59 protein-coding genes (2 of these 59 cut by a window edge) are annotated in these 57,671 nt (G+C 38.3%); 37 read left to right on the top strand and 22 right to left on the bottom strand.

Translation table 11 applies throughout. The features are described from left to right. The 25 genes from G630_RS0101540 to rsfS all read left to right on the top strand — a co-directional run. Positions 1 to 292: the end of a DNA gyrase/topoisomerase IV subunit A gene (locus tag G630_RS0101540; RefSeq protein ID WP_022759946.1), read on the top strand. 1,946 nt of this gene lie to the left of the window's left edge; only the last 292 of its 2,238 coding nucleotides appear in the window; its start codon lies beyond the left edge, outside the window; the stop codon is at positions 290 to 292. After that, a complete protein-coding gene (gene rsmD / locus G630_RS0101535; protein WP_022759947.1) occupies positions 289 to 837 on the top strand; it encodes a 16S rRNA (guanine(966)-N(2))-methyltransferase RsmD in 549 nt (182 codons plus the stop codon). Before G630_RS0101540 ends, rsmD begins: the two co-directional genes overlap by 4 nt. Before the next feature lie 67 nt (positions 838 to 904). After that, positions 905 to 3,526: an Ig-like domain-containing protein gene (locus G630_RS23205; protein WP_026497520.1), complete on the top strand. Its 2,622-nt coding sequence runs from the start codon at positions 905 to 907 to the stop codon at positions 3,524 to 3,526. Positions 3,527 to 3,541: 15 nt separating this feature from the next. Then, the gene (coaD, locus tag G630_RS0101525) at positions 3,542 to 4,045 is read left to right on the top strand and encodes a pantetheine-phosphate adenylyltransferase (protein ID WP_022759949.1); all 504 of its coding nucleotides are present in this window, start codon (positions 3,542 to 3,544) and stop codon (positions 4,043 to 4,045) included. Between the two features lie 5 nt (positions 4,046 to 4,050). Next, a complete protein-coding gene (locus tag G630_RS0101520; protein WP_022759950.1) occupies positions 4,051 to 4,701 on the top strand; it encodes a vacuolar family H+-ATPase subunit H in 651 nt (216 codons plus the stop codon). Between the two features lie 60 nt (positions 4,702 to 4,761). Next, a complete protein-coding gene (locus tag G630_RS0101515; RefSeq protein WP_026497519.1) occupies positions 4,762 to 5,469 on the top strand; it encodes a pseudouridine synthase in 708 nt (235 codons plus the stop codon). A 19-nt stretch (positions 5,470 to 5,488) separates the two neighbouring features. Next, positions 5,489 to 6,091 carry a hypothetical protein gene (locus G630_RS0101510; RefSeq protein ID WP_026497518.1) on the top strand — a complete coding sequence of 201 codons (603 nt, stop codon included), beginning with the start codon at positions 5,489 to 5,491 and terminating at the stop codon, positions 6,089 to 6,091. 10 nt (positions 6,092 to 6,101) lie between these two features. Further along, positions 6,102 to 7,160 (top strand): RluA family pseudouridine synthase, encoded by a 1,059-nt coding sequence (locus tag G630_RS0101505; RefSeq protein ID WP_026497517.1) that lies wholly within the window; start codon positions 6,102 to 6,104, stop codon positions 7,158 to 7,160. Between the two features lie 35 nt (positions 7,161 to 7,195). Next, positions 7,196 to 7,729, top strand: a complete 534-nt coding sequence (locus G630_RS0101500) for a Holliday junction resolvase RecU (protein WP_022759954.1) — start codon at positions 7,196 to 7,198, stop codon at positions 7,727 to 7,729. A gap of 88 nt (positions 7,730 to 7,817) precedes the next feature. Further along, positions 7,818 to 8,930, top strand: coding sequence for an ATP phosphoribosyltransferase regulatory subunit (hisZ, locus tag G630_RS0101495; protein ID WP_026497516.1), 1,113 nt, complete (start codon positions 7,818 to 7,820; stop codon positions 8,928 to 8,930). A 2-nt stretch (positions 8,931 to 8,932) separates the two neighbouring features. Continuing rightward, complete coding sequence (gene hisG / locus G630_RS0101490) at positions 8,933 to 9,580, top strand: ATP phosphoribosyltransferase (protein WP_026497515.1); 648 nt, start codon at positions 8,933 to 8,935, stop codon at positions 9,578 to 9,580. Further along, positions 9,580 to 10,875 carry a histidinol dehydrogenase gene (gene hisD / locus G630_RS0101485; protein ID WP_026497514.1) on the top strand — a complete coding sequence of 432 codons (1,296 nt, stop codon included), beginning with the start codon at positions 9,580 to 9,582 and terminating at the stop codon, positions 10,873 to 10,875. Before hisG ends, hisD begins: the two co-directional genes overlap by 1 nt. A gap of 2 nt (positions 10,876 to 10,877) precedes the next feature. Continuing rightward, entirely contained in the window at positions 10,878 to 11,465 is a 588-nt protein-coding gene (hisB, locus tag G630_RS0101480; RefSeq protein WP_026497513.1) for an imidazoleglycerol-phosphate dehydratase HisB, read from the top strand. Between the two features lie 28 nt (positions 11,466 to 11,493). After that, a complete protein-coding gene (gene hisIE / locus G630_RS24085) occupies positions 11,494 to 12,771 on the top strand; it encodes a bifunctional phosphoribosyl-AMP cyclohydrolase/phosphoribosyl-ATP diphosphatase HisIE (RefSeq protein WP_081667752.1) in 1,278 nt (425 codons plus the stop codon). Positions 12,772 to 12,840: 69 nt separating this feature from the next. Continuing rightward, positions 12,841 to 14,724, top strand: coding sequence for a TIGR03960 family B12-binding radical SAM protein (locus G630_RS0101470; RefSeq protein ID WP_026497511.1), 1,884 nt, complete (start codon positions 12,841 to 12,843; stop codon positions 14,722 to 14,724). Positions 14,725 to 14,739: 15 nt separating this feature from the next. Next, complete coding sequence (locus G630_RS20265; RefSeq protein ID WP_044958388.1) at positions 14,740 to 15,495, top strand: TIGR03936 family radical SAM-associated protein; 756 nt, start codon at positions 14,740 to 14,742, stop codon at positions 15,493 to 15,495. After that, positions 15,488 to 16,531 carry a ribonuclease E/G gene (locus G630_RS23200; RefSeq protein ID WP_026497510.1) on the top strand — a complete coding sequence of 348 codons (1,044 nt, stop codon included), beginning with the start codon at positions 15,488 to 15,490 and terminating at the stop codon, positions 16,529 to 16,531. The genes G630_RS20265 and G630_RS23200 overlap by 8 nt, the downstream gene beginning before the upstream one ends. A gap of 92 nt (positions 16,532 to 16,623) precedes the next feature. Beyond that, positions 16,624 to 16,932, top strand: coding sequence for a 50S ribosomal protein L21 (gene rplU / locus G630_RS0101455; protein ID WP_022759963.1), 309 nt, complete (start codon positions 16,624 to 16,626; stop codon positions 16,930 to 16,932). 27 nt (positions 16,933 to 16,959) lie between these two features. After that, complete coding sequence (locus G630_RS0101450; protein ID WP_022759964.1) at positions 16,960 to 17,289, top strand: ribosomal-processing cysteine protease Prp; 330 nt, start codon at positions 16,960 to 16,962, stop codon at positions 17,287 to 17,289. Positions 17,290 to 17,292: 3 nt separating this feature from the next. Next, positions 17,293 to 17,577, top strand: a complete 285-nt coding sequence (gene rpmA, locus G630_RS0101445) for a 50S ribosomal protein L27 (RefSeq protein ID WP_022759965.1) — start codon at positions 17,293 to 17,295, stop codon at positions 17,575 to 17,577. A gap of 97 nt (positions 17,578 to 17,674) precedes the next feature. After that, on the top strand, positions 17,675 to 19,069 hold the full coding sequence (gene obgE, locus G630_RS20255; protein ID WP_044958386.1) for a GTPase ObgE: 1,395 nt from the start codon (positions 17,675 to 17,677) through the stop codon (positions 19,067 to 19,069). Continuing rightward, entirely contained in the window at positions 19,053 to 19,349 is a 297-nt protein-coding gene (gene yhbY, locus G630_RS0101435) for a ribosome assembly RNA-binding protein YhbY (protein WP_022759967.1), read from the top strand. Before obgE ends, yhbY begins: the two co-directional genes overlap by 17 nt. 77 nt (positions 19,350 to 19,426) lie before the next feature. After that, positions 19,427 to 20,083 (top strand): nicotinate-nucleotide adenylyltransferase, encoded by a 657-nt coding sequence (nadD, locus tag G630_RS20250; protein WP_022759968.1) that lies wholly within the window; start codon positions 19,427 to 19,429, stop codon positions 20,081 to 20,083. A gap of 60 nt (positions 20,084 to 20,143) precedes the next feature. Beyond that, a complete protein-coding gene (gene yqeK / locus G630_RS0101425) occupies positions 20,144 to 20,698 on the top strand; it encodes a bis(5'-nucleosyl)-tetraphosphatase (symmetrical) YqeK (RefSeq protein ID WP_242829882.1) in 555 nt (184 codons plus the stop codon). After that, the gene (gene rsfS / locus G630_RS0101420; RefSeq protein WP_026497509.1) at positions 20,691 to 21,056 is read left to right on the top strand and encodes a ribosome silencing factor; all 366 of its coding nucleotides are present in this window, start codon (positions 20,691 to 20,693) and stop codon (positions 21,054 to 21,056) included. The genes yqeK and rsfS overlap by 8 nt, the downstream gene beginning before the upstream one ends. A 104-nt stretch (positions 21,057 to 21,160) precedes the next feature. Here rsfS and lexA read toward each other — a convergent pair whose 3' ends face one another. Continuing rightward, positions 21,161 to 21,775: a transcriptional repressor LexA gene (gene lexA / locus G630_RS0101415; RefSeq protein WP_022759971.1), complete on the bottom strand. Its 615-nt coding sequence runs from the start codon at positions 21,773 to 21,775 to the stop codon at positions 21,161 to 21,163. 399 nt (positions 21,776 to 22,174) lie between these two features. Between lexA and G630_RS0101410 the strand changes: the two genes are divergently transcribed. The 7 genes from G630_RS0101410 (at position 22,175) to G630_RS0101380 (ending at position 28,862) form a co-directional block, all read left to right on the top strand. Continuing rightward, on the top strand, positions 22,175 to 22,591 hold the full coding sequence (locus G630_RS0101410; RefSeq protein ID WP_026497508.1) for a LysM peptidoglycan-binding domain-containing protein: 417 nt from the start codon (positions 22,175 to 22,177) through the stop codon (positions 22,589 to 22,591). A 141-nt stretch (positions 22,592 to 22,732) separates the two neighbouring features. Beyond that, the gene (locus G630_RS0101405; RefSeq protein ID WP_026497507.1) at positions 22,733 to 23,857 is read left to right on the top strand and encodes a DUF5692 family protein; all 1,125 of its coding nucleotides are present in this window, start codon (positions 22,733 to 22,735) and stop codon (positions 23,855 to 23,857) included. Between the two features lie 33 nt (positions 23,858 to 23,890). After that, positions 23,891 to 24,238 carry a hydrogenase maturation nickel metallochaperone HypA gene (locus G630_RS0101400; protein ID WP_026497506.1) on the top strand — a complete coding sequence of 116 codons (348 nt, stop codon included), beginning with the start codon at positions 23,891 to 23,893 and terminating at the stop codon, positions 24,236 to 24,238. A 183-nt stretch (positions 24,239 to 24,421) separates the two neighbouring features. Continuing rightward, positions 24,422 to 25,681, top strand: a complete 1,260-nt coding sequence (locus G630_RS0101395) for a 6-phosphofructokinase (RefSeq protein ID WP_022759975.1) — start codon at positions 24,422 to 24,424, stop codon at positions 25,679 to 25,681. Between the two features lie 211 nt (positions 25,682 to 25,892). Further along, the gene (locus G630_RS0101390) at positions 25,893 to 26,606 is read left to right on the top strand and encodes a DUF975 family protein (RefSeq protein WP_026497505.1); all 714 of its coding nucleotides are present in this window, start codon (positions 25,893 to 25,895) and stop codon (positions 26,604 to 26,606) included. Positions 26,607 to 26,698: 92 nt separating this feature from the next. Then, on the top strand, positions 26,699 to 27,592 hold the full coding sequence (locus G630_RS0101385) for an Ig-like domain-containing protein (protein WP_026497504.1): 894 nt from the start codon (positions 26,699 to 26,701) through the stop codon (positions 27,590 to 27,592). A 100-nt stretch (positions 27,593 to 27,692) separates the two neighbouring features. Further along, positions 27,693 to 28,862 (top strand): NAD(P)-dependent malic enzyme, encoded by a 1,170-nt coding sequence (locus G630_RS0101380; RefSeq protein WP_026497503.1) that lies wholly within the window; start codon positions 27,693 to 27,695, stop codon positions 28,860 to 28,862. Positions 28,863 to 28,928: 66 nt separating this feature from the next. Here G630_RS0101380 and G630_RS0101375 read toward each other — a convergent pair whose 3' ends face one another. Then, entirely contained in the window at positions 28,929 to 30,440 is a 1,512-nt protein-coding gene (locus G630_RS0101375) for a carboxypeptidase M32 (RefSeq protein ID WP_022759979.1), read from the bottom strand. Between the two features lie 217 nt (positions 30,441 to 30,657). Here G630_RS0101375 and G630_RS0101370 point away from each other — a divergent pair, with 217 nt between their 5' ends. From G630_RS0101370 to G630_RS0101350, 5 genes are all read left to right on the top strand, one after another. Then, on the top strand, positions 30,658 to 31,974 hold the full coding sequence (locus tag G630_RS0101370) for a DUF3798 domain-containing protein (RefSeq protein WP_026497502.1): 1,317 nt from the start codon (positions 30,658 to 30,660) through the stop codon (positions 31,972 to 31,974). 67 nt (positions 31,975 to 32,041) lie between these two features. Continuing rightward, the gene (locus G630_RS0101365) at positions 32,042 to 33,628 is read left to right on the top strand and encodes a sugar ABC transporter ATP-binding protein (RefSeq protein WP_026497501.1); all 1,587 of its coding nucleotides are present in this window, start codon (positions 32,042 to 32,044) and stop codon (positions 33,626 to 33,628) included. 13 nt (positions 33,629 to 33,641) lie between these two features. Further along, a complete protein-coding gene (locus G630_RS0101360; protein ID WP_026497500.1) occupies positions 33,642 to 34,712 on the top strand; it encodes an ABC transporter permease in 1,071 nt (356 codons plus the stop codon). Beyond that, the gene (locus G630_RS0101355) at positions 34,709 to 35,815 is read left to right on the top strand and encodes an ABC transporter permease (RefSeq protein WP_022759983.1); all 1,107 of its coding nucleotides are present in this window, start codon (positions 34,709 to 34,711) and stop codon (positions 35,813 to 35,815) included. The genes G630_RS0101360 and G630_RS0101355 overlap by 4 nt, the downstream gene beginning before the upstream one ends. After that, entirely contained in the window at positions 35,808 to 36,290 is a 483-nt protein-coding gene (locus G630_RS0101350) for a DUF6672 family protein (protein ID WP_022759984.1), read from the top strand. The genes G630_RS0101355 and G630_RS0101350 overlap by 8 nt, the downstream gene beginning before the upstream one ends. A gap of 145 nt (positions 36,291 to 36,435) precedes the next feature. Here the strand turns inward: G630_RS0101350 and G630_RS20245 are convergent, their stop codons facing one another. The 20 genes from G630_RS20245 to mutL form a co-directional block, all read right to left on the bottom strand. Further along, positions 36,436 to 38,904: an adenosine deaminase gene (locus tag G630_RS20245; RefSeq protein WP_044958384.1), complete on the bottom strand. Its 2,469-nt coding sequence runs from the start codon at positions 38,902 to 38,904 to the stop codon at positions 36,436 to 36,438. Positions 38,905 to 38,956: 52 nt separating this feature from the next. Beyond that, on the bottom strand, positions 38,957 to 39,550 hold the full coding sequence (yfbR, locus tag G630_RS0101340) for a 5'-deoxynucleotidase (RefSeq protein WP_026497499.1): 594 nt from the start codon (positions 39,548 to 39,550) through the stop codon (positions 38,957 to 38,959). Positions 39,551 to 39,632: 82 nt separating this feature from the next. Then, positions 39,633 to 40,262: a cytidylate kinase-like family protein gene (locus G630_RS0101335; protein WP_026497498.1), complete on the bottom strand. Its 630-nt coding sequence runs from the start codon at positions 40,260 to 40,262 to the stop codon at positions 39,633 to 39,635. Positions 40,263 to 40,348: 86 nt separating this feature from the next. Then, complete coding sequence (locus G630_RS0101330; protein WP_026497497.1) at positions 40,349 to 41,293, bottom strand: RluA family pseudouridine synthase; 945 nt, start codon at positions 41,291 to 41,293, stop codon at positions 40,349 to 40,351. Continuing rightward, positions 41,290 to 41,829 (bottom strand): signal peptidase II, encoded by a 540-nt coding sequence (gene lspA, locus G630_RS0101325; protein ID WP_022759989.1) that lies wholly within the window; start codon positions 41,827 to 41,829, stop codon positions 41,290 to 41,292. Before lspA ends, G630_RS0101330 begins: the two co-directional genes overlap by 4 nt. 15 nt (positions 41,830 to 41,844) lie before the next feature. Next, positions 41,845 to 42,948, bottom strand: coding sequence for a 3-dehydroquinate synthase (aroB, locus tag G630_RS0101320; protein ID WP_026497495.1), 1,104 nt, complete (start codon positions 42,946 to 42,948; stop codon positions 41,845 to 41,847). A gap of 62 nt (positions 42,949 to 43,010) precedes the next feature. Beyond that, positions 43,011 to 43,538 (bottom strand): cell division protein SepF, encoded by a 528-nt coding sequence (locus G630_RS20240; protein WP_022759991.1) that lies wholly within the window; start codon positions 43,536 to 43,538, stop codon positions 43,011 to 43,013. 94 nt (positions 43,539 to 43,632) lie between these two features. Next, on the bottom strand, positions 43,633 to 45,048 hold the full coding sequence (locus G630_RS20235; protein ID WP_022759992.1) for an HlyD family efflux transporter periplasmic adaptor subunit: 1,416 nt from the start codon (positions 45,046 to 45,048) through the stop codon (positions 43,633 to 43,635). Between the two features lie 65 nt (positions 45,049 to 45,113). Continuing rightward, positions 45,114 to 45,533: a hypothetical protein gene (locus G630_RS0101305; RefSeq protein ID WP_022759993.1), complete on the bottom strand. Its 420-nt coding sequence runs from the start codon at positions 45,531 to 45,533 to the stop codon at positions 45,114 to 45,116. 114 nt (positions 45,534 to 45,647) lie between these two features. Beyond that, entirely contained in the window at positions 45,648 to 46,586 is a 939-nt protein-coding gene (locus G630_RS0101300; protein ID WP_022759994.1) for a D-alanyl-D-alanine carboxypeptidase family protein, read from the bottom strand. Positions 46,587 to 46,605: 19 nt separating this feature from the next. Further along, positions 46,606 to 47,001: a methylglyoxal synthase gene (gene mgsA / locus G630_RS0101295; protein WP_022759995.1), complete on the bottom strand. Its 396-nt coding sequence runs from the start codon at positions 46,999 to 47,001 to the stop codon at positions 46,606 to 46,608. A 20-nt stretch (positions 47,002 to 47,021) separates the two neighbouring features. Beyond that, entirely contained in the window at positions 47,022 to 48,158 is a 1,137-nt protein-coding gene (locus G630_RS0101290; RefSeq protein ID WP_022759996.1) for an FtsW/RodA/SpoVE family cell cycle protein, read from the bottom strand. Beyond that, entirely contained in the window at positions 48,148 to 51,012 is a 2,865-nt protein-coding gene (locus G630_RS0101285) for a penicillin-binding transpeptidase domain-containing protein (RefSeq protein ID WP_026497492.1), read from the bottom strand. Before G630_RS0101285 ends, G630_RS0101290 begins: the two co-directional genes overlap by 11 nt. After that, complete coding sequence (gene mreD, locus G630_RS0101280) at positions 51,005 to 51,523, bottom strand: rod shape-determining protein MreD (protein ID WP_022759998.1); 519 nt, start codon at positions 51,521 to 51,523, stop codon at positions 51,005 to 51,007. The genes G630_RS0101285 and mreD overlap by 8 nt, the downstream gene beginning before the upstream one ends. Positions 51,524 to 51,533: 10 nt before the next feature. Continuing rightward, on the bottom strand, positions 51,534 to 52,400 hold the full coding sequence (mreC, locus tag G630_RS0101275; RefSeq protein ID WP_170832671.1) for a rod shape-determining protein MreC: 867 nt from the start codon (positions 52,398 to 52,400) through the stop codon (positions 51,534 to 51,536). Beyond that, positions 52,401 to 53,408 carry a rod shape-determining protein gene (mreB, locus tag G630_RS0101270; RefSeq protein ID WP_022760000.1) on the bottom strand — a complete coding sequence of 336 codons (1,008 nt, stop codon included), beginning with the start codon at positions 53,406 to 53,408 and terminating at the stop codon, positions 52,401 to 52,403. It lies immediately after the preceding gene. 17 nt (positions 53,409 to 53,425) lie between these two features. After that, a complete protein-coding gene (gene radC, locus G630_RS0101265) occupies positions 53,426 to 54,142 on the bottom strand; it encodes a RadC family protein (protein WP_044927663.1) in 717 nt (238 codons plus the stop codon). Positions 54,143 to 54,259: 117 nt separating this feature from the next. After that, on the bottom strand, positions 54,260 to 55,549 hold the full coding sequence (locus tag G630_RS0101260) for a methionine gamma-lyase family protein (protein ID WP_022760002.1): 1,290 nt from the start codon (positions 55,547 to 55,549) through the stop codon (positions 54,260 to 54,262). Beyond that, a complete protein-coding gene (gene miaA, locus G630_RS0101255; protein WP_022760003.1) occupies positions 55,537 to 56,490 on the bottom strand; it encodes a tRNA (adenosine(37)-N6)-dimethylallyltransferase MiaA in 954 nt (317 codons plus the stop codon). The genes G630_RS0101260 and miaA overlap by 13 nt, the downstream gene beginning before the upstream one ends. Then, a protein-coding gene (gene mutL, locus G630_RS0101250; RefSeq protein ID WP_026497488.1) for a DNA mismatch repair endonuclease MutL crosses the window boundary here: on the bottom strand, positions 56,490 to 57,671 show its 3' portion. It continues 786 nt past the right edge of the window; the window shows 1,182 of its 1,968 coding nt (coding positions 787-1,968); its start codon lies off the right edge, out of view; it ends in the stop codon at positions 56,490 to 56,492. The genes miaA and mutL overlap by 1 nt, the downstream gene beginning before the upstream one ends.

The raw sequence follows: 57,671 nt of genomic DNA, 5'->3' as shown, positions 1-57,671 counted from the left end.
TGCGGAAGATGATGAAGTTGTCAGTGTTCATGAACTTCACGAAATCAGTACTGTTGTGCTACAATCAGAAAACGGCTTCTTCCTGAGATTCAATGTTACAGATGTCCCTGAGAAGAAAAAAGGTGCCGTGGGCGTTCGCGGTATGAGACTTGGAGCAAAAGACCTTGTAAGAGATGTTTATTATTTAAGGGAAACGGATGATCTTTCAATAGAGCATAACGGAAAAGCCTTAGCTCTTGATCATCTAAAAATCACAAGCAGAGATACAAAGGGTACAAAGGTGAGATTATGAGAGTAATAGCAGGTGAAGCAAGAAGGCTAAAACTGGTAACTCCCGAGGGGAATGATACCAGGCCTACGCAGGACCGTATAAAAGAGACTCTTTTTAATATGCTTCAAAATGATGTGCCGGGTGCTATTTTTATAGATGTTTTCGCCGGCAGCGGCGGTATTGGAATTGAAGCTTTATCAAGAGGCGCCAAAAGAGCGTATTTTATAGAGAATAATATCAAGGCAATTAAGTGTATCAATCAGAATCTGCAGACAACTCATTTTGAGGACAGAGCTACTGTATTAAAGTCTGATGTTCTGGTCGGCTTAAAAAATGTCAACGAAAAGGAAGCTCATATAATATTTGTGGATCCGCCTTATGAGTCGGGACTATATGAGAGAACCTTTGAGTTACTTGGAAGATTACCTTATGTCACAGAATATACCATGCTCATAGCTGAATGTAGTCTTGATATGGATTTATCAGTTTTTGAAGAAAATGGTTTTGAAATCATAAAAGAAAAGAGATATAAGACAAATCAGCATGTTTTCATGAAAAAGGCTTAATGCCACGCGAAAACATATGATTATATATTTTCTGTGAGAGGGGTACACAGAAAGGAAAAGAGAGTAAGTGAGAAAAGAAATTTGGGGAAAAAGTGTTTTAGCGCTTGTACTAAGTGCTGCCTTGTTTGCAGAAGGCGTAGCGCCTTTAAGCGTAAAAGCGGAAGAAGTTAACTCCGCTGAATTTCTGCAGACAATTGAAGAGACTGAAGATGTAAATCTCTTATCTGTTTCAGACGGTAATGCTGAGGAAGAAGTACCTGCCGAAACTGAATCAGAAGAAACCACAAAAGAACCGGAGAAAACTGAAGAGGCAATTGATACTCCCGCTTCAGAAGAATCTGTTCCTGCAGAAAATGAATCCAATGAAAATCCGGATGTATCAGAAAACGAAGAAATTACTGAAGCTGAAACTGAAGAAGATCTGAATAATTCAGCTGATGCCGTTTCAGATGGCAATGCTGCAAATGAAGCAGCTGTTTCGGATGGAAATGCGCAGGCTCCCGGGCCTTTTGATTTTGAAAAAGAGATTGATGGCTATATAATTAAGCTTCATGCAGAAGAGGGGATTGTTCCTGAGGGTACAACAGTTGACATCAAAAAGGTAAAAAAGGTTGGCGGCCAGAAGGTAGATGATCTTGTAAATGATGTACTTCCTGCTGAATCCGTAGTTTACGATTCCGCATCATTTGATATAACACTTTTAAAGGATGGTCAGGAGTTTGAGCCTGATGGAAATGTTTCTGTAGAAATAACATTAAATGATAAGCTTTCTGATGCTAATTCAGAGAACGAAAGTACTTCCGTTCAGGTGTTCCATATCGAGGATGATGCCACTACAACAGAGGTTCCTGCTGATGTAACAGAGAATGCCACAGATGTTTACGGTGATGGCGAAGAAACAGTTGTATCTTATGATGCCGAAAGTTTCTCAGTTTATGACGTAGCTGTAGTACTTAATTTCGAGACAACAGCGGCAACAGCAGAAGTAAATCCCGTTTATGAAAACAGAATTGCCGTTAGCCAGAATGAACTTAACACGCTTGCGTCACAGCTTGACTCAACCGTAAATGTTAAATCACTTCTTTCATCAGGCGGAAAATGCACTTCAATTCAGGAGATGGCAGAGGTTGCAAGAGAGGCAATTAAAGCAAGACAGACTTCTGTAATGATTAATTTCAAATTGCCGGATCTGTATAACGAGACCACTATATTAAATCCTATGCTTCCCATTATTTGGGAACACACCGGTGTTCCTAATGAAGGCGATTATGTTAGATGGGCATTCCATCAAATTGCAAGACAGTCTTCCATTGCTTATGCCGACAATTACACATACGGTAGTATACAGCTTATGTTCGTATATAATCATGATGCTGCGCAGGAAGTACTTACAACTCAGAAGATTGATCAAATAATTAAGAATAATGGATTAAATAAGGGTACTGATTACCAGAAAATTTATAATACATATAGATATATAACCACGCACATATCTTATGATTATGAAACTATATCAAATCCAAACAAGTTTATTGGCTACTCATGTTATTCTGCAGCTTGCTTAAATAATACGGTATGTGAAGGGTATTCTCTTCTTTTCTACAGAATTATGCTTTCAGTTGGAATTGATTCAAGATTAGTTGCAGGTCTTGCAGAGGAAGGTGATCAGAATTCGGGTCATGGTTGGAATATAGTACAACTTGGCAATATATATTATTATGTTGATGGCACCTGGGACGCATATGATCCCAGACCCGGCCACAATACACCTGCAAAAACCGATAACTTCTTAAAAGGAAGTCGTGTCGATTATAATAAAAAAGTAGCTTTTGACAGCATTTATCACATTAGGTATCCGGAATATGCAACAGCTGATTTCTACAGAGTTTATCCTGTAAGCAGTACTGATTATAACGGTTCCGAAGGCAGTTTTGTTAAACCCACAAGCGTTGCTATAAGTCAGGCCAATGCTATAATTGCGGTTGGTTCACCATTACAGCTTAGTGCAACCTGTCTCCCCGCAAATTCCAAGCAGGGTATCAGATGGAATTCTTCTGATACGACAGTTGCCACTGTTAGTGATAACGGTCTTGTAATGGGTATAAGGAACGGTGAATGCGAAATCTTCGCAACCTCTGCATATGGCGGAAAAAAGGCTCGTTGCCGACTCATAGTTACAGACGGAAGAGTAAAAGGTCTTGATGTATCCGCAAAAAAAATCACCGTTTATGCCGGATCAAAAGCATCAATCGGCACAGCTGTATTCCCTGAATGGGCCTTTAATAAGAGCATAAAGTTCAAGTCAAGCAATAAGAAAATTGCGACAGTCAATAAATACGGTATTATTACAGGTAAGAAACCAGGTAAATGCTTTATTACATGTAAGACACGTGATGGCGGAATTTCAAGGAAAGTTACTGTCATTGTAAAAAAAGCTAAACGTGTAAGATCCGTAAAACTTACCAAGAAGAAATTAAAACTTACAGTGGGTAGTACTTATACTCTCGGAGTTAAGTTCAACCCCAAAAAGGCAACAAATAAGAATGTGACCTGGAAGAGCTCTAAACCCGGTGTTGTTTCAGTAGATGCTTATGGCAATCTTGTAGCATTAAGTCCAGGAAAAGCCAAGATTACTGTTAAATCCGAGGATGGAAATCACAAGGCAACCTGTATTGTAAAAGTTAGATAAAAAAGAGGATTTGTAATGAAAGTAGCTGTTTATCCCGGAAGCTTTGATCCGATAACATTAGGACATCTTGATATTATCAAAAGAGCTTCTGCCATGTTTGATAAGCTGGTCGTTGTGGTAAGCGTGAACACAGCTAAGAGTCCGTTGTTTTCAGTAGATGAACGTGTTAAGATGATTAAGGAAGCAGTTAAGGATCTTGATAATGTTGAGATTGACTGTCATGAAGGTCTTATCATCGATTATTGCAAGCAAAACAATATAAGGATTCTTTTACGAGGTCTCAGAGCTATCACCGATTTTGAATATGAACTCCAGATTGCTCAGACCAATAAAGCATTTTCACAAAATGAAGTTGATACTGTTTTCCTGACAACAAGCCTTGAATACGCATATTTAAGCAGTTCAACTGTTCGTGAATTCGCAAGCTTTCATGGGGATATAAGCCGCTGTGTAACAGAGTATGTCGCACAAATGGTTTATAAGAAATATGGGTATGATAAACAGCAAATTGGGGGGTAAAGACTATGAGCAGTAGAATTGAACAATGTATTGATGAAATTGAAACATTCATTGACAACTGCAAGTATCAGCCGCTGTCACATACTAACATTGTAGTAAACAAAGAAGAGATTGATGAACTTCTAAGAGAGCTTCGCAGTAAAACACCCGAAGAAATCAGAAGATATCAGACTATTATCAGCAATAAAGAAGCTATTCTTGAGGATGCCAGGAAAAAGGCAAAAGACCTGATTGACAGAGCCACAGAGCAGACTCATGCAATGATAAATGAACATGATATCATGCAGCAGGCTTATGCACAGGCTAATGAGGTAATTGCCCATGCTGCAAAGCAAGCTGAGGAGATTCTTACAAGATCCACAAATGAAGCCAATCAGATGAAGGCTGCAGCAGTAAGTTATACAGATAACCTGCTTGCAGAGGTTGAAGTAATAGTAAATAAAGCAATTGAAACCACTAATGCAAGTACAACTTCTTTCTTAAAAGATCTTACTTCATATAGTGAAACAATTAAATCAAACAGAGCGGATCTTGTTCCGCCAAGTGTCAATCCTTCTAACGTAAAAGAGAAACCCAAGCCGGCTTCAAATTTTACAGAAATAACTCCAGAAGTTATGCTTGACGATGGCTCTGATTTGAATCTTGATTTATTGTAATAATAATTTTATAGCTGCCGGTGAGTAAATCATGCGGCAGCTTTTCTTTTAGGATATATTATGAGATTAGATAAGTTTTTGGGATCCTGCGGTATCGGAAGTAGGAAACAACTTAAAGAATATATAAAAAACGGTATGGTATGCGTTGATGGTAATGTTATAACAAAACCTGAGTTTAGCGTTGATCCTACCATAAATGAAATCATATTTTCGAGCGAAAGTCTCACTTCCGATTATAAAGAATTCAGATATTATCTGCTTAATAAGCCGCAAGGCGTTGTTTCTGCAACAAAAGACAATCATGACAAGACTGTTCTTGATCTCATTGATATTGGTTTTGACAATAATTTGGCTCCTGTCGGAAGGCTTGATAAAGATACTGAAGGACTTCTGATAATAACAAATGATGGAAAGCTTGCTCACAGGCTTCTTTCTCCCAAAAAGCATGTTGAAAAGGAATATGAAGTCCATACTGCAAGAGTGATATCAGATTTTGATCTTAAGAAGCTTGAGGAAGGCGTTGATATAGGTGATGATGAACCTACCCTTCCTGCAAAAGCATTTATTGAAGATGTAAATGGTGAAGCAGTTTTGCACCTTATCATCCATGAGGGGAGATTCCATCAGGTTAAGCGTATGCTTGAAGCCATAGGAAATGAAGTTACTTTCCTAAAAAGGATAAGGATGGGGGGACTTGTTCTTGATCCGACTCTTGCTCCGGGAGAATACCGAGAGCTTACGGATGAAGAGCTTGATCTATTAAAATAACTGATATTCAGAGGTTGTCATGAAAAAAGTAGCAAAAGGAAATTTTGGATATATTGAATATAATCGTAAGTTTGCAACTATAAGAACCATTATTGCACTTGCAATTTGTCTGATTATATTTTTCACAGGTCTTTTTATCTATAAATCAAATAAGAGTGCATTTAGTATAATTGCTGCACTTGGATGCCTGCCCACAGGACTTAGTGCTGTCAATCTTATAATGTACATGAAAGCGCATCCTTGCAGCAAGGCTGCGTATGACATAATTGAAACTCACAGAGGCGGGCTTCTCATCAGATATGATCTTGAGATGACTAGTTACGATGAAAACTATAGTATTGCAGCTGCAACAGTTCTTGATAAGAATGTAATCTGCTATACGGAAAATAAAGCCCTTGATACCTCAAACTGCGAGAAACACATTAGAAACCAGATATCACAGAGCGGTTACAGCAGTTACACAGTCAAGGTATTTAAAGATATTAATGCATTTTGTAACAGGCTGGATAATCTTGAACAGATACGGCAATCCAAGAATATCGATCCTCAGGCAATTGAAGATTCCTGGGTCCCCGGCACGGTTGAAACCTGTGCGCTTGTTTTACTTTCAATTTCGTTATAATCAGGGTGATATGAGAGAAATTAAAATAGATAAGAATTCAACAGGTAAGAGATTGGATAAATTTCTTGGGAGTTATTTTACTGAATGCTCCATGGGATTTTTATTTAAGATGCTTAGAAAAAAGAATATTACTCTTAACGGAAAAAAAGCAAGCGGAAAGGAAGCTCTTAAAGAAGGAGATGTTATATCCGTATTTTTTTCCGATGAAACATTCTACAAATTCGCAAATAGGCATGTGAATGCTTTAGATTCCGGAAGTGTTGTCGATGATACCGCGGCGGTGTATGAGAGAGCCTTTGCGAAATTCGGAGACCTTGAAATTATATATGAAGATGAGAATATTCTTCTTTTAAACAAACCCTGCGGAATTTTATCTCAGAAATCTGAAGCTAAAGATTTAAGCATTAATGAATGGCTTATAGGATATCTTCTTAACCGGGGAGAAATAAGCAAGGAGAGTCTTGCGACTTTCAGGCCATCAGTATGTAATCGTCTGGATCGAAATACATCGGGGCTTCTAATATGTTCAAAATCCCTACCCGGAGCCAGAAAAATGGCCAATCTGTTAAAAGACAGAACTCTTCATAAATATTACAGGACAATTGTTATTGGAAATATTGTCTCTGATTCGCATTTATCCGGTTATCTCTTTAAGGATAGAAAAACAAATAAAGTGGTTCTTACTGATACTAAGCCCGATAATGAACAAAATGACTTATATTCACCTGTAGAGACATCCTTTAAGGTTATGGGTCATGGCGCTCTCTATATTTCAGATAAAAAAACTATACTTACAGAGCTTGAAGTATTACTTCATACGGGCAAAACACATCAGATAAGAGCACATTTATCATCGGAAGGGCATCCACTGATCGGTGATACAAAGTATGGTAATGAGCAGACCAATAAGATAATTAAATCTGAATTCGGATTAAAGTATCAGCTGCTTCATTCAAGCAGGTTGGAATTTCCGATAATGGCTGACGATTTTTCATATCTTTCGGGCAGGATATTCGAAGCTGAGCTTCCTGCTATTTACTCAAATATAAAATCCAAACTGTTTTCATAAATAATTTCGTATTTATTCTTTCGAATGGAGACAATATGGCCACATGGAATTCAAGAGGACTTCGTGGTAACACTCTGGAGGAACTGATAAATCGAACAAACGAAAAATATCAGGAAGAGGCACTCGCCCTCATCCAAAAGATTCCCACGCCTATTACACCGATAAATATTGATAAAGAAACAAGACATATTACACTTGCCTATTTTGATCAAAAAAGTACTGTCGATTATATAGGCGCAGTTCAGGGAATTCCTGTTTGCTTTGATGCAAAAGAATGTGCACAGGATACATTCACCCTGGAAAACATCCATCCCCATCAGGTTTCTTTTATGGAAAAATTTGAAGCACAGGACGGCATTGCTTTTTTTCTGATTTATTATACCGGGCGAGGGGAATTCTATTATCTTCCTTATAGAAAACTCAAATATTTTTGGGAAAGAGCCGTTGAAGGCGGACGAAAAAGCTTTCGATATGATGAGCTCGATCCGGAATATATAATTTCAGATGATACCAAAGGGTATATCCCATATCTGGATATGCTGCAAAAAGATCTTGAGCAAAGAGATTGACAAATAAATTGTATTCCTATAAACTTAAATAAATTTAATGTAGTAGCGAAGTAGCACGTTAACGCAATAAAGCGTCCGGGAGATATGTATGAATCGAAGACTTTTGCACACACCAGAGGGTGTACGTGATCTTTATGGAAAAGAATGCAGTGACAGATCTTTTGTAATAAATACTATAGGAAACCGTATGAAATCTTACGGATTTGAAACCATTGATACTCCTACTTTTGAGTTTTTTGATGTTTTTGCGGAGGAGATCAGCAGTAATAGTGAAAAAGAGCTCTATAAGTTCTTTGACCAGGATGGTAATACCATGGTACTTCGTCCGGATTTCACACCATCAGTAGCAAGATGTGTTAGTAAATATTTTTTGGAAGATGAAGAACCTGTTAGATTCTGTTACAGCGGTAAGACATTTTTAAATACTCACAGTCTGCAGGGAAAGCTGAAGGAAGTTTCCGAAATCGGCGCTGAGCTTATGAACGATGGCTCAATTTTTGCTGATGCTGAGATGATCGCATTGCTGGTGGAATCGATTTCCGCTACGGGCTTAAACGATTTTAAGGTAAGTATAGGTGATGCTGATTATTATTACGGTATCTGCGAAGAAGCCGGCATCGATTTTGATACTGAAGAAGCTATAAGAGAAAAGCTTGTAAGCAGAAATACATTTGCTGCAGATCTTATCATGGAAGAGTCCGGCATTTCAGAAAAATATCGCGAACTTATAAAAAGTGTTTCAACCTGTATAGGAAATGCAGAAGTTCTTGAAGAAGCAGGAAAGCTCGTTAATAACAAGCGTTCACAAAAAGCTATTTCTCACCTTCAAAGTTTATATCAGGTATTATGTAACTACGGTATTCAGGATTACATATCTTTTGATCTGGGTATGCTTAGTAAATTTAATTATTATACCGGTGTAATGTTTGGCGCTTATACCTACGGTGTAGGTGATGCGATAGCAAAAGGCGGTCGATATGATGATCTTCTCGATAGATTTGGAAAGAGCGCACCTTCAATCGGATTTATGATTAATCTTGATGATCTGATGAAAGCTTTATACAACCAGAAAATTCAGCTGCCTGAAGAAGATAAGCCAATAGTTATTGAATATGATGAAAACAGCTTCAAAGATTCTCTTTCTAAGGCTAAAGAGCTTAGAAAGCAAGGTACAAGGGTAATCTTAAAGGGGGCAAAATAATAATGAATAAACAGGATAGATATCTCACATTTGCCCTTGGTAAGGGAAGACTTGTCGATTCTACAATGGAGCTTTTAAAGAAATGCGGCATTGAGTGTGAAGAAATAACAGATAAAAAGACGCGAAAACTTATTTTTACAAATGAAGAGCTGAAACTTAAATTTTTCCTGGCAAAGGGTCCTGATGTTCCCACCTATGTTGAATATGGTGCTGCTGACATCGGTATAGTCGGCAAGGATACAATCATGGAAGAAAATAGAAGTGTTTATGAAGTTCTTGATCTGGGATTCGGTAAATGCAGAATGTGTGTATGCGGTCCCGAATCTGCCAGAGAACTTCTCGATCATCATGAAATGATCAAGGTTGCCAGCAAATATCCTAACATTGCGAAAGATTATTTTTATAACAGAAAAAACCAAACTGTTGACATTATTAAATTGAACGGTTCGGTTGAGCTTGGTCCTATTGTTAATCTCTCGGATGTTATAGTTGATATAGTTGAAACAGGCAGTACACTTCGTGAAAACGGTCTTACTGTTCTGGAAGAGATATGTCCGTTATCTGCAAGAGTTATTGTTAATCAGGTAAGTATGCAGATGGAATCTGAAAGAATTCATAAACTAATCAATGACATGAAGGAGAACCTGTAATGCGGATAGTAGAATTAAACAGTAAAACAAAAGGAGAGCTCCTTGAGAAGTTATTAAAAAGAAGTCCTTCTAATTACGGTGAATACGAGCAGATCGTAAATGATATAATTACAAATGTAAGAGAAAATGGTGACAAAGCTATTTTTGAATATACCTCTAAATTTGATCATTTTGATATAACAGCTGATACAATAAAAGTAACAAGGCAGGAGATTGAGGCTGCATATGAAGCTCTTGACAATGACTTTATTGATGTTATAAAGAAAAGTGCTGAAAACATTCGTGTATTTCATGAAAAGCAAAAGAGAAATACCTGGATAGATACAAAAGAAGATGGCTCAATTCTTGGTCAGAGAATCATCCCAATTGAAATATCCGGTGTTTATGTACCCGGTGGAAAAGCTGCCTATCCTTCAAGCGTACTTATGAATGTTGTACCCGCCAAGGTTGCAGGTGTAGAACGTATTATAATGTGTACACCGCCTTCAAAAGATGGAAAAATCAATCCCGGAACTCTGGTAGCTGCTGATATTGCAGGTGTTACCGAAGTGTACAAGGTTGGAGGAGCACAGGCTATTGCAGCTATGGCATTTGGTACCGAATCAGTTCCGAAAGTGGATAAAATTACTGGTCCCGGAAATATATTCGTTGCTCTTGCAAAAAAAGCCTGCTTTGGTTATGTTTCTATTGATTCTATTGCAGGTCCTTCTGAAATTCTTGTTATTGCCGATGAAACCGCAAATCCTAGATATGTTGCGGCAGACCTTTTATCACAGGCAGAGCATGATGAGATGGCCAGTGCAATTCTTGTAACTACAAGTAAGAAGCTTGCCGAAGATGTTTCAGTAGAAGTAGAGGCTTTTACACAAAAGCTTGAGAGAAGTGAGATAATTCAAAAGTCTCTTGATAATTACGGATATATTTTTGTTGCTGATAATATGACTGATGTTATTGATGCAGCAAACGCCATAGCCTCAGAGCACCTCGAAATCATTACAAAGAATCCTTTTGAGGTTATGCCGAAAATTAAACACGCAGGTGCTATTTTCCTTGGAGCGTATTCTTCAGAGCCCCTTGGTGATTATTTTGCAGGCCCTAACCATATTTTACCCACCAATCAGACAGCAAGATTTTTCTCGCCGCTTTCTGTGGATGATTTTGTAAAGAAGACAAGTATAATTGCGTATTCTGAGGATGGTCTCAGAAAGGTTCATAAGGATATTGAACTTTTTGCTAAAAATGAAGGCCTGACAGCCCATGCGAATTCAATAGCAGTTAGATTTGAGGAGGAATAAGAATGGCACGTACAGCTGAAATCGAAAGAAAAACCGCTGAAACTGACATTACATTAGAAATTGATCTTGATGGATCCGGAAAATCCGACATTAATACAGGCATCGGCTTTTTTGATCATATGCTTTCAGCTTTTGCCAGACATGGTTTATTTGATCTTTCTGTTAATGTTGTCGGCGATACTGATGTTGATGGCCACCACTCTGTGGAAGATACCGGAATTGTTCTTGGACAGGCAATCGCAAAAGCCCTCGGAAACAAGAAAGGGATCAAACGCTATGGTAGTTCTATCCTTCCTATGGATGAGGCGCTTGTTCTATCCGCAATTGATTTATGCGGAAGACCTTATTTCGAAATGGATGCCGAATTCACTGCACCAATGGTTGGAGCGTTTGACACTCAGCTTGTGAGAGAGTTCTTTTATGCAGTTTCTTATGGTGCAATGATGAATCTGCATCTCAGAGTAATAACGGGAATCAATGATCATCACAAGATAGAAGCTATGTTTAAAGCATTCGCCAGAGCTTTGGATGAAGCAACTTCCATAGATTCAAGAATAGACGGTGTTTTAAGCACAAAGGGAAGTCTTTAATACTAAACTATTTACCGGGAGAACTAATATGCTGAAAAAATTTATACCCTGCATATATTTACATAACGGAAATGCTGTTGCATCTTTGGAAAATGCAGATGTTATTTCACAGTCACCTGTTATGCTTGCAGAGAAATATGATGATGACGATTGTGATGCAATAATCATTTTTGATATGTCAGAAAGTGATGCAGAGCATGAAGAATCACTTGATATCATAAAGGAAATATGCGGTGTGGTTTCCTGCGATGTATATGGCGCAGGAAACGTTAAGCGTATGGAAGATATAAAAAAACTTCTATATGCCGGTTGCAAAAAGGCTTGTCTCAATTTTTCCAAACAGGGCAATATAGATATTTTGCAAGAGGTATCAGAGAAATTCGGCAAAGGCAAAATCTGTATATGCTATACAGAGACCGATAAAATATCAGCTTACGATGAACTCATAAAAAAATATGCTGATGAGCTGATTCTTTTGAACAGTTCTGAAATAAAGAAAACATTTGCTATTGATTTGCCAACTATATTATGCCTTCCGGATTTATCTCTTGATAAAATGATAGGACTTATGTCAGAGAAAAATGTCAGCGGTCTTTCCGGAAAAGCTATAAATGTCAATTCTTCCGAAATCAGAAATATGAAAAACATCTGCGCGGAGAATGATCTTGCGGTAAATCGTATGCTCCCGCAGTTTAAATGGGAAGATTTCAAGAAAAATTCCGATGGCATGGTTCCTGTAGTGGTTCAGGATTACAGAACAGATGCGGTTTTGATGGTTGCTTATTTTAACGAAGAATCATATAAGAAGACTCTTGAAACCGGTAAGATGACATATTTTAGCAGAAGTCGAAATGAGCTTTGGCTTAAGGGAGAAACAAGTGGTCACTTCCAATATGTTAAGAAGCTGACAGCGGATTGTGATATGGACACTATACTAGCAAAGGTAAAACAGGTTGGTGTCGCATGCCATACCGGCAGCTATTCATGCTTTTTCAACGAAATCACCGGAAAAAAATATGCAGAGAAAAATCCTCAAAAGGTGCTCGACAGTGTATTTACCGTTATAAATGACAGAAAAACCAATCCAAGAGAAGGCTCTTACACCAATTACCTCTTCGATAAAGGATTGGATAAGATACTGAAAAAGGTCGGTGAGGAAAGTACCGAAATGGTCATCGCCGCAAAAAATAAAAATTCAAATGAACTCATTTACGAAATGGCTGATTTCCTGTATCATATGATGGTACTTATGGCAGAAAAAGATATTAGCTGGGAAGAAATAACCGATGAGCTAGCAAGGCGCTAAGGCTTTTTAATATCGATTATTTGAATTATTTCTCAATTGATGTCTTTTATAAATCTTTCGAGGTGTAATTTGAACGAAAAATTAGCATTATCAGATGAAATCCTTCTTAGCATCAGTAAACCCGAGCGCTATATCGGCGGCGAGGTTAACAGTGCTGTGAAGGATTTATCTGACATAAAAATCAGATTTGCATTCTGTTTCCCTGATGTGTACGAAATAGGCATGTCACATTTGGGAATTCAGATTCTTTACGGTTTATTCAACGAATATGAAGATGTATGGTGTGAGCGGGTATTTTCTCCCTGGTCCGATATGGACAGTATCATGAGAGAAAATGACATCCCGCTTTTTGCTTTGGAATCACAGGATCCCATAAAGGGTTTTGATTTCCTTGGATTTACACTTCAATACGAGATGTGTTATACAAACATACTTCAGGTTCTTGATCTTTCAGGAGTCGCGATATATTCAAAAGACAGAACCTGGGATGATCCTATAGTTATTGGCGGTGGTCCTTGTTCATATAATCCGGAGCCTATAGCAGATTTCTTTGACCTTTTCTATATCGGTGAAGGAGAAACGAAATACAGAGAGCTTTTTGATTTATACGAAAAAGCAAAGGATGAAGGCTTATCAAGAGAGGAATTCTTATTCCAATGCTCTCAAATTAATGGCATCTATGTTCCTTCTTTATACGATATCAGCTACAAAGAAGACGGGACAATTAAAGCTATAACTCCTGTCAGAGAGGGCGTTCCTTCCGTAGTAAAAAAAGAACTATGCCTGGACCTCACAAATGCGTATTATCCAATGAAGCCTGTTATGCCTTTTATCAGAGTAACTCAGGACAGAGTAGTAATGGAGGTTATGAGAGGCTGCATCAGAGGCTGCAGATTCTGCCAGGCGGGGCAGTTATACAGGCCTCTTCGTGAAAGAGATGTAAAGAAGCTGGAAGAATACGCAATTACATTACTTAAGAATACAGGCTACGAAGAAATATCCTTAAGCTCACTCAGCACAAGTGACTACACAGGATTAAATGAGCTTTTGGAATTCCTGATTGATTACTGTAACGAGCATAAAGTCAATATATCATTGCCTTCCCTTAGAATTGATGCATTTTCTCTTGATGTAATGAGCAAGGTTCAGGATGTTAAGAAATCCTCACTTACATTTGCACCTGAGGCCGGATCTCAAAGGATGAGAAATGTAATTAATAAAGGGCTTACTGAAGAGGATATATTACGAGGAGCTCATGAAGCTTTTGTTGGCGGATGGAATAAGGTTAAGCTTTATTTCATGCTTGGCCTTCCCGGAGAGACTTCTGAAGATATTGAAGGAATAGGAGATATAGCCAATAAAATTGCTGTTGAGTATTTCGAGACAGTTCCTAAGGAGAAGAGAAACGGAAGAACAATTGAAATCGTAGCAAGTACGTCTTTCTTTGTCCCAAAGCCCTTTACTCCTTTCCAATGGGCTCCTATGAATACCAAGGAAGAATTCCTTGATAAGGCAAGTATCACCAGAAAAGGTATAATGGCTCAGCTTAACCAGAAGCATATAAAGTATAACTGGCACGAGGCTGATGCCAGCATGCTTGAAGGTATACTTGCACGCGGTGACAGAAAGCTATCGACAGTTATTTATAATGTATATAAAAGAGGCTGCATTTTTGATGCCTGGAGCGAACATTTTAAAAATGATATCTGGCTGGAAGAAATGGAAAAAGCTTCTCTTGATCCCATGTTCTATGTAAAAAGAGAGCGAACAAAGGATGAAATTCTCCCCTGGGATATGATAGATTGCGGAGTATCCAAAGAATTTTTATGGCGAGAATGGGAAACCTCCAAAAAAGGCGTTGTATCTCCGAATTGCAGACAGTCATGTATGGGATGTGGCGGTGCAAATTACGGTGTAGGTATTTGTTTTCAGCCTAAAACCGGTGTTAATTAAAGGTACTGACAAATTATGGTAAAACTACGATTAAAATTTTCAAAGCATGGTCCGATAAGGTTTCTTGGTCATCTGGATGTCATGAGATATGTCCAAAAAGCTATAAGACGTGCTGAAATAGATATTAAATACAGTGAAGGCTACAGCCCTCATCAGATTCTTTCTTTTGCACAGCCTCTTAGTGTCGGTTCCACAACCGATGGTGATTATATGGACATGACCGTACTTAGCTGTAAGTCACCAGAAGCTGTTATGGATTCTTTAAACAATGCAATGAATGAAGGCATTGTAATAACGGCTATCAGTGAACTGCCGGAGAAATCCGTAAATGCCATGACGAGTGTAGCTGCTGCTGAATATGTTATTTCATTCAGAGATGGAAAAGCTCCTGAGTTTAATCTAGAAAGTACTTTTAGAAGTTTCATGGAGCAGAATGAAATTTTAGCTACAAAGAAGACAAAAAATGGTGAGAAAGAAATAAATATCAAGCCACTGATTTATGATTATGAGATACTTCCGGGAAATCAGATACATGTCCTTGTATCTGCCGGCAGTTCAAGTAATTTAAAAGCATCTCTTTTAACCGAATCGCTGTTTTCATTTGCAAGAGAGGAGATGAAGCCGTTTGCTGCCGTTTATCACAGACTTGAAACCTACCTTTCCGGTAATGATGAAAAAGGTTACTTTATTCAGCCTATGATTCCGCAAAAAATTCCGGCTCTTTCTTTTGCTGCCACTAAGTCCTCCTCACAGGGAAAGCTTTATGTGTGAAATAATTATTACAAGATGGCACGGACATCTTTCAATGATCGGTATTCTAAATAATACAGTTCAGTCGCTGGATATTTTGGATTCCATTGACAGGACCGGCAATATATACGTCGGAAGAGTCGAGAATCTTGTATCCAATTTAAACGCTGCTTTTGTCAGGTTTGAAAACATTAAGGGAAAGCATAGTGTAGGATTTTTACCATTTAAAGCTATGCCTCCTGCACATATACTTAACAGAAATGCTGATTCATCTGCATTGAAAACCGGCGATATAGTTCTTGTCCAATTAAAAGTGGAAGAGCAAAAAACAAAGCAGGCGAGGCTATCCGGTAAAATCGACCTTGATAGTTCTACTTTTGACGGTAATATCGATGATTTGATAAAGATTGCCAAGACAAGATGTGAGTACCAGATGATATCAGGTAATACCGGCCTTGTATCTGATGAAATTAGTACATTCGTATCTGATTTTATCAAAATTATTGATGCTATTGATCCTGATGCCAATTGCGCAGAATCCTATAAAATTGTTACAGATATACGAGATATTTATGATGAACTGAGCGCTCATAATGTTGTATGTGAATATTATGATGAGGAAGAAAAAAGACTTCCTTTACAAATAAATTATAGTCTTTCCAGTAAAACAGATGATTTGTTTGGGAAGAAGGTCTGGCTGGATTCGGGAGCATTTCTGATAATAGAGCAGACTGAAACCCTTAATCTGATTGACGTCAACTCAGGAAAAGCTACAAAAAAATCCGAGGATTTCTTTTTAAAACTTAATATGGAAGCTGCTATTGAAGCTTACAGACAGATTAGGCTAAGAAATCTTTCGGGCATGATACTTATTGATTTCGTGTCAATGAAAAATGCCGACATGAATGAAAGACTTATCTCATTTATAAAGAATCTGATACAATCGGATCCAATGAATCTGACTTATATTGATTTGACAGGTCTTGGTATAATGGAGTTTACAAGACAAAAAAGAAAAAAATCTCTGAGAGAAACTATTGACATAAAAAATAAGTGATGTTATTATTTCAGAGTATGCCGCTTAACGAGGTTGAAGTGGATTAATTTTTCCCACCATAGTTAGCGAGATTTGGAAAAAGGAGGTGCCTTATGTACGCAATTATTGTTACTGGTGGTAAGCAGTACAAGGTTTCCGAGGGCGACGTTATTCGTGTTGAGAAGCTTGACGTAGAAGCCGGAAAAGAAGTTACATTTGATAATGTTATTGCTGTAAGTGATGACAAGACTCTTAAGGTTGCTGGTGATGTAGCAGGCGCTAAAGTTAGTGCAACTGTTATGGAACAGGGCAAGGGCAAGAAGGTTATCGTTTACAAGTACAAGTCTAAGACAGGTTATCACAAGAAGAACGGTCACAGACAGTGCTTCACAAGCGTAAAGATTGATAAGATTTCTCTTTAATCTTGTGTTTTTTGAGTGTTTGCAGATATGACAAATATCATTATTCGTAAAAATACGGATGGCGAGTACAAGGGCTTTAAGCTTGAAGGACATGCCGGTTCCGGTGAATATGGCAAAGATATAGTATGTGCAGCAATTTCCATGCTATCTATTAATACTGTCAATTCTCTTGAAAAATTTACAGATGATGTTTTTACCTGTGATGCTAATCCTGAGAAGGGTTACATCGAAGTGCAAGCAGAGAATGGTTTCTCTAAGGAGGGCGAATTATTGATGAAGTCCTTCGAGCTTGGAATTACAGGTGTCTACAAACAGTATGGTAATGAGTTTTTGAACATTAAATTCGAGGAGGTGTAAGTCATGTTGAATATGGACCTTCAATTTTTTGCTCATAAGAAGGGAGTCGGATCCACAAAGAATGGTCGTGATTCCGAGTCAAAGCGTCTTGGAGCAAAGAGAGCTGACGGACAATTCGTAAAGGCTGGAAATATTTTATACAGACAGCGCGGCACTCATATTCATCCCGGTGTGAACGTTGGTATCGGTAAGGATGATACTCTGTTTGCACTTATCGATGGTGTGCTTCGTTTCGAGCGCAAAGGCCGCGATAAGAAGCAGGCTAGCGTTTACGCTGTAGAGAAGTAATCAGTATCGTTTTGTATTGAGCTCCAAACATATTTTGTTTGGAGCTCTTTTTCTTAGAATCCCCGTTGTTTTTATATAATTTATTTAGGAGATTATAATGCCTGCATTTGTTGATAGAGCAAGAATATTTGTAAAAAGCGGAAAAGGCGGAGATGGCCACGTATCCTTCAGAAGAGAAAAATTTGTTGCCAATGGTGGTCCCGATGGCGGAGACGGCGGAAAAGGTGGAGATGTTATTGTTAAAGTTGATCTTGGAATCAATACTCTCTCAGATTTCCATTATGGCGGCAAATATAAAGCAGAAAACGGTGAAGATGGCGGAAAGAGAAGATGTCACGGCAAACAAGGCTCTGATATCATTATTAAGGTCCCCCAGGGTACAGTAATTAAAGAAGCTGAGAGCGGTAAAGTCATTGTCGATATGTCCGGCGAAACCACAGAGTTTGTTTTACTTAAAGGTGGTCGCGGCGGTAATGGTAATATGCATTATGCAACCAGTACAATGCAGGCGCCGAGATATGCTCAGCCCGGCCAACCCTCCAAAGAACTTGAAATATTACTTGAGCTGAAAATGATAGCAGATGTAGGACTTGTTGGTTTCCCCAATGTTGGTAAATCGACGTTTTTAACAAAAGTATCTAACGCTAAGCCCAAAGTAGCAAACTATCATTTCACAACATTAACCCCTATTCTGGGTGTTGTAAGTTTAAATGATGCAAGAGGCTTTGTTGTAGCAGATATTCCCGGACTTATCGAAGGCGCAGCCGATGGAGCAGGTCTCGGACATGAATTTTTGCGCCACATTGAGCGTACAAGGATGATGATTCATGTTGTAGATGCTGCAGGAACAGAAGGGCGGGATCCCTTTGAAGATATAGAAGCCATAAATAATGAACTTGCCAAATACAATGCCGATATTACCAAGAAAACACAGGTAATAGCAGCAAATAAGATTGACATGCTTCCTGATGGAGAAGACTCTGAGATAATTCAAAAACTCAGAGAAAAATTTGAGCCACAGGGTGTAAAGGTATTTGCAACGTCAACGTTAACTGGCAAAGGCATTAATGAACTGCTATACTATATAAGTAGAGAACTTGACAAACTTGGTGATGATACTGTCGTATTTGAAAGTGAGTATGATCCCGAGGTTGAACTCAAGGTAGAAAATGAGTCCTTCACTGTTGAATATGATTCAAACTCTAAGGAATATGTAATAGAAGGACCAAAGATTGAAAAAATGCTTGGATATACTAACCTTGATTCCGAAAAAGGTTTTGCATTTTTCCAGAATTTCCTTGTTGAGACAGGTATTCTCGATAAACTTGAAGAACTTGGTATACAGGAAGGTGATACCGTCAGAATGTACGGTAACAGTTTTGATTATTACAGAAATGCAGATACCGGCGATAATTCAGTCATGAATAATGTCGAAATGCAAGATGATGATATAGATATTGATATGGAGGACAATGATGAATTTAACGAGTAAACAGCGCGCTTACTTAAAAGGATTAGCCATGAATCTGGAGCCTGTTTTTCAGATTGGCAAGTCAGCAGTAACTCCCGAAGTAACTGAAGCAGTTTCCGAATGTTTTAATAATAAAGAGCTTATAAAGGGTTCCATTTTAAAGAATTGTACAGATGATGTTAAAGAGGTGGCAAATACTGTTGCTGACAGAACCAGATCAACACTCGTTCAGGTAATCGGCCGCAAATTTGTGTTATACAAGCCTTTTCATGAAAATCCTGAAATCAAGCTTCCTAAATAAGTAATATGTATTAAAATTTGGCCCTGTTATCATAAAGGCTACAATACTAAAAACAATTTTACAGCGAGGTTATTACTATGGCAGGCAGAAAAATCGGAATATTAGGCGGAACATTTGATCCTATTCATCATGTTCATCTTATTCTTGGCGAAGCAGCAAGAGAGCAGTTTTGCCTGGACAGGATTATCTTTATACCCAGTGGGTGTTCATATATGAAAGATACCTCTTCCATAACTCCCGGTGAGCTTAGATATCAGATGGTTAAGCTTGCAATTGAAAATAATCCTTATTTTACCTGCTCTCGAATTGAGATTGATCGTGAAGGTAATAGTTATACTATTGATACCTTACGTGAGCTTAAGAAGATGTATCCCGGTGATGAGATATATCTGATACTCGGCGGTGATACTTTCAGATCAATTGAAAGCTGGTATGAAAGTGAAGAGATTTTCAAAAACTGCATTATTCTGGCTGCTGTAAGAGACAATATGTCTATAGAAGATATGGATAAGCAAAGACGCCATCTGCACGATACATATGGTGCTGATGTCAGAATTCTCTCATTTAAGAATCTTGATTTATCAAGCAGCGACATCAGAGCTCGTATGAAAACCGGCAGATCGGTAAGATATCTTCTTCCGGATTCTGTTATTGAGTTTGCATGCCTGAAGAATATATTCAATGGAATCCCCGTAGATAATGATACCGATGATGTAAAAATATATAATGGTTGATTCATTACCTGAAATTACATTATGAAGATTATTGATATTTCACACAAATTCCGAAAAGAAATGAAGCTTGTACTAAATGCGGATCGTTTTGACCACACATTGGGAGTAGCGTATACAGCAGCAAATATGGCCGCTGTACATGATGTTTCTATTGAAAAGGCTCTTATTGCAGGATATTTACATGACTGCGCTAAAAATCTCGATCATGAAGAGCAAATTAAAATCTGCAAAAAGTACGAAGTTGATATTTCCGAAGTAGAAAGAAGAAATCCGTCACTTATTCATGCTAAAGCAGGTATGTGTTTGGCAGAGCACAGATATGGTATCGATGACAAAGAGATTTTATCAGCTATAAGGTGGCATACTACCGGACACCCGGGAATGACGGACCTTGAAAAAATCGTATTCATCGCAGATTTTATAGAACCGAACAGAAAACCGCTTGAACATATGAGCGAAATTCGTAAAGAAGCATATAAAAATCTCGACAAATGTATGCTTTATATATTAAGGGACACGCTTAACTATTTAAAAAACATTGATAAAGAATGCGATCCCATGACGCAGGACACTTATGATTATTATTTAAAAAAGGGCAGGATGAACAATGAGTGAACACACAATTGAAAATTCAAAAAATATTGTCAAGATAGCTGTTGAGGCTATAGAAAATACAAAGGGCTCCGATATTGAAATTATCGATATCAGTGAAGTTTCATCACTTGGTGATTATTTCATAGTTGCAAGTGGTTCAAACAGGTCTCAGATCCAGGCTATGGCTGATAAAGTTGAAGAGGCCCTTGGCAGAGCAGGCTATGAGAAAAAGGATGTAGAAGGTTATGAGAGTGCTTTTTGGATTCTTCAGGACTTCGGAGACATAATTGTTCACATATTTGATCAGGAAAACAGATTATTCTATGATCTTGAAAGAATATGGAGAGACGGAAAGCATATTACTAAAGATGAGCTGTAATTAGTTAAGGAGTAGATATTTATGAAAATATCTACTCCTTCTTTTTTATCAATATTAAATGATCTAATCGAGGATTTGGCATTTATAAATACAAATCAAAAATATCAATAAAGCCTTAAAACGCCAAATACTCTGCCAAGAATCTCGCAATCATCGACAATTATAGGTTCCATAGTATCGTTCTCAGGCTGAAGTCTTATATGTCCCTTTTCTTTATAAAAAGTTTTAACTGTTGCTGAATCATCTATAAGGGCAACTATCTGCTCACCATTCCTGGCTGTATCACAAGCTTCAACAAAAATATGATCCCCATTAAAAATGCCGGCATTTATCATAGAATCACCTTTAACATTTAGTATGAACATCTGTCCTTTAGGACACATCTCAGCCGGGATAGGGAAGTAGCTGTCAATATTCTGCTCTGCAAGAATAGGAGTTCCCGCAGCAACCTGACCGACAACAGGAATATTAACCATCTCAGTTCGAATCATATTGAATGAATCGTCACAAATTTCAATTGTACGAGGCTTGGTAGGATCTCTTTTTATATATCCGTTTTTCTCAAGTGTTTCAAGATGAGAGTGGACAGAAGATGTTGATTTCAGATGTACTGTCTCACAAATTTCTCTTACTGTCGGCGGATAGCCTTTCTCCAGAATCTTATCCTTGATAAAATCCAATATTTCTTGCTGTTTTGCACTAATTCTTCTTTTTTCCATGATAATCCTCCATAAAAATTCAGAACCTATGTTCAGTTTAGCATAAAAAAAGAATTATAGCAAACATATATTCGCTGTACGTTTTATTGGACAGGGGATGGATTATTATGAATACATAAAGAAATTGAATTAATCACAAAACACCCACATTACTGTGAGTGTCCTGCGATTTTCTTATGAGGGGGAGATAGTGTGATTTCGTCCATCAACTATCTTGATTAAATAATACTTTATAAATATGAACAAAATATGAACTCAAACGAATGATTTCTTTAAGATTATTTTGTTCTCAATTTTAGAACAAATGTGCGAATTTATTGTTGACAAAAGAATAAATGTTCGATATATTTATTACAGAACAACTGTTCGTAACGTTTGTTCGCATTCGGAGGTAACAAGATGAGAGAAGTGGTTGTTGGTGGTAAAACTTATAGTTATTCAGAGAACTGTGAGAAGAGCTTTGTTCGTTCCATGAATAATAAGAAGAGAAGAGAGATACAGCTTCGCAGAAGAGTTGTTACATTTTGTGTTTCTGTTTCTGTAATCATTTTCCTTGCTCTCATTCTTTCATTCTCATTTAAATCTGACGCAAGTAGCAGTGATGATCATCAGCAATATCGTTATTATTCTTCCGTATCAATAGCTTCCGGTGATTCAGTATATTCGATAGCTGAGAAATATATGGACGACCTTCATTACAGAGATATCAATGAACTTGCTCATGACATCGCTTCAATCAACAGAATATCGACAAATACTGATCTTGTAGCAGGTTCTAAAATATTTGTTCCTTATTATGATGATTTCATAAAATAAAAAAAAAAATCGGAAACTACATTTTAAATAATAGTATCCATAAATACAGTATAAAATATATAACTTTTGCCAATAGCATTTTACGCTCATATATTGCATTATTATTGAAGATAATATTGTTTAATTTTATGGAGGTAACTTATGCTATTCCAACTTTATGGCTCAAGTGCTGCGTCACAACTCATTGGATGGGTTCTTGTCTTCACGGGCCTTATTCTTATGAACGAGATTGGTAGAAGAACAAAAGCCGGCGGTATCCTGGTTTTTGTAATTATCCCTACAATCCTCACAGTTTATTTTATTGTAGCACATCTTGGTATGTTTGGAGGTGCGAGCAATCCTACAGTAGCTTATATGGACGGTTGGTTCCATTATTTCAAACTTTACGCTGCTGATATAGGATGTGTAGGCTTCATGATGATCAAGTACAAGTGGGGCATTGGCAAAGAAAAATGGTTTGCCTGGTTCCCTTGGTTCATCGTTGCAGCTAACATCATGATCGCAAATGTTTCTGATATGGAGTCAGCTCTTGCTGCATTTAATATCACAGGTAACCTTTCCGGTGCATGGTGGGCATCTAACGAAGGTGTATTCATCTACGGTGGATGGTGGAACGTTGTTAACGCTCTTGCAGGTATGATCAATATCTTCTGTATGACAGGTGTTGTTCATCTTTACACGTCTAAAGACAGAAATAAGTCAGATATGCTCTGGCCTGATATGACCGTTTGGTTTATCCTTGCTTATGATGTATGGAACTTTGAATATACATACCTAAATCTTCCTACACACACCTGGTATTGCGGCGTTGCACTTCTTCTTGCACCTACTTTTGCAAATGCATTTTGGAACAAGGGTGCATGGATTCAGAACAGAGCTAATACACTTGCTATCTGGTGCATGTGGGCTCAGGTAGTTCCCGGATTCCAGCTTTGGAGTAAGTTTGCGGCAGCACTTCCTACAGTATACGGTGGTGCTACAGCTAATAACATTACTACAATTGATCTTTATTCAAAGGCAATTGAGCTTTACAATTCAGGAGCAGGTAAAACAGCACAGGCAGGAGAAATCATTTCATCTATGGGCATTACCGCAGATCCCAGAATGCAGGGATTTGTTGCTATTCTCTCAATAACAATCAATGTTATTTGCATAGCAGAGATTATTAAGAGAGCAGTAAAACTTGGTAAGAATCCTTACTCAAATAATGTATTTGAAGATACTAAGGATTTCCAGCTTGCTATGGATCGTGCTGAGAAGGCGTAAATATTTATATCGCGCTTATAATTGAGGTTTTTTATGCACGAACTTGGTGTAGTATTTCATATTATTGATGATCTTAAAGAGGTCGCAGAAGAAAACAAAATTGAAAAAATTGAGAAGGTTACAATTGAACTTGGTGAAGTTTCAACCGTAATTCCTCACTTTTTGACTGACTGTTGGAAGTGGGCTTCAGAGAAGCAGGATTTTATTAAAAATACAGAACTTTTAATCGAAACAATTCCTGCGATAACTGAGTGTCAGGATTGCAAGAAGCAATATGGAACCGTTGCCCACGGAAGAATATGTCCCTTTTGCGGCAGTGAACACACATATCTTGTACAGGGTAATGAATTTCTAATAAAAGAAATTGAAGTACAGGAATGATTGCAAAATTAATATATTTTAACGAAAAACTCAGCTTATATCCCTGATATAAGTTGAGTTTTTTTAATCTATTGCGTATTTTGTATTTTTTTCTTATACATTTTTAATGACAACATAGGATTTTTATTATAAAATATATGCATGTTGCATAATACAAAACTAGGTAAGGGGGTATTCATAGCCATGGCAACTAAGGAGAAGAGAAATGTTATTGTTGGACAGTCAGGAGGACCTACAGCTGCAATCAATTCCTCACTTGCAGGTGTTTATCGTACAGCTATAGATCGTGGATACAAGAAGGTTTACGGAATGATCCATGGTGTTCAGGGTCTTATGGAAGGTCGTTATGTTGATCTTGCAGAGCACATTAAGACAGGTCTTGATGCTGAGCTCTTAAAGAGAACACCTTCGGCTTATCTTGGCTCATGTCGTTATAAGCTTCCGGAAATATTCGAAAGCAAAGAGACATATGAGAAGATTTTCCAGATACTGACTGATTTGGAAATCGATTGCTTTATTTATATCGGTGGTAATGACTCAATGGATACCATCAAAAAGCTTTCCGATTATGCAATTATTTCGGGATCCACAGTAAGATTTGTAGGATGTCCCAAAACAATTGATAATGACCTTGCACTTACTGATCACACACCCGGATATGGCTCTGCAGCAAAGTACATCGGTACTTCCGTAAAAGAGATTATTCGTGATGGTTGGAGTCTTGAGACCGAGCATGGTCAGGTTGTTATCGTTGAAATCATGGGTAGAAACGCCGGCTGGCTTACAGGTTCAGCTGCTCTTTCAAGAGGAGAGGACTGTGATGGTCCTGATGCAATCTATCTTCCCGAGCTTCCTTTTGACGTTAAGAAGTTCATAGATAAAGTCAGAAAACTCCTTAAAGAGAAAGCCAACGTTGTTATTGCAATCTCTGAGGGTATTCATGATAAAGATGGTAAATATATCAGCGAGTATGACAACGGCGTTGAATATGTAGACGCATTTGGACATAAGCAGCTTACAGGTACTGCAAGATATCTTTGCACAGTTCTTTCAACAGAAATCGGTTGTAAAACAAGAGCTATTGAACTTTCAACTCTTCAGAGAGCTGCAAGCCACTGTGCTTCACGTGTGGATATTCTTGAAGCATATGAGGTTGGCGGTGCTGCCATGAAGGCTGCTGATGAAGGTGACAGCGGTAAGATGGTTGTTATCGAGAGACTTTCAGATGATCCTTATCAGGCAGGAACAGAGGTTAAGGATGTTCATAAGATTGCAAATGATGAACGTCTTGTTCCCAGAGAATGGATTAATAAAGAAGGTACATATGTAACTGATGAGTTTATTACTTATGTTCGTCCTCTTATCCAGGGTGATGTTGGACCGATCATGGTAGATGGTATTCCGAGACATCTTTTCGTACCCGGATTCCAGGAACTCTTATAATATCTTCAATATTGACAATAATCTGTGTTACACCACTGTTATTGGGGGAGGGAGTTGCCTAATATTAGGCAACTCCTTTTTATAATTAATCGGATAATTTGCATAAAAGATATATTATTTCAATATATTTTGCTAAATTTGTACTTTAATTATGCACAATTTGATATAATATATATATAAAAGGAAACTTGTTTTTGAAGGGAGATTAATTATGTGGACAAATTCACTACTTAAACAAAACGGTAAGCTCAACATGAAAAAGAACTACTGGTATTGTGTTGTAGCTTCAGTAGTGCTTGGCATTTGCGTAGGCGGAAGCTCAGGCGGATCAGCTTATAACAGTACCCAGAATAGTGCCAGCTCAAGCGGATCATGGATTTCCGAAATTGATCCCGCAATTATAACAGCAATTTTGGGAGCTGCAGGAATAGCTATTATTATCGGTATCATTATTAAGATTGCTTTATTCAACCCCCTTGAAGTAGGATGCCAGAAGTTCTTTATAATGAACCGCGTTGAGCCCAAGGCTGAACTTGGCTATATAGCATTTGGTCTTAAGAATAACTGGAAGAATGTTGTAAAGACCATGTTTCTTACTCATTTATTTCAGGCTCTGTGGACTTTATTGTTTATTATCCCCGGAATTATAAAAGGCTATTCATACAGGCTCGTTCCATATATCATGGCTGAAAATCCTGATATGGACTCCAATGATGCCATTACACTTTCAAGATCTATGATGAATGGTCAAAAAATGAATGCATTTATTTATGATCTTTCCTTCCTTGGCTGGATAATTTTAACACTCTTTACATGCGGTATACTTGGTATTTTCTATGTTGGCCCTTATAAAGCATGTTCGGATGCAGAGCTTTATACAGCAATTAAAGAGAATTATAATCCGCAGAATACAGTATTACAGTAAAAGCTTAAGATAATATTAATTTTTCTGGCCTGTACTTTTGTGCAGGCCATTTTAGTGCGATAATATTATATATATTTATTTTGGGAACTATTATGAACACAAGAATTAAAAGATACTTTTTTTTAATATTTCTATTTTGGGGATTCTTTTTTGCATGCCCTTTTTCAGACAATCTGAGTACATCACTACATGTCAGTGCCGCCAGTGATAACAAGCTGTATGTCGGATCAAACGCCAGATATTTCACTAAGACTGTTCTTCCTAATGAAGAATTCAAAATTACGGTTTATGACAATCGTCAAAAGCTCAGCACAAAAGGCTTAAAATTTAAATCGAGTAAACCATCTGTTGCAACAATAGATAAAAATGGAAATATCGTTGCTCATAACCTGGGAACCACAACAATACAGATTAAGAGAAACCATCATCTTTTTGCCACTTTAACCGTTAAAGTAAAAGAAAGCATCCCAAGAATTCTGTTTATAGGTGATTCACGTTCGGTTTATATGTTCAATGTAAAAAACAATGAATTGTGCGGTGATGTCAGGAATGGAATGTTTGTTTATGCCAGAAGCGGAGCTCAGCATGATTACATAGACGAGGTCCTTAACGAAGTTGATCCCGATTCTTATGATGTAGTCGTTTCATGGATGGGGGCTAATGACAGAGGTAATTTTGGAGTTTATCGCAAATATTATAACGAACTACTAAAAATGAAAAAGAAGCTTATTCTATGTACTGTTGGTCCCGTAAAGGATGCATATCTTGATGAAATAGGTCTTATATGTTTTACAAACAATTTAATGGTACATTATAACAAAGGCCTGAAAAAATGGGCCAAGAAAAATCATGTAGCAACAATCGATTTATATAATTATATAGTAAAAAAGAATTTGAGAGTTGATACAAGAGACGGTGTTCATTATCTTCCACGTCCCACTAAGAGTATTTGGAAATTTATTTTAAAGAAATTACCAAATTTATAATAGCTATTTACTTCCACATGCCATAAAATGGTATGTGGAATTTTTATACATATAAAATTCCTATTTATACAAAATATATAATGATTTAGGAGATGAGAAGATGAACTATTCAGAAGAGTCACTGCGTCTGCATGGAGAATGGAAGGGTAAGATTGAAGTTGTTTCAAGAGTAAAAGTTGAAAATAAAGAAGATCTTTCACTTGCTTATACTCCAGGAGTTGCCCAGCCCTGTCTTGAAATCCAGAAGGATTACGAAAAATCCTACACCCTTACAAGACGTCATAATCTCGTAGCTGTTATAACAGATGGTACAGCTGTTCTTGGTCTCGGGGATATCGGTCCTGAAGCAGGAATGCCTGTTATGGAGGGTAAATGTGCTCTTTTTAAGGAATTTGCGGATGTTGATGCTTTTCCTATCTGTATCAGAAGCAAGGATGTCGATGAAATAGTTCGTACTGTTTATCTTATTTCAGGTTCTTTTGGCGGTATTAATCTCGAGGATATCGCAGCACCGAGATGTTTCGAAATTGAGAAGAAATTAAAGGAGCTCTGTGACATTCCCGTATTCCATGATGACCAGCATGGAACAGCAGTGGTTGTTGGTGCAGCGCTTATCAATGCACTGCGAGTCGTAGGTAAAGAAATCTCTGATGCAAAAGTGGTAATCAACGGCGCAGGTTCCGCAGGTATTGCTATTGGTAAACACCTTCTTAATCTTGGTATAAAACACCTGAAAATGGTTGACAGAAACGGCATTCTCTGTGAAGGCGTCGAGATGAATTCAGCCCAGGCAGAGATGGCAGATATTACAAATCCCGAGAAATTCAGCGGAAAGCTTGCAGACGCAATGGAAGGTGCTGATGTATTTATCGGCGTCAGTGCTCCTCATATAGTCTCAAAGGATATGATTAAGTCCATGAATGAAAAAGCTATTGTTTTTCCTATGGCAAATCCTGTTCCTGAGATTGAGCCTGAGGAAGCGCTTGAAGCCGGTGCAGCAGTTGTCGGCACAGGCAGAAGTGATCATCCCAATCAGATTAACAACGTTCTTTGTTTCCCCGGTCTTTTCCGCGGAGCACTGGATGTACGGGCAAAGGACATAACCGAAGAGATGAAACAGGCTGCATCCTATGCACTTGCTAATCTTGTATCATCTGATGAATTAAACGAAAAATACATTCTTCCGCTTGCTTTTGATAAGAGAGTGGGACCTGCCGTTGCTGAGGCTGTAGCAAAAGCTGCAAGAGAATGCGGAGTAGCAAGAATATAAAACCAAAAATACAAAACGGTCCGAAGTATAATAATACTTCGGGCCGTTTTTTCTTAAAGTAAAAAGTTATAAATTATATAATTCTGTGTATTTTTCTTCCAGGTAATCCAGGAAATCATCAGCTGTAAGTGTTCTTCCCGTGATTTCTTTTATCCATTCAGAAGGAGAAAGACGGTCTGCTTTCTTAAACACATTTTCAGCCATCCAATTATTCAGTGTCCTAAAATCGCCTTTAGAAACCAAACTATTTATGTCGATTTCATTTTTCATACGATTGTAGTACATAGCATTATACATATTACCGATAGCATAAGCAGGGAAATATCCAAAGCCAAAGGTCCAGTGAACATCCTGAAGTACGCCTTCCCTGTCATTTTCAGGCTCAATTCCAAGGTATTCTTTATATTTTTCATTCCATACCTTTGGAACATCATCTATAGAAAGAGTACCTTCAAAAAGTGCCTTTTCGATTTCATAACGGATTATTACATGGAAGGTATAAGTGAGCTCATCTGCTTCAGTTCTGATAAGGGATGGCTCAACAATGTTTAGTGCTTCATATAATTCGTTTTCGGAAACATCCTTCATAACCTGAGGGAATACTTCACACACTTTAGGATAAATGAGACTTACAAATTCCTTTGAACGGCCAATTCTGTTCTCATATAACCTTGATACAGACTCATGCATTCCCATTGTCTTTCCACCATTTATAAAGTGTTCGTGGTTTTCTTCGGGAACAAGCATTTCAAAGAGAGCATGACCACCCTCGTGTATTATTGAATACATGCTTCCAATAAAGTAATTGGGGTAGTAGTGAGTAGTAACACGTACATCATCCTTACCAAGTCCGTTTGTAAACGGATGCTCAGAAGTTGTAAATGCACCTCTTTCAAGATCAAAATCAATTGTTTCAAGAAGCCATTTTGCTATATTTGCCTGCTGCTCGTCGGTAACCTCTATATCCAAAAAATCTCTTCTGATATTCTTTTTACTCTTCATAATCTTTTCAAGAAGAGGAAGCAATCTTTCCTTGCACTTTCCAAAGCATTCATCCAAAACATCGGTTGTAATATCACGTTCGTAATCATCAAGAAGCTGGTTATATACCGAACCTCCGGCACTAATATCCCTTAATTTGATTATTTCCTTGTTCATCTCAAAGACATTTTTAAATGATTCCCTGAACATGGAAAAATCGGATGCTTCCCTTGCTTTGGACCAGTCAACAAAGGCCTTATTGTAAACTAGTGAAATCTCCATATTCTTCTCGGGGGTTATGTTTTTTTCTTTGATGTATGTTCTGTGAAGCTGATCTGCTAAAGCAGCATCCCATTCAGTAAGTTCGTCCTTGTGTTCATAGAGATATTCCGCAGCTTCAGTGAACTTCTCATCTTTAGCGATTTTGAATGCCTGATTACTGAGAAAAGCCGATACCTCACCCTGAGTCTCCATTCCCTTAACGGGGCATATTGTTTCCTGATCATAGGATAAAATTCTGCATGCATGATTATACGTCTCGATTTCTTTAGACGCATTAAGAATATAATTTAATTTTTCCTGTGTTTCCTTTGTCATATTCGTTCTCTCTTTCTGAAAATAATAATATTTATTGTATATCACCTTATGTTAACCTTCAATAAGGATAACTTTTACAAAAAGAATGAAAAATATTTGTCAAATCATGAAGAAATTAATATCTGAATTGATATTTTTTATTGTGTTTTTTGAGTTTTCTCTATATATAATTGCATTTATAAAGTTAACGCTTTAAAACTTCAAAGGAGGAAAGTGTATGAGAAAGTTAATTGGTGTTATGACCGCCACCGTTATGCTCTCTACAATGCTTATGGCTTGTGGTAATAGCGGCGCTGCTACTATCGAGACTGTAGAAGAGGATACTGCACAGACAGAGACCGCTGCAGATACTAATGAAGATGCAGCAAATGATGAAACAGCTGATGCTGAAACATCAGAGGAAGCTACAGAGGAAGCTTCCGGAGATTACCATATTGGTATTGCAACAGGATCTGTATCCCAGTCTGAGGATGACAGAAGAGGTGCTGAGGCATTTCAGGCAAAGTACGGAGAGGACAGAGTTATTCTTGCAACCTATCCCGACAACTTCACTGAAGAGCTTGAGACAACTATCCAGACAATCGTAAATCTTTCAGATGATGCTGATATGAAGGCTATCATCGTAAACCAGGCTATTCCCGGAACAACAGAAGCATTCCGTCAGATTAAGGAGAGAAGACCTGACATCATTTGTATCGCAGGTGAGTCTCACGAGGATCTTCCTGAAATCGGAAGTGCCGCTGATCTTGTATGTAACAACGACTTCGTTGCTCGCGGATATCTTATCATCCGTACAGCACACGAGCTTGGATGTGATACATTTGTTCACATTTCATTCCCTCGTCATCTGTCCTATGAGACAATGAGCCGTCGTGTTGCTATTATGAAGGCTGCTTGTGAAGAGTTCGGCATGGAATTCGTTATGGAGTCAGCTCCCGATCCGACAACAGACGTAGGTGTTCCCGGAGCACAGGCTTACATTGCAGAGCACGTTCCGGAGTGGGTTGAAAAGTACGGTCAGAATTCTGCATATTTCTGTACAAATGATGCTCACACAGAGCCCCTTCTCAGAGGACTTCTTGAGAACGGTGGTTACTTCATCGAAGCAGACCTTCCTTCACCTCTTATGGGATATCCCGGAGCACTTGGTCTTGACCTCACAGAAGAGGCAGGAGACTTTGAGAAGATCCTTGCTAAGGTTGAGAGCGCAGTTGTAGAAAAAGGCGGCGCAGGCAGATTCGGAACATGGGCTTATTCTTATGGCTACACTGTTTCAGCAGGTCTTGCACAGCATGCTATGAATGTAATCGATGGCAAGAGCGAACTCACAAATATCGATGATATTTCAAAGGCATACGAAGTATTTTCACCCGGTGCAGCATGGAATGGTTCCAACTACACCAACGCAGATACAGGCGTTAAGGCAGACAACACCTTCCTGATCTACCAGGATACATACATCATGGGTGATCCAGGAAAATACATGGGTTCAACCGAGGTTGAGGTTCCTGAGAAGTACTTCACAACAAAATAAGATTTACCTTATGTGGGGAGATGCTTTTTATCTCCCCATATTTTGAGGTATGGAAAGGTTTTAAATAATGGGTAAAGCACCACTACTTGAAATGAAAAACATAAAAAAGGACTTCTTTGGCAATCAGGTCCTTACCGACATCAACCTTACCTTGAATGAGGGCGAGGTAATAGGTCTTTGCGGAGAAAACGGTGCCGGAAAATCCACACTAATGAAAATTCTGTTTGGAGCAGATTCCATACGTGAAACAGGCGGATATGGCGGAGATATTATTTTGAACGGTGAAAAGGTTTCATTTCAGTCCCCGTTTGATGCCATTGCCGCAGGTATTGGAATGGTACATCAGGAATTTTCACTTATTCCCGGATTTACGGCTACAGAAAACATTTTATTAAACAGAGAATCAAAGAAAACAAGTGTTCTTTCACAGCTTTTCAGTGACCGTATGGATACACTGGATCGTAAGGATATGGATACACGCGCCGATGAAGCTATTCAGAAAATGGGCGTTAATATAGATAAAAACATGCTTACTTCAAACATGCCTGTAGGCCATAAGCAGTTTACAGAGATTGCAAGAGAGCTTTCAAAGGAGCAGTTAAAGCTTCTTATTCTTGACGAACCCACTGCGGTTTTGACAGAAAAAGAGGCGGAAGCTCTTCTTGATTCTATCCGAGGCATGTCTAAAAGAGGTATTGCTGTTATTTTCATAACACACAGACTTGGAGAAATTCTCTCGGTATGTGACAGAGTCATTACCATGCGTGATGGCTATGTAGTTAACGAATCCGCAACAAAGGAAACAAGTGTTGCTGATATCACTAAATGGATGGTCGGCCGTGACGTAGCGGGTTCCGATGCCAATTATGTTACCGAAGATCTCGGAGCTGACAAGAAGATCGTTATGTCTATCAGAAAGCTTTGGGTTGATATGCCTGGTGAAACCGTGCGAAATGTCAATCTTGACGTCAGAGAGGGCGAAATTTTAGGTATCGGCGGCCTTGCAGGTCAGGGTAAGCTTGGTATTCCGAACGGTGTTATGGGACTATATCAGGCCGGAGGAACCGTTACTTTCGAAGGCAATGATATTCCCTTAAATAATCCGAGAAAATGTCTTGATTCTTCATTTGCTTTTGTATCAGAGGATAGAAGAGGAGTCGGTCTTCTTTTAGACGAATCCCTAGAGTGGAATATTTCTTTCCCTGCAATGCAGATTCAGGACAAGTTTTTGAAAAAATATCTCGGAGGCATGATTAAATGGAGAGATGACTCCGCAATTAAAGCAGTCACCGACAAATACATTGATGAACTTAAAATTAAGTGCACAAGCTCAACTCAGAAAGCAAAAGAGCTTTCAGGTGGTAATCAGCAGAAGGTATGTCTTGCAAAAGCCTTTGCTCTTGAACCTAAGCTGCTTTTTGTAAGCGAACCTACAAGAGGTATCGATGTAGGTGCAAAATCACTGGTGCTTGATGCTTTGAAAAAGTTCAATAAAGAAAAAGGCGTAACAATTGTCATGGTATCCTCCGAGCTGGAAGAGCTTAGAAGAACCTGTGACAGAATAGCGATCGTTTCAGGCGGAAAGGTTGCAGGTATACTCCCTGCAGGTGAACAGCTTGAAAAATTCGGCGAGCTTATGCTGCAAAACTGTTAAGGAGTAATACGTGATGAGTGAACAGACAACTACGATCACATTTAAAGATAGGGCAAGAAGCATAGCCAAGGATTTCGGCCTTCCGAGACTTATTATTACCGGTTTTCTTGTACTTTTACTTATTGTTTCGCCCTTTGTGGGAGCTGATCTACCCACACAGATTTCAAATATTATTAACCGCTTTAGCTGGAACGGAATTCTTGTACTGGCAATGGTACCTATGGTTCATTCCGGTTGCGGACTGAATTTCGGCCTTCCTCTTGGAATTATTTCCGGACTTCTTGGTGCAACACTTTCAATAGAGCTTGGGTTTACGGGAACTATGTCATTCTTCATGGCAATTCTTCTTGCAACACCCTTTGCTCTGGTATTCGGAAGTGTTTACGGTTGGCTACTTAACAAAATTAAGGGTGGAGAGATGATGATTGCAACATATGTTGGATTTTCATCAGTTTCTCTTATGTGTATGATGTGGCTTCTTCTTCCTTACCACAGTCCCAACATGGTATGGGGTATGGCAGGCAAAGGCCTCAGAACTACAATTTCCCTTGAAGGTTACTATACTCAGGCTCTTGCAAAGATTCTTCAGATCAATATAGGTAATCTTTCAATACCTACGGGAGCCCTTATTTTCTTTGCGCTTCTTGCTTTCCTTATGTGGGCTTTCCTTCATACAAAGACAGGAACCGCTATGACTGCAGTTGGTTCAAATCCTGAATTTGCCAGATCTGCAGGAATTAATGTAAACAAAATAAGACTTATTTCCGTTGTAATGTCCACCTGGCTTGCAGCTATAGGCATTCTTGTTTATGAGCAGGGATTTGGCTTTATTCAGCTCTATATGGCACCTTTTTACATGGCGCTTCCTGCTGTATCCGCAATCCTTATAGGTGGCGCATCCGTTAATAAAGCTTCAATTATGAACGTTATTATCGGAACAATCCTTTTCCAGGGTATTGTAACAATGACACCTACAGTAATGAACAATATGATTCATCTTGATATGAGTGAGGTTATCAGAATAATTGTTTCCAACGGTATGATTCTGTATGCACTTACAAGAAAAACGGAGGGAGCAAAATGAGTAAAAATAGTTTAGGCGATTACCTCAGAAGGTTTTCAGTACCTCTTATGTTTCTTCTTATATGTGCGGTATGTGCGCCGATTTCAGGACTTTCTCCGAGCTATCTGGCAAATGAGATTGTTACCAGAATGGGAAGAAATGCATTTTTGATCCTTAGCCTTCTTATTCCGATTATGGCCGGAATGGGTCTTAACTTTTCAATGACTCTGGGAGCTATGGCAGGAGAGATTGGTCTTATACTTGTATGTGATTGGCAGATTGTCGGAATCCCCGGTATGGTACTTGCCATGATCATTTCAATCCCGATTTCTGCACTGCTTGGTCTTTTCTGCGGAAAAGTGCTCAATATGGCTAAAGGCCGTGAGATGATCACGAGTTATATTATAAGTTTCTTTATCAACGGTATTTACCAGCTTGTTGTACTTTACCTTATGGGACCTGTTATTCCAATTAAGCATGGTACAATCAAGCTTCCCAGAGGTTATGGTGTCAGAAACACAGTATCTCTTTTATCCATGAGACAAAAGCTTGATAACCTTATTCCTCTTACCATTGCAGGAGTAAAGATTCCTGTCGCAACTTTCATTATCGTGTTTTTATTATGCCTTGTTATCATCTGGTTCAGAAAGACTAAGCTTGGTCAGGATATGAGAGCAGTCGGACAGGATATGGAAGTAGCAAGAGATGCCGGAATAGATGTTGAGCGTACCAGAATTATATCAATGGTTCTTTCTACAGTATTTGCAGGCATTGGTATGATCATCTATCTCCAGAATATGGGTAATATTGCAACCTACAGCTCACATTCACAGATTGGTATGTTCTGTATTGCAGCACTCCTTGTCGGAGGTGCTTCTGTAGATAAAGCATCTATCGGAAATGTATTCCTTGGAATAATACTTTTCCACACAATGTTTATCGTTGCTCCTAAGGCTGGAACTGTTATTACAGGCGATTCCATGATAGGAGAGTATTTCCGCGTATTTGTTTCCTATGCGGTTATTACAGTTGCACTTATAATGTATGAGACAAATAAGAGAAAGAATAAATCAAAAGAGAGCCAACAGCTTGCTTTGTCTCAGGAGGAGGAAGTAAATGGATAAATCAAAGAAAAAAGTCCTGATATATCGCATTATAGCTCTTGTAGTCCTCGTCCTGATTGCAGCAGCCATGTTTATAATCGGCAGAGGACATACAGTATATTTTGATAATAAACCACTTGAATATGGTGGAAAAACAATAGACGAAGTTCCTTATAAGATAGATGTCCTCGTAAACGGCGAAAAGGTAGCATCTATTAAAGAGGGCGAACGTGGTATGGTTGATACCATGGGACAAAACTTCAATATGCAGCTTCTTGTAACCAAGGAAAAAGATGGTAAAACCTCCAAGATTCAGGTAGGACTTCCTTTGCCATATAATATGGACGGAATTATATTAAACCTTCCGGCAATGCTTGCAGGATTACCGCAGGATGCATATATTTCAGAATTTATTCCGACACCATCAGCTGCAGAACTTGAAGATGAAGAAGTTGTAACTGATGAAACCGAAGGACTTATGGATTTCGGTGAATAAATTCCAATAGCATAATTAAATCAAAAGAGACAAGATCAAAATGATTTTGTCTCTTTTATAATGCATGTGTTTTTCACGATAGTAGTTGTAATATGTGCATTTTGGTGTGTAGATATAAAATAATATCATTGCAGAAAATTCCGGTTTAATGTAATTCCTTATCACCAAATTCGCTTTGAAGCTGCATTAGTTCGTTTACTATAGGATTCTCATTATCAAAGTATTTTACATATCCATGCAAGGATTTTGCCTTTTGCTTTAATGTTTTGGAATGACTCCAAATAAATATTACGGATTTACCTTTTCCGTTTTTTGCTTCCTGAATCAAATTGGCGGCAGCGCTGTTTCCGTCAAAGGCAACTACCATGGAGGGTCTTCGTTCAAATATCTCGTAATTGAAGCTTTTATATATCCCCATTCCTTCAGCTTCAGGGGAAACACGTATATACACACCTGCATCCTTTAATTTATCACGTTCACTCTTTGTGATTAGCATAGGAACTACGGCATAAATTCTAAATCCTTTTGAATTGTGATCAATTAAATATTTTTCATATCCTGAAAGCTTATGGCCTATTATAAAACAAACTTCATCGGGATTCATGAATTTTAATAAAGCATCAAGTTGTTTTTTTCCGTCCGGGGTGATATTTGTCGCACGTTTTTCGGTATTAAAACTGCCACCCAAAAGAACAACAGGAAAACGATCCCAGGTAATTTCACTAATTTCATCCATAAGCTCTTTATTTGCATCAAATCTTTTTACTTTTCTTGAAGAAGACTTTGTTATTCTTACAGTCTTCATCTTTTCAAGCAAAAATTCCTCCATATCACGATTTTTCAGCATTGAAATAAAAGCAGCCTTTTTATCGGAATAAGCTATCTGCCCCTCTTCTATTATGCCTGTTTCCGCGTCTTTCATGAGTTTTAGTTCATCATCCGTAAGTTCAAGCATTTTCTTTAAAGAAAGCTGTTCATCAATCGAACTGGTACCGTACAGAGCCGCCCCGTCTGTACCCTGTACACATCTGATTCCCTGTTTTAAATAATACTTAAGCGGATGATCTTTGAGCGAGTTCAGGTTATTTAGACGAACATTACTTGTAAGCTGGAATTCCAGAACTATATTATTCTCTTTTAGCTGTTTTATTACTTCACGTCCTTTTTTAGACCGTGGTGAGTAGGTATAAAGGCCGTGTCCAAGCCTCATTCTGGGCATAGACTGCCCCGGAAGAAGGCAATCCTTAACACAATTAATGCTATGTGAAATATTATCCTTCAAGCTGTCATTTTCTCCTGCATGGACCCTTATAACGAAAGACGGATCAATAGCGGCAAACTTTACAAGCTCTCGAAATACAGGCTTAAGGGTGATAATATCGTTTATTTCTTCTCCGACAAAGTCGCAGCCTGCAACATAAGGATCAAGGAATGTGCCTCTGAGGACCTCCAAATTTTGTTCAAGATAATCGGCAGGAGTTATTGCGTCTTTTACAATTGTAAGCGGAATTCTTCTCATAGCAGCAAGAAATCTTATCATTACGCCTGTTTCCTGATAAATCTTAGGCATCACATCATGGACTTCCTTGAGCATTTCTACGGATTCATATTTCTTAACAAGTGTCGTATCGCTTATTTCCGCATAACAAACACCTTGTTTTTTATAGTTTCTTGCAATCCAAAGCAGCTTATCCTGAAAAATAGTATTTGATGTATAATCAGGATTTTCCTTGTCCTTTAGCATCTGCTTCACATGAACCTTTACATCCTCATCAGGAATCTGGTCTATATTGCCCAATCTGATCTTATCTTCACTTTCCTTTGCTTTACAAAAAACATATCTGTAAAGATAAACCTTCTCAAGATTAGTAAAAACGGCCTGTCCATCCTTTATAACCGCAAGAGAACCGCGTATCTTTACTATATTCATTTCTGCATTATCAAGGTTATTTAAAATAAGATCAGCAAAATTAATAAAAGTATTATCATTAATTCTTCTGTCCAAGTACTTTCCTTCAAGTCCCGAAGAGATAAACTGCCTTGCAACTTTACTTCTTTGTGCATTTAACTTATCCCATTGTTCATTGGTAAGTTTTAAATCAAGCTTTTTTACATAATACAAAGGGTATCTTATCTGATGGTAAATTCCCAGTGCAATTAAGATATCCCCGGGCAGATTGCCATTCATATGTGTGTGAAGATCAGCCCTGAATTTAAGTTCTTTATTTACATAGGTTTTGAAAATTGTTTTAGAAAGATCAAGCTGGTAGTTTTTTGTCTGACTCATGAGAGTCTTGGCTATAGCCGGAATTGTAGCCTTTAGATCAACACGGCCATCAGGGAAAATATCGGCAATTTCAATGTCTCCAAGGCTGAAAATATAAGACTCACAGTTATCTGCATCTACAAAGCACGGAACTTCACCCTCAATGACAAATAAACCTTCCTCATTTTGAGTAAGAGGCAATTTGCATATTGATGCAAGATTCCTGATCAGGTTCCCTGTATGATGATTCGGAGTGGACAATACATAATAAAGTCTGTCCAAGTCCTTATAGAGACTTACAATTATATCCTTTTCTGCATCAAGAAAAAAACAGGTGAAATAAGTCATTAAACATCCCTCATATTAAGATAAGACAAGTATATTGATGAATATTATTCAATTATGAAAGTTCATCAAGCGTTTTACCATAAGGCTCGAGGAAATCATCCATGAAGTCCAAGACCTCCGGTAATTCTCTTTTTAATTTATTCAGAGATTTCAGTGTGCTCTTTTCAGCCGTCTTAAATTCACTGTTACCCGCATTCTTTTCCTCAATACATTTAATAAATGCAGATAGTTTATCTGCGGCTTTTACAAGCTTTCTCATATAAAGCTCATCTTCGCCTTCCTGAGTTTTAAATATCTTCTCAAATGATGGCTGGAGATCTTCAGGAAGCTTATGTAAGAGCTGCACATCAGCAATTGCTTCTACCTGTTTATATGCGGTCTTAAGCTCTTCATTGTAATATTTTACCGGAGTCGGCATATCACCGGTAATAATCTCCGAAGCATCATGATAAAGCCCTATCAGAGCCGCCTTCTCCGCATTTAGATTTCTTCCATATCTTACATTTCCAATAACGCAAAGAGCATGCGCAATCATAGCAACTTCAAGGGAGTGTTCGCATAGATTCTCCTGCCTTGAGTTACGCATAAGCGCCCATCTTTCGATATATTTCATCCTGGAGATAATAGCGAAAAAATTGTAAGCCATATTTTGATATCAAAAAGGAGCAAACAGCAAAAAGTCTGCTCCTTTAATCCTTTCATAAGTCTGTAAAATAAGATTAAACCGGTTAGTCTCTGTTTTCAAAATCCTGAACAAACTGACAAATCAGATCAACTGTGCCATCTATACCCAGAACGCTGCTGTTTATTGTAAGATCATAAGTATCGGATCTTCCCCATTTCTTTGAGGAATAATAATTATAGTAACTTTGTCTCTGTTTATCTTTTTTAAGCATCATCTCGAGTGCTTTATCTTTATTGGTAACATCCGGATATCGCTCCATCAGACGGGCAATCTTATCATCCTCATCACCGTGTATAAAGATATTTAAAACGTTTTTATACTCCGAAAGCGCATAATCGGCACATCTTCCGACAATTACGCAAGGGCCTTCGTCAGCAATTTTCTTGATGGTATCAAATTGTGCAAGAAAAATCTTATGGCTGATAGGCATGTCAACAAAACTGGAGGAATTATATCCAAATGAATACGTATCCATGACAAGATTATATAGGAATGATGTGGTCGGCCTCTCATCGTGATCCTGAATCATTTCCTGCGCAAAGCCACTCTCAGAAGCCGCTCTGGTCAAAAGTTCTTTATCATAACACTTAATACCGAAGCGTTCAGCTACCTTTCCACCAATTTCACGTCCGCCTGAACCAAATTGTCTGCCTATTGTTATGATTGTATTCATAATAAAACCTCCATTTAAAAGATTTCATATATTTGAATACATTATACCATAATTGTATGCCGGTAATTAAGAAAAAAGTGGGAAATTCAGCTTAATATTTCAAGCAGATGCTGAAAATAATCCGGCAATGGCGCATCGGTTTCAATATAATCTCCGGACACAGGATGCTTGAATCCAAGTGTTTTGGCATGAAGACATTGTCCCTGAAGCTTGAATTTGCTTTTAAAGGATGGCCCATATACAGTATCTCCCAATAAAGGGTGTCCGATATGCGCCATATGAACCCTTATCTGATGAGTTCTTCCTGTTTCAAGATGACATTCAACATATGTCATTTTGTCCTTTTCAAAACGCTTTAAAACTTTATAATGAGTAACTGCTGTTTTTCCCTGTCCCTCAGGTACTATACTCATCTTTTTTCGGTCAGATACAGATCTTCCTATATTACCTGTGATTGTCCCCTCATCATCTTTAATAATCCCGTGACACAAAGCATGATATACACGATTGATGCTGTGTTCTTTTAATTGATCAGCAATAGCCCTGTGCGCAATATCATTTTTGCATATTATTACAGATCCCGTAGTATCCTTATCTATTCTGTGAACAATACCGGGTCTCATCACGCCGTTAATTCCGGAAAGATCATCTCCAAGGTAATACATAAGTGCATTAACAAGAGTCCCTGTATAGTGTCCGGCTGCAGGATGAACAACCATATCTTTCGGTTTATTTACAACAAGAACGTCCTTGTCTTCATATATTATTTCAAGCGGTATGTTTTCCGGCTCAATATCGGGAATAATGGACTTTGGAATCTCCATTTCAAGTATATCGCCCTCAGATACAGAAAAACTTGCTTTCACAGGTTTTCCGTTGACAAAAACTTTCTGATCCTTTATGAGTTTTTGGATATAACTTCTGGACATAGAATCAGAGAGAGAGCTCATAACCTTATCAACTCTCTCTCCGTCATTATCCTCTCCGGCCATGTATTTTACTCTGTTTTCTTTATCAAAAGTATCCGTCATTTTAACTCCCTGTACTTTTTCTGCTGTTTAAAGCTAAGAAAATCAAAGTCCTTCTCCTTATAATAAAACAGGAAAAGAATAATAAATAAAATAGTGGAAACAGTGACATATATATCAGCCACATTAAAAATAGGGAAATTAATGATCACAAACGAAATAAAATCAACAACATACTCATTTCTAATTCTGTCAATCATATTCCCGGCAGCGCCACTTGCAATCATTACCAGTATTATCTGTAGTATAGTATATTTCTTTTCAAGGGGAAGCTGAAAAAGAACATATCCTATAACCAAAATTATCATTACCGCAATCATAACAAAAAATATTTTTTGGTTCTGCAGAATTCCGAAAGCGGCACCATGATTCTTCAAAAATGTAAGTTCAAGTACCCCTTTTATAATTACAAAGGATTCCTTCCCCTGCAACTTTTCGACCGCAAGAAATTTCGTAAACTGGTCAAGTGCAACAAGAAGAATCATTGATATCAAATCAACAATAAGGCATATTTTTTTTCTTGTAGTAATCTTATTCATAAAATGCTCCAAATATTATTCAAAGTCGTCCGTCCAGGTAATTTCCTTTAATGCTTCTCTAACCTCATCATCTGTAACAGATGGATCAATGACAGCTTTTCCAACTTTTTTTAAAAGGATAAATTTAATTGTATTTCCATCTGCTTTTTTATCAGAATGCATGAGTTCAATAACTTTTTCAGCATCAATATCAGTTACTGAAATGGGGAGTCCAAACGGAACAAACATGTCTCTTATCTCATAATACTCTTCCATCGAAAGCATCTGCCTCTTCCAGGAAATAAAAGCTGCAGCCACACAGCCAAGTGCTACGCATTCTCCATGAAAAAGTGTAAAGTCCTTATATTTTTCTATAGCATGGCCAATTGTATGTCCAAAATTAAGAAGTGCTCTATCACCTTTTTCAGTAGGGTCTTTTTCAACCACAGCTCTCTTAATTGAACAGCTCTTTTTGATCATAGACATGAGCGTTTCAGGATCTTTTTCCTCTATCTCATACATGTTATCTATTAACCACATGTAGAAATCGGAGTCTTTTATCAGACCATGCTTCATAACCTCTGCAAATCCCGAAGCAAACTGCTCACCGGGTAAAGAATTAAGAACGCTGACGTTCATATATACAAGTTTAGGCATATAGAAAGCGCCCACCATATTTTTATAGCCTTTAAAATCAACTCCTGTCTTACCGCCTATGCTACTGTCCGTCTGAGCAAGAAGCGTTGTAGGAATCTGGATAAACGCAATACCCCTGAGATACGTTGCAGCAGTGTATCCGACCATATCGCCTACAACACCGCCTCCAAGGGCAACTATAAGATCATGCCTGTCAAAATGGTTATCAATAAGTACCTGATATATTTTTTCAATCTCTGAAAGATTTTTGTTCTCTTCACCTGCCGGAATGGCATATACAACTGTTGTAGGAGAAACTGTCTCCAGGCACTCCTTTATCTGTTCTGCATATAGCTTCTCAACATTTGTATCAGTTATTATAGCAATCTTTCTTCCGGAAAAACCAAGCCCTGATATTCGTTCAGCCAATCCTTCAAAGCTGTCATCCAAAACTATGTCATAACATGGTTCATTATTATATTGTACATTCAAAACTTCTGACATACTTAAGTCCTCACAAAAAGGCAGAAGCAAAAAGCTTCTGCCTCAAAAAATCATTTATAAAATTACATCTGCTGAGGTCCGATGCTACCAAGTGAGCCCTCATAAGCTCCACCTAATATATCCTGAAAATCACCCGATATATCTACACTTGCAGGTGTAACAATAAATATATATCTGGAAATCTTCTGAAGATTACCGTTTATTGCAAAACAAGAACCTGAAGTAAAATCAATAATTCTCTGCGCAAGTTCAACATCTATTCCCTCAAGGTTAAGTACAACAGTACGATTATTAAGGAGGGTCTCTGTAATCTCACGTGCATCCTCTATAGAGGTGGGTTTAACAACACATACCTCCATGCCGCCAACACCTCTGTTTCTTGATGGAACAGGTCTTGGTGCAGCAACAGGTTTCTTTGTAAGTCTCTCCTCATTTATCTCGATTGAAGGATCATCTTTACCTAAAGAGCTAGCTTTATGTATAGGCTCTATCGGGCTATCATAATAAGCATCATCATCCTGATCGTAGTAACCACTTTCATCATCCCCATTCAGCTTCATAGCTGACAAAAACTTATCCATTACACTCATGTGATATACTCCTAATCCCCAAATAATTCTATGTAACTAATTTGGTATAATTATTACCTATTAATAGATACATATATACAACTATTATATTATGCTAGTTTTCGCTCGAAGTGTCAAGGTTCTTAACGTCTCCTTTAACTGTCGAGGCATCCAGAACAATATAATCATAAACGTTTAATCCATAATTTGTATTTGATTTTACGATAGCATATTCCTCATTTTGATAAAGTATACTTATCTGTCTGAAATCAGCATAACCTTTATTGATATTATATACGCCAACAAGCGTGTCCTTTGTACTGATAGTAAACTTCTCCTGAGAATCCGACTTAATGAGTAAATCTCCGGCTCTAAGTACATCGTCATCAACATAATAAGCTTCATCATTCTCATTATAGAGTTCAATCTCTATAACTTCAGGTGATTCCTTACCGTTTTCATCATACTTATCTCTCAGTACAGTCGAAGTATTATTAACACCTTTGGATACATATTCCTTCGGTATAACAAAAAAGCTTTTTTCTGCTATTGATGAATTTGGAATTTTAAGTCCTTTTTCCTCTTCCGTAATCAGCTCAACATTAAGGAATCTGTCTTTTGAAAAAGTAATCATCGAGTTTGTGAATGAAAGTCCGACAAAAGTGTCACCTGCATCATTTGTTACATAGGATACCTTCCCCCACACTTCATCCTGATTTTTTAAAAATCTGACCTTAACATATTCTCTTTCCGCGAGAGCCTTTACCTTATCCAGGTCATTCTCATTGATAGCTATCATCCAGTCTTCATTTGTCGAAAGCTTAAAAGCAGGATCCCCAACACCGACAAGAGAATTACTTATTAGCTGCTTTCTCTCATATTTCGTGCTATCCATAAGGTCCTTACTTAGATCTGCAAGCCCAATATTTTCATAGCCATCAATATAATACTGAACTATTCCGGTATCCGATGAATAGCAGTAATTAATACTATTCAAGGCCGATGCATTTCCGCTAAGTGATTCAATACTTTGAAGAACACTGGCACTAGCCAGCTTTTGAACGGTACCATCAAGGCTACTCTTAAAATCATACACAGTGGAAAATGATCTTGGATCAAAGTCCTCACTATAGCTGACTATCTGAGAACGAAGTTCACTTAAATCATCATCGGAAAGTGCTGCCTGCTCAGTACCCTGAGTTTTAAGGTACTCAAGAAGGTCGCCCGATTCATCAACTGTGTATACAAGATTTCCAACTGCAACCCTTTGACCCTCTGTAGCAAAATAATTTACATAACCTGCATTCGATGCTTCAACAACCTTTTCCTGCCGAAGTGCTACAGCTTCGTAGATATTATTTGAGGAAAGAGAGCCTTCTCTTACTTCATATCCGACAATATGCTTTTTACTGAAATAACTGAAAACACAGATAACAACATATACCATCATAAATGCAAAGAATATAATCCCGACATTTATATGCAGAAAAGAAGGATATCGTGTTATCTTGTTCTTCTTCTTTTTTACCATATTTTAAACTAAAGATAAGTCGCGACAATGCCGCGACTTATCGATATCCTATTCTAAATTTATAATCAGAGCGCCATTGCAACCTTTGATTTTACACTTTCAGGAAGCTCAGATTCATCCATTGAAACACTGAGTACGAAATCAACATTGAATTTCTCACTCAAACGCTCGAGCTTTTCAATTGTAGGGGTGATATCTTTTCCTTCAAGACAAGCAATGTTGAGGAAACCATCAAAATACATTTGCTGAAGATCGTGATCCTGTGAAATCACGCCGCTGACGAAACCGATAAATTCGTCTGAATTCTCAATCATAAATTCCGGAACTACAATAAGGCGAACTTTGTTGTTAAGTTCAAACATGTGCTTTGTATTTCTGTCAAGAAATACAACATTACCTAAAATGTTCTTAACCTCGGTATTGACCTTGTTCAACAGGCATTTTGTCTTGCCCTTTCCCTTATTCCCAACAATTAATTGAACCATATCCATACCCTCCAGTGTGTGTTATTTTTTTTGAGATAAGGCTCGGAAATGTTCGATTTTACCGCTTTAGGTATTATCTAAAACGCTTATCTCTTTTAATAATAATATTATAATTTACGCACCCGTTATCTGCAATAACAAATCAGACATTTCACGATAAAGTGTTTCGGTGTCCTCTGCACGCATAATTACAGCAATATAATTATTTCCGGAGGTATCCGAAGCAAGCTGAATCAGGCAATGACCCGCGGCATTTGTAGTTCCTGTCTTTCCCCCAAGAACAGTAATTCCGGCAGGCATCTCATAATTACCGTTGATATAGCCGTTCGTATTTTTTACCTCAATATCCTTGAGATCACCGGAAGCCTGGTTGTACTGCGTAGAATATGCCGACATTCTGATAATTTCATTAAATTTGTCGTACTTTAATGCTTCATTGAACATAAGATACATGTCATATACACATGTATAATGATCATCGGCAGTTAATCCGTTGGGATTCATAAAATGAGTATGAGTTGCACCGATTGCCTTAGCCTCGGCATTCATCTGTTCAACAAAAGCATCCACGCTGCCGGAGATATTCTTTGCAATGAGCATCGCTATATCATTTGCCGAATAAATAAGAAGTAAATGAAGAGCCTGCTCCAAAGTCATGGAATCACCTTCTTTAAGGTTAACCTTTTGAGCGCCATCCTCAGTTACATATACATCAGAATCAGCAATTAAAAGTTGATCAAGAGAACCGTTTTTAAGAGCAACTATCGCAGTCATCACCTTTGTCAGTGATGCAGGATCAATCTGAAGCTGTGCATTTTTGCAATACAAAGTCTTTTTATTGTTCAAATCAAAAAGACCGCAGCAGGTATTATCGCTTAATGTAAGCGAATCACCAATATCTCCGTTTGCGACACAGAGATCAGCGGCAAAGCTCTTCATGACAACAACTCCGAATTCATTATACTCAGTTGATGCAATTTTATATGGAAAAGCATACTCTTTGTCAGCACAACCGCATAAAAAAACAGAAAAAACAAGCGCAATACAAAGCATGCTAAAATGTCTCTTCAATTTATTTATACATCTCACGCCACTCAAGATCTCCTCTGTCCAAAGATTTGATTAATAATTCAGCTGTAGCAAGGTTTGTTGCAATCGGAATATTATGCATATCACATAATCTCATTACATTATTTACATCAGGCTCATGAACCTTCTGTGTAAGAGGATCACGAAGGAAAACAACAAGATCTATCTCGTTTGCTTCAATTGCAGCGCCAATCTGCTGAGATCCGCCAAGATGTCCTGCCAGATATTTGTGTATATTCAGATTTGTGACCTCTTCAATAAGTCTTCCCGTAGTTCCAGTCGCATAAAGATCATGCTTGGATAAAATACCTCTGTAAGCAATACAGAAGTTCTGCATTAATTTCTTTTTTGCATCATGAGCTATAAAAGCAATATTCATTGGTAATCCCCTTCCCCAACTTAAAAGTATTTTTTGCCTTGCAGTCGTACATTAAGTACAAACCCCATACCCGCAAAGCAGCTGACAATAGATGTTAGTCCTGCGCTGACAAAAGGCAGCGGAATTCCTGTATTCGGTAGTGCTCCTGTAGCAACACCAATATTAAGAAATCCCTGAAATCCTATCCAGGCCCCCATACCTGTAGCTATAAGCTGCCCTGTTAGATCCTTTGCTCTACCAGCTATAACCATGCATTCAAGAGCAATAAGAAGAATCAAAACAATAACCGCACATCCACCTATAAACCCGAATTCTTCTCCGACTACAGTAAAAATAAAGTCCGTCTGAGACTCGGAAACGAAACCGCCGTTCAAAACAGAACTAATCTCGTTTGTGTTGTAACCTTTTCCTAATAGCTGACCGGAGCCTATAGCCATAATAGAATTAAGGGTCTGATAAGCATCCGATGAAGCAAAATCTTCCGGATGAAGCCACGCCAAAACACGCCTTTGCTGATAATCACGCAAAATCACACTCTTATCCGCAAGCGCATCAAAAATAACAAGTAAGGCTGTCGGAATTGAAATAGCAAGAACCGTTATCACAAATTTTATATTTATGCCGGCTGAGAACAATATGCAACAAATAATAACTGTTAACATAATTGTCGTGGAAAGATCAGGCTGCAGTACAATCATGATAAGCGGCGGTGCCAAAAGCCCAAGACAAATAAAAATAAAGTATATCTTTTTGACTTTATCCTTATATTTCATTATGAACGCTGAAAAAAATAAAATCAATAATATTTTGGATGCTTCAGAGGGCTGAAACTGTACTCCAAGTACAGTAATCCATCTTGTAGCACCTTTTACTGAATGGCTCAAAGGTGTAAACACCAGTGATAAAACAACCAGATTCAGGATATAGTAAATTGCATAAAACTTACAAATAAAAATGTAATCAAGCAGGGATATGAAAATCATCATAAATACCCCCAAAACTATACCCACAATCTGCTTCTTTTTATAAGATGGATCCGCACTTCCCACAGCCATTACGCCTATGCAGGAAAGTGCTATAAGCATCATAACAAGCTTAAAATCATAATCAAATATATGATAGCTTTTTAGTTTTTCCAAAAATGTCTCAGTCCGCATTTGCTTCTCCACCTTGCAATTCTTGCGCTGTTCCGCTCTGCACCTCTTCCGGCTGTGCAAGCCCGAAGTAATATGCAAGAGCCTTCTTGGTTATCTGAGCGGCATAACTTGAAGAATATCCGAAAGCTATTCTGGTAGCTATGGATATTTCAGGCTTCTCATAAGGAGCATAGCATACAAAAAGTGCATGGTTTGCTCGTTTCTTTGATTCCTCGGCAGTACCCGTCTTACCTGCAACATTTACTGCCAGATCATCAAAATAAGGCTTGTCCTCTACAACCTGACGCATGCCCATGTGTATGGCATTCCAGAAAGAAGAATCCATATCTATATGATTTCTTACAGTCGCTCCATGCTCTTCAAGAAGATTTCCGTTTGAATCAGAAGTCTTCTTAACCAGAGTAAGGTTATAACATGTACCGCTATTGGCAACAGCGGTTATATATCTTGCAAGACCTACTGTTGTAAATGAGTTGGTACCCTGACCGATTGCGGAACGAGTCGAGTCAATGTCGGAAACAATCGGATCATATTCAGTAATCTCAATGCCGGTAGTCTCACTTAAACCATAGAGATCTGCATATTTAGCAAGCTTTTCAAGACCCACTTCGGATTTATAGTTTTCGCCCACAAGACTAAGTCTGTAACCGACCTCAAAAAAGAAAGCGTTGCAGGAATTTCTTATTCCTCCGGTAACATCGAGTGACCCGTGTGATGCCGGATAAATCCAGCAGTGTGCGGGATTTGTATTATCAAGCTTATCAAATACACCGGTACAGGTGATTGTGGAGCCTAAATCTATGACTCCCTCCATCAGACCTGCCGTTGCCGATACCATCTTAAAGGTAGAACCGGGCGCGGTTCTTTGCATCGTTGCATAATTAAGAAGCGGTGAAGACTGATCGCTTCTAAGCTTTGCGTAATACTCTGAATCAACGCCGTTAGCCATTTTATTATTATCATATCCGGGATATGACACAAGAGCCAAAACATCTCCGTTATTAACATCCGTAACAACCATTGATCCGGTACATGGATCAAGTGCCAGCTGTGCGGGAGTAATATCCAGGTTTGATATTCTGTTTACCATAAAAGTATACGGAGATTCTGAGCCCGCAAGCCACTGCGAAAGCTCTTCTTCAGGTAGCTCTACTACTCCCTGCTCAAGCAGTATATTGCAAACAGCATTTCCGCTTATCAGATCATCCTGAAGAAGATACTTGTAAAGCTTTTTATTAAACTCATCATCCTCAGAAATATCATTGAAAATATATTCTACAATAGTGTTAAAGATCTCCTGCGAATCCACATACTGGCTCTCAAGATCAAGAACCGTTACATCGATCCAGTTTGCTGAAATGCAGTATCTGATATAATCCGAAAGCGAAATTGTTTCTTCTGTAGTCCATGCTACATAAGTTTTATCTTCCTTATCGACCTTTTCGGAATCAATAACCCCATTATTATATAGCTTATTTGCTATATAACTCATGTAAACCTGATACTCCTTCGTAAGCTGATTATACGGAGTGTTCAGTTCCGTAAACTCACTTCTTAGGCCTTCGTTTACCTGCTTTTTTTTGGTCAAAAAGCTCTCATGAACTAACATCTCTGAAGGCCCGGCTTCAGAGCTTTCCATATGCTTTAAATTAATTACATGGTTATCAAAAAGCGCAAAATATACATCATATATCGGTATCTGTATTTCACTGGCCTTTTGATTTTCACCCATAGTAAAGAATTTGATATTTTGAATCTTGGAAATCAAAATGCCGGCAAGCGATTGCTCGATTATGTTGTAGCATGCTTCCTGCAGATCTTTATCAATGGTCAGATATACATCACTTCCTGCAGTCGAATCTATATAACTACTGGTTTCTATAACCTTACCTGTGTTATCTACATATACTGTCTCACTACCCTTTGTACCCTGCAGTACATGTTCCATTGACTGCTCAATTCCTGATTTACCGACTGTGTCATTTGAATTATAAGACGGATTTACAGCCTGTAATTCAGCAAGTTCAGTGTCGGAAACCTTTCCGGTATAACCGATAATCTGAGAAAAATACTCAGAATCAACATATACACGGGCTGTATTTTCTTCAATGGATACACCCTCAAGGATATTTGCATTCTCCATGATATCCGCAACTGTCTTATCGCTGACACTCGTTGCAATGGTCGTATTAATATACTTCTGATAGCTATTAGAGTACATCTTATATCTTACGACTATAACCTTGAGCATCCTGTCTTTGGTATAACCCATTCCGGGAACAAAACTCTTCTTATTTCCAGGTTCAGAATAATCACCTATACCGAATTTAGTACAAAGATCGTCCACTACCTCACTTGCTGTCTTGGACCTTTCTTCGTATTTTAAATCATTTGTGCTTGTTCTGCCGTACACATCAGCAAGAAAACGTAGCAGAGCCTTATCTTCTACAGTAAACTCAAAATTATTTGAACTGCTCAGTTGAATATTGAAATCAGTATCAACGGTATCACCGTCTTTTTCGACGATATCGATTGTCTTATTTATCGTCTCATTGATTGCAGCGTTTTTACCTGAACCCGATTCATATACATCCTCGATCATAACAGAATTTGAAAGCTGATTATATGCAAGAAGATTGCCGTTTCGGTCGTAGATATTACCTCTGGCCGCAGAAATAGACTTTTCTTTCATAATCTTTAACTGAAATGAATCCTGGTAGGTTTCACCTTTTACGATTTGCAAAAAGAAAAGTCTGTAAATAAGCCCTGCAGACGCAAGTATCATCAGGGCCGATATCATGACAAGACGTGACGTTATGAAATTGACAAAAACTTCCTTTATCTTACTAAACAAATTTCTTTGCGCTCCTTTGTTCAATATCTTCCAGATAGGAATTTATCTTGATAAGAACAGGATAAATAAATACTGCCACCAAAGCTGTATATACAACCTCGGGCAAAATCACGTTTATTGTGTAATATGTAATATTGAATTTGTTTCTGAACATAAACAGAAGCACGTAACAGATAAATCCGAACAAAAAGTCCGAAGAAACTATTAGTGCCAAAGGAAGGAGAATATTTTCGGGGAAAAAAATCTTATTGAATTTCCCGATAATAAAACCTATATACATATAGATAAGAGCATAAAAGCCCAGATAGGTACCAAAGAAAATATCCACCAACAATCCACAGAACATACCAACAACCATTCCACTCTTATCCCCACGCATGAAAGCATAAGAGGAAGTCAGGATGATCATCAGATTAGGTACAATTCCGCTGAAATCCAACACCCTGAATACGGTTGTCTGCATTATGAAGCTTATTAAAATAGATAAAAAAATAAATAATAATCTTCGCATAAAAACAATATTATTCCCCGGTATTTTTCAGTTCCATGACAACAAGAACTTCATTCATGTATTCAAATTGAACTACCGGCGTAATCTTACCGGATTTTGTCAGATTATTTGAATCTTCTTCTATTGTAGAGATATATCCGACCAAAACTCCGGGCAGGTATTTATCACTGATATTTGAAGTAACTACCTTATCACCGACACTGACCTTGTCAGCCTCGTCAACAAGCTTGGAAAAAGCAATCTGACCTTCGTTATATAACTCAAGGTCTCCTGTAGCGATAAGATTTTCAGATGCCGAAAGAACCGTACAACTGACAGAAGAATTATCAGCAATAATGGTCTGAACCTTAGCCCAGTCAGGACCAACATCGGTAACTCTACCGACTAGACCGCCGCCGGCAATTACATTCATGTCAACTTCAACGCCTACATCAGATCCCTTATCAATAACAAAGGAATGATACCAGTTGCCGGCATCCTTAGCTATTATTCTTGCTCCGATTTTTTTATAATCGGAATACTGTGCATCAAGTTCATACAATTCGCGCAGCTTTATCAGTTCATATTTATCCTGCTCAAGATGGGTATTCTCAATTGTAAGCTGCTCGATCTGGGATTTCAGATCCTGGTTTTCCTTCTGAAGAGCTCGTATACTTTCAAGATTGTCAGCAGTACTCTTCATCCAGACGCCTACAGTAGTAATACCTTTTTGAAAAGGAATAACAGCTGTTCCGGCAAAGGAGTTAACTGAACGATTAAAAACATTAGTATTGAACGTAATTATGATAAGTCCAACACATAAAATTGTTAAAATAAAGAGGAGATATTTACTTGGAAGTGTAAATTTATCTCCCCCTCTTTTAATGATAGGACTCATTTATACATCCTCTTCAACTGAGTAAGCAAGAGCCTTATACTGATCATCCTTAATAATCTTACCGAGACCTATGGCAACGGAACTGAGCGGATTCTCCGCAAGGTTTACATTAAGTCCGACACCGTTTGACAGTCTCTGTGCAAGGTGGCATACCTGTGAAGCACCACCTGTAAGATATAAGCCGTTCTTGAAGATATCTGCGGCAAGCTCCGGAGGCGTGCGCTCAAGTGTAGCCTTAATATTGTCAAGAATCTGATCAAAGCTCTCAATCAGTGACTGATCTAAAAGATCTGTAGGAATTGATCTCTCAACCGGAAGGCCTGTTACGATATCTCTTCCGTAAACTACTGCATCTTCACCTGCCTTCTCAAGATCCTTAAGTGACATCTTTATATTTTCTGAAGTCTTCTCACCGATAATAAGTGAGAACTCTTTACGGATTACATTTCTGATGGCATCGTCAAATTTCTTACCGCCAACCTTGATCAGCTTACTGATAACAATGCCCTTAAGTGAAAGGATGGAAATCTCGGTTGTATCATAGCCTACATTAACTACAAGTACACCCTGTGAATTCATGACATCAACACCCATTCCGAGTCCGTCTGCCACAGGCTTTTTAACCATCATGATCTTCTTGGCTTTTACACCTGACTCTCTTATAAGGTCATGAAAAGCACGTCTTTCTACTTCTGTCACATCCTTAGGAACAGCTATATAAACATCTACAGGCTTAAGTGCACCCTTCATCTGATCAGTGATAAAGAGCTTTACAAGAGTCTTCATGTGTTCAATGTCAGCAATAACACCGTTACTTAAAGGATAAGAAATCTTAATATTACTCGGTGCCTTCTCATACATATCATATGCAGAATCACCGTAAGCAAGAATTGATGTCTTATTCTCAACTGCAATAAGATTCTTCTCTACAGTTACAGCATCTGTTGCCTTATTGTAGATTTTGATATTGCTTGTTCCAAGATCGATACCAAAAGTATTGTTGCCCAAAATATAAGCCTCCTAAATTACATAACATTATTTTCTGTAAAACTGAAATATGTGTGATCACCGATAATAATATGATCCAAAAGCTTAATATCCAAAAGGATACCTGCTTCTTTTAACTCTTCCGTAAGCTTAATATCCGAATATGAAGGAGTCGGATCCCCTCCCGGATGATTATGCAAAAGAATAATCTTAACCGCATTATTTTTGATTGCGTATATAAAGACTTCTCTTGGTGACAGCGGCGCGGAATTAACCGTACCAACCGAGAGTTCAAACTCACAAATGAGTTCATTCTGGTTATTGAGACAGGCTACTACTGAATGTTCACGTCTGAAGTTACACATTTTTTCCATATAATAACCGGCCACAGTTCCCGGATCGTTAAAATCAAGGCGCATCTTCGCCTTGCTCCTGGCAATTCTGTTTGAAATCTCAGCAATACACATAAGCTTTACAGCTTTAACATGACCTATTCCCGGGATCTGCAAGAGGTCCTTCATGGTCAGATATCTTATTCCCGAAATCCCTTTCCCGTACTTCTCACACATTGAGAGCACATAATTGCCAATTTCCATTGGTGTTCGCTGTGAAGTGCCGGTTCTGATAATTATCGCCAAAAGCTCTGCATCCGTAAGTGATTCCGGACCTTTTTCCAGAAATCTCTCATATGGAAGCATACTTTTAATACCGTCATCTTCATTCAGCATTTTACTTATTGATTTTTTATTATCCATTATTTCATACCAATGCTTCTTCGGGCACATTAATATGAAAAATAATCAGACCTCAAATGATTATACCACAATTTGAGAAGTGAGCAACAACGTTGCTTCTATAAAATGTAGTATTTTTCAGATTTTGACAAGTCCCTTCTCATACATGACCGCCAAAGTCTTCATAATGCCGTATTTGACATGTTGCCAGGTGAGTCCACCCTGAAAATATACACTGTAGGGTTCACGAAGCGGTCCATCAGCCGAAAGCTCAATTGAACTGCCGGAAACAAAAGCACCTGCAGCCATTATTACCTGTGAATCATAACCGGGCATATCCCAGGGCTCCGGTGTAACATATGAATCTACCGGCGCTGCAGCCTGTATTCCCTCACAGAAAGAGGTAAGCAGTTCGGGTTTTCCAAATGTAATTGCCTGAATTATGTCATAGCGCTCTTCAGTACTATTCGGTAGAACTGAAAAACCAAGCTTTTCATAAATGTTTGCCGCAAAAATAGCACCCATAAGAGCATTTGCAGTAACATTCGGTGCAAGGAACAATCCCTGGTAGAACTGTGGAAGTATGCCAAGAGAAGCTCCAACCTCCTTGCCAAGGCCCGGAGAAGTAAGTCTGTATGCGGCATTTTCAACGCATTCGCTCTTTCCTGCTATATAGCCTCCTATCGGAGCAAGTCCGCCGCCCGGATTCTTAATAAGTGATCCGACAATCATATCTGCACCTACATCCGTTGGCTCAATCGTTTCCACAAATTCACCATAGCAATTATCAACCATGCATATAACATCTTTTTTTATGTCTTTTATGAAGCTGATAAGCTCACCGATTCTTTCAACAGAAAGTGTCGGTCTTGTCTGATATCCCTTACTTCTCTGAATAGTTACAAGCTTAGTTTTTTCATTAATGGCTTTTTTTATCCCATCAAAATCGAATGATCCATCAGGCAAAAGGTCAACCTGGCTGTAACTTACTCCATATTCTGCAAGAGATCCTTTTGACGGACGTATGCCTATAACCTCTTCCAGAGTATCGTAAGGTTTTCCAACAGGAGACAAAAGCTCATCGCCCGGACGAAGGTTACTCATTAGTGCAAGAGCAAGCGCATGGGTTCCGCATGTAATCTGCGGTCTTACCAGAGCATCCTCTGTATGGAAAACCGATGCATATACAGCTTCAAGCTTATCTCTTCCAATGTCATTATAGCCGTAACCTGTCGTTCCGAGGAGACAGGCTTCCGAAACCTTATTATCCTGCATTGCTTTCAAAACCTTAGCCTGATTAAAATCAGATACTTCCCTGATCTTTTCAAAGCGAGGCTTTAAATCATTCCAGATTTTATCGCAAAAATCATAGACATCCGAAGGGATGCCCATGCTTTCATACATACTTTTCAAATTTATATGTTCCATCTTTCTTTAATCCTTCTAACTAATTCACTGGCAATTTCCATATCATCGCGCCTAAACTCGGATTTGTCAACCCAGGATACATCTTTTTCACGTCTAAACCAGGTCAACTGTCTCTTTGCAAAATGTCTTGTATTTCGCTTTAATAGTTCTACCGCACGTTCTTTTGTAACCTCATTGTCAAGATATGAAAGGATTTCTCTATAACCAAGTGCCTGCATAGATGTGGCTTTTCTGTCTATATTTTTCTCCTTAAGCGCTTTCACCTCATCTATAAGACCTTCTTCCATCATCTTATCGATTCTCTTTTCAATTCTGTCATAGAGAATCTCCCTATCGTCAGTAAGAACAAAATAGAAAAAATCATAAGGTGATGATTTGGCTCTTTGATCTTCGTTATGTTCGGAGATTTTCATACCTGTTTCCTTATTAAAACAAAGTGCTCTCATAACGCGTTTCACATTATTCTCATGAAGATCTTTGGCATATTCGGGGTCTGTTTCCTTTAACATTTCATAGAGTTTATGAACCCCTTCGGGTGCCTGGGCCAATTCAGACAGCTCCTGCTTAAACGCCTTTAGCTCATCACTATCATGATTATTGGAAAAATCGATATCATAAAGAACAGACTGAATATAAAACCCCGTACCTCCAACAATTATCGGAAGCTTTCCTCTGTTTGTGATATCCTCTATAGCTTCTTTTGCAAGCTTCTGAAATTCAAAAACATTGAAATCCTCTGCAGGATCAAGAAAATCTATAAGATGATGAGGAATCCCCTGCATTGCCTCTTTTGATATCTTATCCGTACCGATGTTCATATCCTTATAAACCTGCATGGAATCCGCGGATATGATCTCGCCACCCAGCTGTTTGGCAAGTTCTATAGATATTTTTGTTTTGCCGACAGCTGTCGGACCTGTCAGTATTACAAGTCTTTTCATCAATCAACTACTCTCTTAAACTTCTTTTCAATCTCATACTTGCTCATGGAAATAATCGTTGGTCTTCCATGCGGACAGTTATATGGATTATCAAGTGTCAAAAGCTCATCAATAAGCTTTTCCATCTCCATTCGGGAAATTTTCATATTTCCTTTTACAGAAGCTTTACATGCCATACTCGCAATCTTGTAATTAATTACGTCCGGTGTCCTGTCAAGATTATTATCAGTAGCGAGCTCATCAAGTATCTCGGTAAACATCTCCTTCTCATTTTCGCAGCCATATATATCCACAGGCACCTCACGGATCGCATAATCATGCCCACCAAAGGGCTCTATATTAAATCCGAGTTTTTCAAAAGAAGAATGATACTTTTCAAAAACATCTATCTCCTGCGTTGTGAGTGATACTATGATAGGCGGCTGTACAAGCTGAGAAACTGTCTCTTTCTTCTCATATCTCTTGATCATGCGCTCATAGTTAACCTTCTCATGAGCTGCATGCTGATCGACAATAAACATTTTATCCTTGAATGCAATTATCCAGTATGTATCAAAAATCTGACCGAGTATCGTATACTCATTCCTGTTGTCTTTGGTCAGTATCTTCTCATCAAAAAGATCAAGCTGTATGCCTTTTTCAACAATTACTGCATCCGAGCTCTTTATAATGGGGCCTGCTGCTTTTGAGTCTTCTTCAGATTTGGGCGGAGTATGATCGCCAAAAACCCTGGTCCATACAGGCGATTTCATATTATCTTCGATAACAACGGGTTCGGGAGATATCCCCTCTGCAAAAACGGGCTCATCCTCCTTGAGCTTTTTATCCTCAGATAACCTGCTTTGTTCAAACGGCTCCGGAACTTTTTCTTCAACAGCTTTCTTTTCGGAAATATTTTTATTCGGAACCGGTGTTGCTGCAGCTTTTGCTTCAGAAGCTTTTTCTTCCCTTTCATCACGTAAAACTTCGGGAATCATCTCATGCTCATGAAGAGTTACCGCCACGCTTTTTCTTATAAACTCATATACTGCCGGCTGATTGCTGAATCTCACTTCCATTTTTGAAGGATGGACATTCACATCAACAAGTTCAGAGCGCATACGAATATGAACCACACAGAAAGGAAACTTATGCTGCATAAGATATTCCTTATAGCCCTCCTCAAGAGCTTTGGAAATAAT

The organism is Butyrivibrio sp. WCD2001, assembly GCF_000424485.1.
Classification (GTDB): domain Bacteria; phylum Bacillota; class Clostridia; order Lachnospirales; family Lachnospiraceae; genus Butyrivibrio.
The sequence above is the reverse complement of the archived record's forward strand: the minus strand, read 5'-3'. Positions and strand labels throughout refer to the sequence as shown.

What these genes read in the sequence shown, in the direction of transcription:
- G630_RS0101385 (WP_026497504.1), top strand. Translation starts at nt 26,699, where the DNA reads ATGAACACAAGAATTAAAAGATACTTTTTTTTAATATTTCTATTTTGG.
- lexA (WP_022759971.1), bottom strand. Translation starts at nt 21,775, where the DNA reads ATGGAAAAAAGAAGAATTAGTGCAAAACAGCAAGAAATATTGGATTTT.
- G630_RS0101515 (WP_026497519.1), top strand. Translation starts at nt 4,762, where the DNA reads ATGAGATTAGATAAGTTTTTGGGATCCTGCGGTATCGGAAGTAGGAAA.
- G630_RS0101365 (WP_026497501.1), top strand. Translation starts at nt 32,042, where the DNA reads ATGGGTAAAGCACCACTACTTGAAATGAAAAACATAAAAAAGGACTTC.
- nadD (WP_022759968.1), top strand. Translation starts at nt 19,427, where the DNA reads ATGGCAGGCAGAAAAATCGGAATATTAGGCGGAACATTTGATCCTATT.
- G630_RS0101330 (WP_026497497.1), bottom strand. Translation starts at nt 41,293, where the DNA reads ATGACGGATACTTTTGATAAAGAAAACAGAGTAAAATACATGGCCGGA.
- G630_RS0101395 (WP_022759975.1), top strand. Translation starts at nt 24,422, where the DNA reads ATGGCAACTAAGGAGAAGAGAAATGTTATTGTTGGACAGTCAGGAGGA.
- rsmD (WP_022759947.1), top strand. Translation starts at nt 289, where the DNA reads ATGAGAGTAATAGCAGGTGAAGCAAGAAGGCTAAAACTGGTAACTCCC.
- miaA (WP_022760003.1), bottom strand. Translation starts at nt 56,490, where the DNA reads ATGAAAAGACTTGTAATACTGACAGGTCCGACAGCTGTCGGCAAAACA.
- G630_RS0101410 (WP_026497508.1), top strand. Translation starts at nt 22,175, where the DNA reads ATGAGAGAAGTGGTTGTTGGTGGTAAAACTTATAGTTATTCAGAGAAC.
- rplU (WP_022759963.1), top strand. Translation starts at nt 16,624, where the DNA reads ATGTACGCAATTATTGTTACTGGTGGTAAGCAGTACAAGGTTTCCGAG.
- G630_RS0101375 (WP_022759979.1), bottom strand. Translation starts at nt 30,440, where the DNA reads ATGACAAAGGAAACACAGGAAAAATTAAATTATATTCTTAATGCGTCT.
- hisB (WP_026497513.1), top strand. Translation starts at nt 10,878, where the DNA reads ATGGCACGTACAGCTGAAATCGAAAGAAAAACCGCTGAAACTGACATT.
- G630_RS20245 (WP_044958384.1), bottom strand. Translation starts at nt 38,904, where the DNA reads ATGACTTATTTCACCTGTTTTTTTCTTGATGCAGAAAAGGATATAATT.
- G630_RS20240 (WP_022759991.1), bottom strand. Translation starts at nt 43,538, where the DNA reads ATGAGTGTAATGGATAAGTTTTTGTCAGCTATGAAGCTGAATGGGGAT.
- G630_RS0101260 (WP_022760002.1), bottom strand. Translation starts at nt 55,549, where the DNA reads ATGGAACATATAAATTTGAAAAGTATGTATGAAAGCATGGGCATCCCT.
- G630_RS0101505 (WP_026497517.1), top strand. Translation starts at nt 6,102, where the DNA reads ATGAGAGAAATTAAAATAGATAAGAATTCAACAGGTAAGAGATTGGAT.
- G630_RS0101500 (WP_022759954.1), top strand. Translation starts at nt 7,196, where the DNA reads ATGGCCACATGGAATTCAAGAGGACTTCGTGGTAACACTCTGGAGGAA.
- G630_RS0101335 (WP_026497498.1), bottom strand. Translation starts at nt 40,262, where the DNA reads ATGAATACAATCATAACAATAGGCAGACAATTTGGTTCAGGCGGACGT.
- hisZ (WP_026497516.1), top strand. Translation starts at nt 7,818, where the DNA reads ATGAATCGAAGACTTTTGCACACACCAGAGGGTGTACGTGATCTTTAT.
- coaD (WP_022759949.1), top strand. Translation starts at nt 3,542, where the DNA reads ATGAAAGTAGCTGTTTATCCCGGAAGCTTTGATCCGATAACATTAGGA.
- rsfS (WP_026497509.1), top strand. Translation starts at nt 20,691, where the DNA reads ATGAGTGAACACACAATTGAAAATTCAAAAAATATTGTCAAGATAGCT.
- G630_RS0101300 (WP_022759994.1), bottom strand. Translation starts at nt 46,586, where the DNA reads ATGCTTTGTATTGCGCTTGTTTTTTCTGTTTTTTTATGCGGTTGTGCT.
- G630_RS0101400 (WP_026497506.1), top strand. Translation starts at nt 23,891, where the DNA reads ATGCACGAACTTGGTGTAGTATTTCATATTATTGATGATCTTAAAGAG.
- rpmA (WP_022759965.1), top strand. Translation starts at nt 17,293, where the DNA reads ATGTTGAATATGGACCTTCAATTTTTTGCTCATAAGAAGGGAGTCGGA.
- mreC (WP_170832671.1), bottom strand. Translation starts at nt 52,400, where the DNA reads ATGAGTCCTATCATTAAAAGAGGGGGAGATAAATTTACACTTCCAAGT.
- G630_RS0101360 (WP_026497500.1), top strand. Translation starts at nt 33,642, where the DNA reads ATGAGTGAACAGACAACTACGATCACATTTAAAGATAGGGCAAGAAGC.
- mgsA (WP_022759995.1), bottom strand. Translation starts at nt 47,001, where the DNA reads ATGAATATTGCTTTTATAGCTCATGATGCAAAAAAGAAATTAATGCAG.
- G630_RS0101380 (WP_026497503.1), top strand. Translation starts at nt 27,693, where the DNA reads ATGAACTATTCAGAAGAGTCACTGCGTCTGCATGGAGAATGGAAGGGT.
- yhbY (WP_022759967.1), top strand. Translation starts at nt 19,053, where the DNA reads ATGAATTTAACGAGTAAACAGCGCGCTTACTTAAAAGGATTAGCCATG.
- hisD (WP_026497514.1), top strand. Translation starts at nt 9,580, where the DNA reads ATGCGGATAGTAGAATTAAACAGTAAAACAAAAGGAGAGCTCCTTGAG.
- G630_RS0101510 (WP_026497518.1), top strand. Translation starts at nt 5,489, where the DNA reads ATGAAAAAAGTAGCAAAAGGAAATTTTGGATATATTGAATATAATCGT.
- lspA (WP_022759989.1), bottom strand. Translation starts at nt 41,829, where the DNA reads ATGAATAAGATTACTACAAGAAAAAAAATATGCCTTATTGTTGATTTG.
- G630_RS0101370 (WP_026497502.1), top strand. Translation starts at nt 30,658, where the DNA reads ATGAGAAAGTTAATTGGTGTTATGACCGCCACCGTTATGCTCTCTACA.
- G630_RS20235 (WP_022759992.1), bottom strand. Translation starts at nt 45,048, where the DNA reads ATGGTAAAAAAGAAGAAGAACAAGATAACACGATATCCTTCTTTTCTG.
- hisIE (WP_081667752.1), top strand. Translation starts at nt 11,494, where the DNA reads ATGCTGAAAAAATTTATACCCTGCATATATTTACATAACGGAAATGCT.
- G630_RS23200 (WP_026497510.1), top strand. Translation starts at nt 15,488, where the DNA reads ATGTGTGAAATAATTATTACAAGATGGCACGGACATCTTTCAATGATC.
- radC (WP_044927663.1), bottom strand. Translation starts at nt 54,142, where the DNA reads ATGGATAATAAAAAATCAATAAGTAAAATGCTGAATGAAGATGACGGT.
- G630_RS0101390 (WP_026497505.1), top strand. Translation starts at nt 25,893, where the DNA reads ATGTGGACAAATTCACTACTTAAACAAAACGGTAAGCTCAACATGAAA.
- G630_RS0101450 (WP_022759964.1), top strand. Translation starts at nt 16,960, where the DNA reads ATGACAAATATCATTATTCGTAAAAATACGGATGGCGAGTACAAGGGC.
- hisG (WP_026497515.1), top strand. Translation starts at nt 8,933, where the DNA reads ATGAATAAACAGGATAGATATCTCACATTTGCCCTTGGTAAGGGAAGA.
- G630_RS0101520 (WP_022759950.1), top strand. Translation starts at nt 4,051, where the DNA reads ATGAGCAGTAGAATTGAACAATGTATTGATGAAATTGAAACATTCATT.
- G630_RS0101350 (WP_022759984.1), top strand. Translation starts at nt 35,808, where the DNA reads ATGGATAAATCAAAGAAAAAAGTCCTGATATATCGCATTATAGCTCTT.
- G630_RS0101290 (WP_022759996.1), bottom strand. Translation starts at nt 48,158, where the DNA reads ATGCGGACTGAGACATTTTTGGAAAAACTAAAAAGCTATCATATATTT.
- aroB (WP_026497495.1), bottom strand. Translation starts at nt 42,948, where the DNA reads ATGTCAGAAGTTTTGAATGTACAATATAATAATGAACCATGTTATGAC.
- yqeK (WP_242829882.1), top strand. Translation starts at nt 20,144, where the DNA reads ATGAAGCTTGTACTAAATGCGGATCGTTTTGACCACACATTGGGAGTA.
- obgE (WP_044958386.1), top strand. Translation starts at nt 17,675, where the DNA reads ATGCCTGCATTTGTTGATAGAGCAAGAATATTTGTAAAAAGCGGAAAA.
- G630_RS0101405 (WP_026497507.1), top strand. Translation starts at nt 22,733, where the DNA reads ATGCTATTCCAACTTTATGGCTCAAGTGCTGCGTCACAACTCATTGGA.
- G630_RS20265 (WP_044958388.1), top strand. Translation starts at nt 14,740, where the DNA reads ATGGTAAAACTACGATTAAAATTTTCAAAGCATGGTCCGATAAGGTTT.
- mreD (WP_022759998.1), bottom strand. Translation starts at nt 51,523, where the DNA reads ATGCGAAGATTATTATTTATTTTTTTATCTATTTTAATAAGCTTCATA.
- G630_RS0101305 (WP_022759993.1), bottom strand. Translation starts at nt 45,533, where the DNA reads ATGGTTCAATTAATTGTTGGGAATAAGGGAAAGGGCAAGACAAAATGC.
- G630_RS0101355 (WP_022759983.1), top strand. Translation starts at nt 34,709, where the DNA reads ATGAGTAAAAATAGTTTAGGCGATTACCTCAGAAGGTTTTCAGTACCT.
- yfbR (WP_026497499.1), bottom strand. Translation starts at nt 39,550, where the DNA reads ATGGCTTACAATTTTTTCGCTATTATCTCCAGGATGAAATATATCGAA.